At 65.1% G+C, this 46,111-nt stretch carries 37 protein-coding genes, 1 other RNA gene and 1 pseudogene (1 of these 39 only partly in view); 4 read left to right on the top strand and 35 right to left on the bottom strand.

The genetic code is table 11. The features are described from left to right. Positions 1-126 precede the first annotated feature (126 nt). The 3 genes and pseudogenes from ASF90_RS20545 to ASF90_RS24400 all read left to right on the top strand — a co-directional run bounded on the left by ASF90_RS20545 (position 127) and on the right by ASF90_RS24400 (position 3,771). A complete protein-coding gene (locus ASF90_RS20545) occupies positions 127-1,596 on the top strand; it encodes an XVIPCD domain-containing protein (protein ID WP_055854564.1) in 1,470 nt (489 codons plus the stop codon). Between the two features lie 32 nt (positions 1,597-1,628). Beyond that, positions 1,629-1,823: pseudogene (locus ASF90_RS20540) on the top strand (SymE family type I addiction module toxin); the annotation flags it as partial. A 1,141-nt stretch (positions 1,824-2,964) separates the two neighbouring features. After that, complete coding sequence (locus tag ASF90_RS24400; RefSeq protein WP_236699322.1) at positions 2,965-3,771, top strand: peptidoglycan-binding domain-containing protein; 807 nt, start codon at positions 2,965-2,967, stop codon at positions 3,769-3,771. Between the two features lie 341 nt (positions 3,772-4,112). Here ASF90_RS24400 and ASF90_RS20525 read toward each other — a convergent pair whose 3' ends face one another. From ASF90_RS20525 to flhF, 6 genes are read right to left on the bottom strand one after another with little or no spacing between them, the layout of a single operon-like run. Further along, a complete protein-coding gene (locus tag ASF90_RS20525; RefSeq protein WP_055854554.1) occupies positions 4,113-5,768 on the bottom strand; it encodes a chemotaxis protein CheA in 1,656 nt (551 codons plus the stop codon). Positions 5,769-5,770: 2 nt separating this feature from the next. Continuing rightward, the gene (locus tag ASF90_RS20520) at positions 5,771-6,397 is read right to left on the bottom strand and encodes a protein phosphatase CheZ (protein WP_055854552.1); all 627 of its coding nucleotides are present in this window, start codon (positions 6,395-6,397) and stop codon (positions 5,771-5,773) included. Then, positions 6,397-6,789, bottom strand: coding sequence for a chemotaxis response regulator CheY (gene cheY, locus ASF90_RS20515; protein ID WP_055854550.1), 393 nt, complete (start codon positions 6,787-6,789; stop codon positions 6,397-6,399). Before cheY ends, ASF90_RS20520 begins: the two co-directional genes overlap by 1 nt. Positions 6,790-6,824: 35 nt before the next feature. After that, positions 6,825-7,592: an RNA polymerase sigma factor FliA gene (locus ASF90_RS20510; protein ID WP_011037072.1), complete on the bottom strand. Its 768-nt coding sequence runs from the start codon at positions 7,590-7,592 to the stop codon at positions 6,825-6,827. Beyond that, a complete protein-coding gene (locus ASF90_RS20505) occupies positions 7,589-8,473 on the bottom strand; it encodes a MinD/ParA family protein (RefSeq protein WP_055854547.1) in 885 nt (294 codons plus the stop codon). The genes ASF90_RS20510 and ASF90_RS20505 overlap by 4 nt, the downstream gene beginning before the upstream one ends. After that, entirely contained in the window at positions 8,460-10,139 is a 1,680-nt protein-coding gene (gene flhF, locus ASF90_RS20500; protein ID WP_055854544.1) for a flagellar biosynthesis protein FlhF, read from the bottom strand. Before flhF ends, ASF90_RS20505 begins: the two co-directional genes overlap by 14 nt. Positions 10,140-10,403: 264 nt before the next feature. Between flhF and ASF90_RS20495 the strand changes: the two genes are divergently transcribed. After that, positions 10,404-10,730 carry a hypothetical protein gene (locus ASF90_RS20495; protein ID WP_153066551.1) on the top strand — a complete coding sequence of 109 codons (327 nt, stop codon included), beginning with the start codon at positions 10,404-10,406 and terminating at the stop codon, positions 10,728-10,730. Positions 10,731-11,160: 430 nt separating this feature from the next. On the opposite strand, the gene flhA is transcribed toward ASF90_RS20495, so the two are convergent. The 29 genes from flhA to ASF90_RS20350 form a co-directional block, all read right to left on the bottom strand. Next, positions 11,161-13,254 (bottom strand): flagellar biosynthesis protein FlhA, encoded by a 2,094-nt coding sequence (gene flhA, locus ASF90_RS20490; protein WP_055854540.1) that lies wholly within the window; start codon positions 13,252-13,254, stop codon positions 11,161-11,163. After that, positions 13,251-14,381: a flagellar biosynthesis protein FlhB gene (gene flhB / locus ASF90_RS20485; protein WP_055854538.1), complete on the bottom strand. Its 1,131-nt coding sequence runs from the start codon at positions 14,379-14,381 to the stop codon at positions 13,251-13,253. Before flhB ends, flhA begins: the two co-directional genes overlap by 4 nt. 279 nt (positions 14,382-14,660) lie before the next feature. Then, a non-coding RNA gene (locus ASF90_RS23075) (sX9 sRNA) lies at positions 14,661-14,715 on the bottom strand. A 499-nt stretch (positions 14,716-15,214) separates the two neighbouring features. After that, the gene (locus ASF90_RS20480; RefSeq protein ID WP_055854536.1) at positions 15,215-17,302 is read right to left on the bottom strand and encodes an EAL domain-containing protein; all 2,088 of its coding nucleotides are present in this window, start codon (positions 17,300-17,302) and stop codon (positions 15,215-15,217) included. A gap of 93 nt (positions 17,303-17,395) precedes the next feature. Further along, the gene (locus tag ASF90_RS20475) at positions 17,396-20,317 is read right to left on the bottom strand and encodes a ligand-binding sensor domain-containing diguanylate cyclase (RefSeq protein ID WP_055854533.1); all 2,922 of its coding nucleotides are present in this window, start codon (positions 20,315-20,317) and stop codon (positions 17,396-17,398) included. A gap of 517 nt (positions 20,318-20,834) precedes the next feature. Next, the gene (locus tag ASF90_RS20470; RefSeq protein WP_055854530.1) at positions 20,835-23,801 is read right to left on the bottom strand and encodes a ligand-binding sensor domain-containing diguanylate cyclase; all 2,967 of its coding nucleotides are present in this window, start codon (positions 23,799-23,801) and stop codon (positions 20,835-20,837) included. Between the two features lie 93 nt (positions 23,802-23,894). Then, positions 23,895-24,686, bottom strand: coding sequence for a flagellar biosynthetic protein FliR (fliR, locus tag ASF90_RS20465; protein WP_005996206.1), 792 nt, complete (start codon positions 24,684-24,686; stop codon positions 23,895-23,897). Between the two features lie 13 nt (positions 24,687-24,699). Then, on the bottom strand, positions 24,700-24,969 hold the full coding sequence (locus tag ASF90_RS20460) for a flagellar biosynthetic protein FliQ (protein ID WP_055854528.1): 270 nt from the start codon (positions 24,967-24,969) through the stop codon (positions 24,700-24,702). A gap of 978 nt (positions 24,970-25,947) precedes the next feature. Continuing rightward, positions 25,948-26,793, bottom strand: coding sequence for a flagellar type III secretion system pore protein FliP (gene fliP, locus ASF90_RS20450; protein WP_055854522.1), 846 nt, complete (start codon positions 26,791-26,793; stop codon positions 25,948-25,950). Position 26,794: 1 nt separating this feature from the next. After that, entirely contained in the window at positions 26,795-27,202 is a 408-nt protein-coding gene (gene fliO / locus ASF90_RS20445) for a flagellar biosynthetic protein FliO (protein WP_055854519.1), read from the bottom strand. Next, positions 27,199-27,537: a flagellar motor switch protein FliN gene (gene fliN, locus ASF90_RS20440; protein ID WP_055854516.1), complete on the bottom strand. Its 339-nt coding sequence runs from the start codon at positions 27,535-27,537 to the stop codon at positions 27,199-27,201. Before fliN ends, fliO begins: the two co-directional genes overlap by 4 nt. Next, positions 27,534-28,547, bottom strand: coding sequence for a flagellar motor switch protein FliM (gene fliM / locus ASF90_RS20435; RefSeq protein WP_005996003.1), 1,014 nt, complete (start codon positions 28,545-28,547; stop codon positions 27,534-27,536). Before fliM ends, fliN begins: the two co-directional genes overlap by 4 nt. Positions 28,548-28,556: 9 nt before the next feature. Further along, a complete protein-coding gene (locus ASF90_RS20430; protein WP_193552442.1) occupies positions 28,557-29,108 on the bottom strand; it encodes a flagellar basal body-associated FliL family protein in 552 nt (183 codons plus the stop codon). Between the two features lie 165 nt (positions 29,109-29,273). Next, complete coding sequence (locus tag ASF90_RS20425) at positions 29,274-30,551, bottom strand: flagellar hook-length control protein FliK (protein ID WP_055854514.1); 1,278 nt, start codon at positions 30,549-30,551, stop codon at positions 29,274-29,276. Beyond that, the gene (gene fliJ / locus ASF90_RS20420) at positions 30,548-31,003 is read right to left on the bottom strand and encodes a flagellar export protein FliJ (RefSeq protein ID WP_055854512.1); all 456 of its coding nucleotides are present in this window, start codon (positions 31,001-31,003) and stop codon (positions 30,548-30,550) included. Before fliJ ends, ASF90_RS20425 begins: the two co-directional genes overlap by 4 nt. A gap of 3 nt (positions 31,004-31,006) precedes the next feature. Further along, positions 31,007-32,383 (bottom strand): flagellar protein export ATPase FliI, encoded by a 1,377-nt coding sequence (fliI, locus tag ASF90_RS20415; protein WP_005997126.1) that lies wholly within the window; start codon positions 32,381-32,383, stop codon positions 31,007-31,009. Next, a complete protein-coding gene (locus ASF90_RS20410) occupies positions 32,380-33,000 on the bottom strand; it encodes a FliH/SctL family protein (protein WP_055854509.1) in 621 nt (206 codons plus the stop codon). Before ASF90_RS20410 ends, fliI begins: the two co-directional genes overlap by 4 nt. Next, positions 32,997-33,986, bottom strand: a complete 990-nt coding sequence (gene fliG / locus ASF90_RS20405; protein ID WP_055854507.1) for a flagellar motor switch protein FliG — start codon at positions 33,984-33,986, stop codon at positions 32,997-32,999. The genes ASF90_RS20410 and fliG overlap by 4 nt, the downstream gene beginning before the upstream one ends. A gap of 10 nt (positions 33,987-33,996) precedes the next feature. After that, positions 33,997-35,721, bottom strand: a complete 1,725-nt coding sequence (gene fliF / locus ASF90_RS20400; protein WP_055854505.1) for a flagellar basal-body MS-ring/collar protein FliF — start codon at positions 35,719-35,721, stop codon at positions 33,997-33,999. A 13-nt stretch (positions 35,722-35,734) separates the two neighbouring features. Beyond that, positions 35,735-36,106: a flagellar hook-basal body complex protein FliE gene (gene fliE / locus ASF90_RS20395; RefSeq protein ID WP_055854604.1), complete on the bottom strand. Its 372-nt coding sequence runs from the start codon at positions 36,104-36,106 to the stop codon at positions 35,735-35,737. 590 nt (positions 36,107-36,696) lie between these two features. After that, complete coding sequence (locus ASF90_RS20390) at positions 36,697-40,194, bottom strand: glycosyltransferase (protein ID WP_055854502.1); 3,498 nt, start codon at positions 40,192-40,194, stop codon at positions 36,697-36,699. Positions 40,195-40,366: 172 nt separating this feature from the next. Continuing rightward, complete coding sequence (locus ASF90_RS20385; RefSeq protein ID WP_055854499.1) at positions 40,367-41,317, bottom strand: hypothetical protein; 951 nt, start codon at positions 41,315-41,317, stop codon at positions 40,367-40,369. A gap of 1 nt (position 41,318) precedes the next feature. Continuing rightward, positions 41,319-41,978 carry a methyltransferase domain-containing protein gene (locus ASF90_RS20380; RefSeq protein ID WP_055854496.1) on the bottom strand — a complete coding sequence of 220 codons (660 nt, stop codon included), beginning with the start codon at positions 41,976-41,978 and terminating at the stop codon, positions 41,319-41,321. 18 nt (positions 41,979-41,996) lie between these two features. Then, entirely contained in the window at positions 41,997-42,620 is a 624-nt protein-coding gene (locus ASF90_RS20375) for a UDP-3-O-(3-hydroxymyristoyl)glucosamine N-acyltransferase (protein ID WP_055854493.1), read from the bottom strand. Continuing rightward, positions 42,610-43,755 carry an aromatic ring-hydroxylating dioxygenase subunit alpha gene (locus tag ASF90_RS20370; RefSeq protein WP_055854490.1) on the bottom strand — a complete coding sequence of 382 codons (1,146 nt, stop codon included), beginning with the start codon at positions 43,753-43,755 and terminating at the stop codon, positions 42,610-42,612. Before ASF90_RS20370 ends, ASF90_RS20375 begins: the two co-directional genes overlap by 11 nt. Positions 43,756-43,767: 12 nt before the next feature. Next, the gene (locus ASF90_RS20365; protein WP_055854489.1) at positions 43,768-44,412 is read right to left on the bottom strand and encodes a NeuD/PglB/VioB family sugar acetyltransferase; all 645 of its coding nucleotides are present in this window, start codon (positions 44,410-44,412) and stop codon (positions 43,768-43,770) included. Further along, positions 44,409-45,146 carry an SDR family oxidoreductase gene (locus ASF90_RS20360; RefSeq protein WP_055854486.1) on the bottom strand — a complete coding sequence of 246 codons (738 nt, stop codon included), beginning with the start codon at positions 45,144-45,146 and terminating at the stop codon, positions 44,409-44,411. Before ASF90_RS20360 ends, ASF90_RS20365 begins: the two co-directional genes overlap by 4 nt. Then, a complete protein-coding gene (locus ASF90_RS20355) occupies positions 45,143-45,907 on the bottom strand; it encodes an SDR family oxidoreductase (protein WP_055854483.1) in 765 nt (254 codons plus the stop codon). Before ASF90_RS20355 ends, ASF90_RS20360 begins: the two co-directional genes overlap by 4 nt. Next, positions 45,904-46,111, bottom strand: partial view of a ketoacyl-ACP synthase III gene (locus tag ASF90_RS20350; protein ID WP_055854481.1) — the 3' end only. Its footprint extends 833 nt past the window's final position; 208 of the gene's 1,041 nt are visible here — the last part of the coding sequence; the start codon falls outside the window, past its right edge — the gene reads right to left on this strand; it ends in the stop codon at positions 45,904-45,906. The genes ASF90_RS20355 and ASF90_RS20350 overlap by 4 nt, the downstream gene beginning before the upstream one ends.

The raw sequence follows: 46,111 nt of genomic DNA, 5'->3' as shown, positions 1-46,111 counted from the left end.
TGAGATCTTCCAGCGCCCAGGGATGCGCGTAGAGCTCTTTCCGCGTGGTGAAGCTGACGCACCCCCAGAGCGCGCCACTCATCAGTGCGTCGAATGGGTCCAAATTCGCTAGTCCAAGGAGCGGACATGTTGAGCCAAGAAGCAAGTGCCGTGGTGGCATCATTTAGTCAGCAACCAGGTGTCACGCGTGAGCACCTGGACAACTTCAATCGGGTTCTGAACGATTCGCCCGAGTTGACCCGCCAGATCAACGAGGCGGTGCAGAAAAGGGTGTTGAAAGGCTTCGCACCGTTAAACGACCCGCATGCAGGAGGCATCTATGATCCACGCGATCAGGAAATTCATTTGCCGCTCGCAGCGCTGGCGAATGATGCCAACGGCAAGCATGCCGCGGCAGGCGACTTGACCTTTGTCTTGGGACATGAAATTCAGCATAGCCTTTACAGCCCTACTGCCGCACTTGCGCGGGAGCAGTTCAAGACAGAAGCCATAAAAATTGCCCGTAGCACACACGATCACACTGCTGCTGGTGAAAAAGTGCTGGCTAGTAACCGTACGGACGAATCAACGGCCGAAATAGCCGGATGGAACGCCATCGTGAGCGCGGTCAAGACTCGCAACCCTAATCCTACGCTTGAAGATGTGTACCTATTCGCAGATGGTCGGGCTAGAGATTTCGTCACGCGCAGCGGCTATCCAAGCGTCTATACACCCAAGCCAAACCTGACGTTCAATAGCGACCTAACGTTGTCGCCCACGGCAAGTAACGTCGAGGCGATGGGGGTGAACTACTTCGATAAGTCGGTCAAAGATACGCGTATCGGTCATGCGGGCCAGTCCGACTACGTCAACCATTACGGTCCGTGGGTTGTCGGCACAGCCGCCATCTACGAGCGTCACTACAACAAGTCAAAGCCCGGCGAGCCAGAGCAGCCGATGATCCTGAACATGCAGCGCTTGGGATTCAATGAAGAAATCCTGGAACGCAACGGCATCGATCTAGGCAGTGACACCCGTCCCATGCCGTACCTCGACAGTAGTAAGCAGCCGCCAACACCTGGGCTCTTCCAGCACAGCAAGGACAATCATCTGCACGTCTCGCCGATCTCTGCCCAGGCGCTGGAGCAGGAGCTACGCGAGCGCGACCAGCAATCACTACCTTCTTCCCCGGCGCAGATGCCATCACAGCCGGGCCACCCAGACCACGCGCTGTACCAGCAGATCAGAGGTGGCGTGATGCAGCTCGATGCCCAACATGGCAAAGAGTGGGATGCATCGAGCCAACGCATGACGGCCAGCCTGCTTGCGCTGGCAAAAGAGGAAGGGCTGTCGCGGGTGGATCATGTTGTGCTCAACAATCCAACGGCTCAGCTGGCGGGCGGCGAGAAAGTCTTCGTCGTTCAAGGCGCCCTCAACGACCCGGCTCACCAGCGTGCCCATATGTCGACCATGGACGCCGTGCAGACACCAGAGACCCAGTCGTTCGATCGCCTGCAGGCAATCAACCAGACTCAGGCCCAGGCGCGCGAACAGCAGCAGGCGCTGGAGCAGTCCCAGCAAGCCGTCAGCCAGGCTGGTCCGTCGATGACGCGCTGAGGTTCAACAACGCAGGATGAAGTCTGGACGCCGCTCGCTATGCGCGTCAATGCACCGTCAGCTACCCCATTGCTGCAGGCGCCGATGACCAGCACGTGCCCCACGTCCGCCTCAGCGGCCTATGGCTGGAGCAACTGGGCTTTGCCATCGGCACCAAGCTGCGCCTCACCGCAAGCGAAGGGCAGCTGCTGATGGAGGTGTTGCCGCCGGTGGAGGTGCCGCTGTAGCCGCGGCGCTAGATGTCGCCCGCGCAGCATGCAAGACGATCCGTCCAGGGGCATAAGACGCGTGCTGCGTAATGATGTGTTTGCTTGATTAGTGCTTAGGTATAGTGGTCACGCGCCCTCTATCAGGCTTGCGCGCCGACCATGACCACCCAGTAGAGGTAAGTATGCGGATGTTGACTGCGTTCCTTTCACTTTCCGTTCTATTGCCTAGCTGCAGTGCGGTGTCAGCCACCAAGGCGCAGCACTCCATTGCATATCCCACAGAACTCCAGGGGATGTGGGATCTGGGGCCACAATCGTGCAAGCTACCCTTGAATCCTGATTCTGATTCGCCCATACGCATCGAAAAGACCCGGCTGCGTGGGTACGAGCACGAGGAGGTTCCGGTAGCAATCAAGCTTGTTTCCACCGGCCCGCAGGCCTGGGTTGTTTCCGCCAAGTCGGATATTGCGCCAGATATAAGAACTGATGACTTGTACATTTTGAAGGGCGAGCATCTGGTAATTTCCGACGGTGAATCAGTCAAGCAGTATCGTCGGTGTAAATAATTGAACAAGGTTTTACATGATCAAGGAGAGACGTCATGGCAGATGAAGACGGGAATGTCGTTCAACCTGCGCCGTACAGGCTGCAACAGTTTCATAGCCCCAGGCTCGGCAATCAGCGTGTCGAAGATTTCGAGGGTTTGGTCACTCATCATCCCGGGGCAAATGCGCGTGCTCAAGTGGTGGACGGCATTCCTGTCAATGTCGAAAACCCGCGTACCCGGTCTTACGGTGTGATTGGCGGCGAAATTCAGGAGCTGGAGACGCGTAGAACCGACGGCGGACCTTCCAGCGCTCTGGGAGCGGATCAGGTGCTATTGACCAAAGATTTCATGCTTGAAGATAGCCGTATCCCGCCAGGTGGCGCCAACGTTCGCGCCGTTGATGTGCCTTCGCCTGTTGCAGGCTACATAGCCCGTGTTGATGCCGACCGGTTTGGTGCCGTAGATATCTACGATCGCAAAGGCGGCGAATTGGTCGCGCGCATCTTGCATCTGGATCCAGTCGGTGTTTCGGTAGGAGACAGCGTGGAATACGGTCAGTCGCTCGGTACGCAGAGCAACAAGGGGCTGCCTAACGCCGGCAAGCATGTCCATATGGAGATGGATACGCGTTACTACCAGCAATCCGAAAACTACATGGAAGACCTCGCGAGCGGACGTCTATCGGTTGATGCCCAGACACGGATTGGTGGCATCGAGCCAAGGCCAATTGTGGACGATGGCACCATCCGCATAGGCGAATCGTCTGACATCGTGCGGCAGGTGCAGCGCACATTGAATGCTGAGGGATTCCGAGGCGCAGATAACCAGCCGCTTCAGGAGGATGGCGTGTACCGTCTGTCGATGCAGCCGGCTGTTATCAACTACCAGCAAGCTCGTGGCCTCTCCCCTACGGGAGATATCGATCCTGCAACGTTGCAGCAAATCGCTCCGCGTATATTTCCGCCGGAGCTCAATAGAGACGATCACAACGCAGCGCCAACCTATCGAAATATTCAGGGTTCCGCGCCCGCGCAGGATCCGCTCCATCGCCAAGCAGAAGAGGCTGTTCGCCGCCTCGAGCAAGGCCTCGGTCGAGAGTACGACGACAACAGTGCCAGGCTGGCAGCAAGCAGCGCACATCTGGCCAAAGAAAACGGACTGTCGCGAATCGATCATGTCGTGCTGAGCGAGAACACCAAGTCCGTGCAGCAGGGCGAGAATGTTTTCGTTGTCGAAGGCGCGTTGAACGACCCGGCTCACAAGATGGCGCATATGAAGACGAACGAGGCGATAGCGCAGCCCGTCGAGCAATCCTTGGCGCAATTGCAGGCCTTGGGCGAAACGCAGCGCCAACAGCAATCCCAGCAGCAGGAGCAACAGCGAGAGCAGTCGATTGCGCCTCAACACCGGATGGTTTGAGGGCTAGTGAAGTAACGGTTCCGAAATAACGGTTCCAGGTTCAGTTCCACGGCAGCCTGACCGTCGCCAAACCATCGCGCCCGTGCCTGCGCGCGTAGCGACATGGATCGGCAGCGATGCTGGTAGTGAAACAAGAAATAACGGTTCCAGGTCAGTTCCACGGCAGCCTGGCCGTCGCCAAACCATCCCGCCCATGCCTGCGCGCGTAGCAGCGTAGATCGGCAGCGAGGCTGGTAGTGAAACGACAACGGCCGCAGTACGCGGCCGTTGTCGTTAGATCAGGCAACCAGGATCGTCTTGACGATTCCCGATTCCCGATTCCCGATTCCCGATTTCAAAGATCAATGATCGCTGGAACGCAATCCATCCACATCCAGGATCAGCGCCATGCGGCCGTCGCCGATCAAGGTGGCGCCGGCGTAGCCGGGCAGGCCGCGCAGGGCGCGGGGGAGGGGTTTGATCACCACTTCCTCGCGGCCGCGGACCTGGTCCACCACCAGGCCGAAGCGGGTTTCGCCGGCCTGCAGCAGCACCACGGTCAGCAGCGGCGGTTGATCGGCGGGCACGCCCAGCCAGCGGCGCAGGTCGATCAGCGGCAAGGTGTGCGAGCGACGGTCGAGCACAGCGCGGCCGTCGAACCAGCCCAGCGAGGTCTGCGGTGCGTGCAGCACTTCCACCACACGTGCCAGCGGCAGTGCATACACAGCTTCGCCGGCCTGCACCAAGAGCGTGGGCAGGATGGCCAGGGTCAACGGCACGCGAATCATGAAGCGGCTGCCGCGGCCCAGTTCGGACTGGATCTGGATCTGCCCGCTCAACTCGCGGATACGCGACTGCACCACGTCCATGCCGACGCCGCGGCCGGAGATGTCGGTGACTTCGGCCTTGGTCGAAAAGCCCGGCATGAAGATCAGATGCAGGCATTCGTCGGTGCTCAGACGCGCAGCGGCTTCGGCATCGATCAGGCCTTTGTTGCGGGCGATCTCGCGCAGACGCTCCGGGTCGATGCCGGCGCCGTCATCCTGGATTTCGATGCTGACGTAGTCGCCTTCCTGCTGCGCAGACAGGCGCACATGGCCACTGCGTGGTTTGCCGGTGGCTTCGCGCAATGCAGGCGATTCGATGCCGTGGTCGATCGCGTTGCGCACCAGGTGCACCAGTGGGTCGGCCAGGGCTTCGACCAGATTACGATCGAGCTCGGTTTCGGCGCCGACCAGTTCCAGTTCCACTTCCTTGGACAGGGTGCGCGCAACGTCGCGGGCCACCTTGGGGAAGCGCGCGAACACCTTGCTCACCGGCTGCATGCGGGTGCGCATGACCGCGGTCTGCAGGCGGGCGGTGGCGATATCCAGCACGCTGACCGCGCGGTCGAGTTCTTCGTCGCGCAGACGGGTGCGCAAGGTCTTCAACCGGTTGCGCGAGAGCACCAGTTCGCCAATCAGATTGACGATGGCGTCCAGGCGCTTGGTATCTACGCGCACGGTCTGTTCGGCTTCGGCGCCACCCTTGGCGCCAGCTTTCGGTGCGGCCTTGGCACCCGGTGCCGGCGCGGCATGGCCGTCGTCGTGCGCAGGCGCGGCAGCTGCCGCCTTGGGCGCGGCCTTGACCGCCGGCGGCCCGCTTTTGGCATCGAACTGTGCGATCAGCGACGGCGGTGCATGCGGCACGGGTTCGCCCGAGCCCATTGCATCCAGCATGGCCTGCAGATAATCCAGCGACTGCTGCGCGGCATCGAAGTGATGCGCCTGCAGCACCGCCTGGCCCGAGCGCGCCATGCCGAGGGTTTCTTCGGCGGCGTGGCACAGCTCCACCATGGGCTTGATCGCCAGAAAGCCGGCGCCGCCCTTGAGCGTGTGGAAGCCGCGGAACACCGCGTTGAGCTGGTCGGCTTCGTCTGGCGCCTGTTCCAGCGACACCAGCTGTTCGCCGAGGCGATCCAGGATTTCCTGGGCCTCGACGATGAAATCGGCAGCAATATCGTCTGGAACAGCACTCATGGTTACAACCCCAATCCGGACAGCAAATCGTCGGCGTCGTCTTGCGACACCGCGTGACGGTCCAGGCCCTTGACCGCAGGACCGGCAAGACCGCCGTCGTCTTTCTTCGGCTCGGTGCTCTTGGGCGGCAGGCCCAGCGCGCCGAAGCCTTCATGCACGCGGCGCACGATCCCGGCCACGCGGCGAATGATCTGCCCGCTGAGGTCCTGGTAGCTCTGCGCCAGCGACAGCTCGGTGAGGTTGTGGCGCATCTGGTCCATCAGCGCGCCCTGGTCCTGATTCAGGCCGCCGTCGCGCAGCTTGTTGGCCAGCTCGCGGCATTCTTCGACCAGATCCAGGGTGCGATGGCTGGCCTTTTCGGTCATTTCCACCACGTGGTCCAGGCGCGAGCAGGCATCGTCCAGTTCGCCGGCTTCTTCGGGCACGGTGGGCAGCTCGCCCAGCGCCTGCCCAAGTTCGCGCGCGAGCCGGCTCAGGCCCTGCATCATCGGACGCGTGCGCAGGGCGGCGAGGTGATCGACCTCGCGCTTCCACGCAGCTTCGTCACCGCTTTCCAGTGCATCAAGCGCACCTTGCAGACGCTCGATCAACGCAGCGCGTTCGGCATTGGTCTCCACGGTGGCGTTCATCAGGCGGTCGCCGCCAGACGTTCGAACACCTTGCCCAGCTTTTCTTCCAGCGTCTGCGCGGTGAACGGCTTGATGATGTAGCCGTTGACGCCGCACTGCGCCGCTTCGATGATCTGCTCGCGCTTGGCCTCGGCGGTCACCATCATCACCGGCAGGTGCTTGAGCTTGGCGTCGGCGCGGATGTTGCGCAGCAGGTCGATGCCGGTCATGCCGGGCATATTCCAGTCCGTCACCACGAAATCGAACGGGCCCGAGCGCAATGCAGCCAGCGCGCTGTTGCCGTCTTCGGCCTCTGCGGTATTGGTGAAGCCGAGATCTGCCAACAGATTCTTGACGATACGTCGCATCGTCGAGAAGTCGTCCACGATCAGGATCCGCATGTTCTTATTCACATCAAGCTCCTAACACGAAAAAATACGCGAAAAAATTAGTCGTCAATTTCGACACCGGCGTCGGCCAGTTCGAAGACTTTGAGGCGGCCGCGCAAACGCACTACGGCCTGGCCATGGATCTGGCAGACGCGCGACTCGCTGACACCGAGCACAGCGCCGATTTCCTTCAGGTTCAATTCCTGTTCGTAGTACAGCGACAGCACCAGCTGCTCGCGCTCGGGCAACTGGCCGATGGCCTTGCCCAGCTCGCGGCCGAATTCGCCACGCTCCATCATCTGCTGCGGGTTGGGGCCACCCTTGGCGGTGGTGTCCAGCTCGCCGTGATCTTCGATGCGCGATTCCAGGCTCAGCACCTGGCCGCGTGCAGCATCTTCCATCAGGCGCAGGTAATCGGGCAGCGGCATTTCCATTGCGGCGGCCACTTCGGTGGCGGCGGCGGCGCGGCCGGTGTTCTGCTCGATCTTGCGCACTGCGGCGGCGGCGTCGCGGGCACGTCGGTGTACCGAACGCGGCACCCAGTCGCCACGGCGAATTTCGTCGATCATCGAGCCGCGGATACGGATCGAGGCGTAGGTTTCGAACGAGGCGCCCTGGTCGGAGTCGTAACTGCGCGAGGCTTCGATCAGGCCGATCATGCCGGCCTGGATCAAATCGTCCACTTCCACGCTGGCCGGCAGACGCGCCGCCAGATGGTGGGCGATGCGGCGGACCAGATCGGCGTGCTGGGTCACCACGTCGTTGGCGTTATTGCGCTGCACGGCGCGGTACTGCGCGGTGGCCGTGGTTGCGGTAGCAGTGCTCATGCGGCCACTCCCCGTTGGATGATGCGTTCGACAAAGAACTCGACGTTGCCGCGCGGCACGGTGGGAGCCTGCCAACGCGAGGTACGGCGTGCGATTTCGGCAATGGCCTGCGCCGACGGGCTGGCGGGATACGCCTTGATGACGGGTTGCTGACGCTGTACCGACAGGCGCAACCAGTCGTCCTGCGGCACGTGGCCGAGATAGTTCAGCGACACATCGCCAAGGAACTTTTCGCAGACGCGCGAGAGCTTGTCGTACAGCAGGCGGCCTTCGTTGGGGTCGCGCACCATGTTGGCGATGATCTGCAGGCGGTCCACGCCGCGTTCGCGCGAGAGCACCTTGATCAGCGCATAGGCGTCGGTGATCGAGGCCGGCTCGTCGCAGACCACCACCACGGTGTCCTGGGCGGCCTGGCAGAAGGTCAGCACGCTGTCGGTGATGCCGGCGGCGGTGTCGATGACCATCACGTCCAGGTCGCGTTCCAGTTCGGAGAACACATTGACCAGGCCGATGTGCTGGGCCGGAGCCAGTTCCGCCATGTGGCGGCGACCGGAGGCGGCCGGGACCACCAACACGCCGCCGGGACCTTCGATGATCACTTCATCGAGTGTGCAGCGGCCGGCGATCAGGTCGGCCAGGGTGAACTTGGGCGAGAGTCCCAAGACCACATCCAGGTTGGCCAGGCCAAGGTCGGCGTCCAGCAGCAGCGTGCGTTTGCCCATGTCGGCAAGCGCCACGGCCAGGTTGGCGGAGATGTTGGTTTTGCCCACGCCGCCCTTGCCACCGGTCACGGCAATCGTGCGCACCGGGCCCAAGGGCTCGGGACGGGTCGCCGTCAGGGGGAAGGCGTTGGTCAGCTTTGCGTATTCACGCGACTGCATGGTTGTGCTCCGGAGTACAGGGCTTATCGGCAGCGCGCCGTAAATCTTCAAGACGAAGAACGAGACTGGCGGCATTGGCGCGGTGCAGGTCGTCGGGGACCCGCTGTCCGTCAGTCACCCAGGTGATGGGCAGTTGGTGGTCGACCACCACCGACAAGGCGCTGCCGAAGCGGCCGGTCTCGTCGAGTTTGGTCAGCACCACGCCTTGGGGTTTGGCGTGGGCGAAGCGGCGCACGACCTCGTCGAGGTCGGCAAAATGGGAGTTGGCGGGCAGTACCAGCAGCGAGGTGACCTGCTGGGCGGCGCGCAGCCAGTTCAGCTGGGCAGCCAGGGCGCGGTCGCGCTGACCCATGCCGGCGGTGTCGATCAGCACCAGCTTGTAGTCGCGCAGGCGATCCAGCAGCGCGAGCAGGCTTTCGGCGCTGTCGGCCTCGTGCACGGCGATGCCGAGCTGGCGGCCGTAGCTGTGCAGCTGCTCGCGGCCACCGACGCGCAAGGTGTCGGTGGTGACCAGGGCTACGTCGCGCGGGGCGTGCTGGGCGGCGAAGCGCTGCGCCAGCTTGGCGATGGTGGTGGTCTTGCCGGCACCGGTCGGGCCGACCAGGGCGATCACGCCGCCGCGTTCCAGCGGGTCGATCGGGGCCACCGGCAGGCGCTTGGACAACAGGCCCAGCATCAGCCCGCGGCCGCGGTGCAATTCGGTATCGGCCGGGATCTGCATGGCGACGTCGCGGGTCAGGCCGGCATCGAAGCCGTAGTCGTCCATCAGCTCCAGCGCCTGCGCACGCACCGGGGAGCCACGCAGGCGCTCGTCGGTGAGGCGGTTCATTTCGCGCTCGATCATCTGACGCATCAGCGCCAGTTCGCCACGCAGCTGCTTGAGTTCTTCGTCGTTCTGCGGGAGCGGCGCGGCGGCCACCGGCACCGCGGCCAGCGCGGCGGGGGCGACGACGATCGGCGGCAACGCGGCTGGCGGCAGGATCTGCGGCAGCGCGTCGTCCAGGTCGAAGTCGGCTTCGTCGTCGAATGCATCGTCGTCCTGCCCATGCGCGGCGTAAGCCGGGGCGGCGAGGGCTGCGGCAACGACCGGGGTCGGTGCCTGTACCGGAGCGGCCTGTACGGCGGGGCGCTGCACCGGGGCGGTAGTCAAAAAGTCGGCGAACAGCTGTTCCGGCACGGCCGACAGCGCGTGTTCCTGACGCTGCACCACCGGGGCGGCGACATCCTGCACGGCCGGCATCGGCACCACGCTGCGGATCGGGGCGGCCACCGGGGCCTGACGCGGCACGCTGACCGGCTGACGCAGGGCCATCGCAGCAATCATTTCTTCGGCGGCGCTGGCAACACGCTGGCGGTGGCTCATGCCGTTCTCGGCGGCCGGCTTGAGCGGGGCATGCACCGGAGCGGCGGGGCGGGCAGCGGCCTGCACCGGAGCCTGTTGCACGGGCGCCTGCTGCTGCGGAGCGGTATGGGTGATCGGCGCATCGGAGCGTGCGGTTTCCAGCGCACGCTGCACGAGTTCTTCGTCGTAGTTGCTGGCAGCGACGATCTCGATGCCTTCAGCGGTACGACGGTTGGACAGGATCACTGCATCCGGGCCGTGCTCTTCACGCACCATGCGGAATGCGGTGCGCATGTCCGGGGCGACAAAGCGTTTGATCTTCATGCCACGTGCCTCCAGGAACGGGACCCGCCGGACGCCGGACGGGTGCGCGATGAATGTGGGTGTGTTGCCAGCGTCATGAGTTGCCTGTCCCGTTCGGTTGTTCCAAGTCCTGCCATCCGCCCCGCAGCGGTGGTGCTGTCTGCGGTCTCGCCAGAGCTAATGCACGCGGCGTGCCAAAACGGCGGTGCTGGGTTTTTGGCGAGTGGGTGCGGGGGCGCGCGGAGGAGGCTGGGTACTGATGCCGAGCCGGGCTTGCCGCGCTAAGTGAATGTTCTGATTGAAGTTTTCGACGGCATTGGGTGCCGGTGTGACGGCGTCCCTATGCTGGACGGCAGCGCAGGTCGCGTGTCTTGGAGCGCATTGAATGCCCGCGCGAACCGCGACAGCGTCGTGCTCGTCATGCTTGCCAGGGTCGGTGGCATGCAATCGATTGGGGGTTTTGCCGAGTGGCGGATTTCCGGCGCCTGGCATTGGCGGTTGATGGCCGCCCTGCAGCGATTGCTGGAGGACGCGATGGAGGCCGTCGAGCTGTACCGGAGCGCTGCTGCAGTCGTAGGAGCGCACCTGGGCGCGATGGGGTTGTCCCGGTAAAGCCGTCGCGCCCGGGTGCGCTCCTACGGAAAGGGGGGCGACGATGTTGCTTGGTCGGCGGTAGGTCGTCGTCCGAGACATCGCCCGTTGCCGCGGTTGAGCATGCAGAGCGGGGCCAACGGCGCCTGGTCAGGGTGCACGCTGCATCGTAGGAGCGCACCTGGGCGCGATAGGGCTTTCCCGGTAAAGCTGTCGCGCCCGGGTGCGCTCCTACACAAGCGGTGTCGGCGAGGTTGTCCAGTTCGAGCTGTGCTGTCTTCTTGGGATTTCGCATCCCAGCGGTTAACCCTTCTGGATCAAAGCTCGCCCGCGTTGTCGGATTACCCAGTGCGCCGTAGGAGCGCACCTGGGCGCGACGGGGCTGTCCCGGTAACGCTGTCGCGCCCGGGTGCGCGCCTACGGAATGGGGGGACTACGATGTGCTTTCGACTCAGCTAATGGTGCCGACCAGCTTCAGGCGTTTGTCTTCCGGCACTTCGCTATACGCCAGCACCGACAGGCTGGGGACGCTGTGGCGGACCAGGCGGGCCAGGGCGGCGCGGACCGTGCCGGGTACCAGGACCACGGCCGGTTCGTTGCGGGCTTCCTGCTTGCCGACGCAATCGGCCAGGCTCTGGTGCAGGCGCTCGGCCAGGCCGGGCTCCAGCGCCACGCCGTTGCCGTGGGTGGATTCCTGCAACACGCGCTCCAGCTGCGGGGCCAGAGTGAATACCGGCAGTTCGGCGGACATGCCGGCGATCTCCTGCACGATGAAGCGGCCCAGCGAGGTGCGTACCGCGGCGGTGAGGGTGGCCGGGTCCTGGCTCTGCGGGGCGTGCTCGACCAGCGCTTCGACGATCTTGCGCAGTTGACGCACCGGGATCCGCTCGATCAGCAAGTTCTGCAGCACGCGCACCACCACCGACAGCGGCAACGCCTTCGGGGTGAGGTCTTCGACCATCTTCGGCGCGGTCTTGGCCAGGGTGGCCAGCAACTGCTGCACTTCTTCGTGGCCGAGCAGTTCCGGGGCGTGTTCGCGGATCAGGTGCGACAGATGCGTGGCCACCACGGTAGCCGGGTCGACCACGGTGTAGCCCATCGATTCGGCGTAGGAGCGCTGATGCGGCTGGATCCAGGTGGCATCCAGGCCGAACGCCGGGTCCTTGCCGGGAATGCCGTCCAGCTGGCCGAGCGCACCGCCCGGGTCCAGCGCCAGCTCGCGGTCGGGATAGATCTCGGCGGTGGCCACCGGCACGCCATGCACCAGCAGACGATAGGCGTTGGCCGACAGTTCCAGGTTGTCGCGGATATGCACCGGCGGCACCAGGAAACCGATGTCCTGGGTGAGCTTGCGGCGCACGCCCTTGATGCGCGCCATCAATTCGCCGCCCTGGTGCTTGTCCACCAGCGGGATCAGCCGGTAGCCCACTTCCAGGCCCAGCGGGTCGATCGGGCGCAGTTCGTCCCAGCTCAGTTCGGCGCTGGCCTGCGCGGTGGCGGCTGCGGCGGCGGCCTTGGGGTCGCTGGCGGGGTCGCCGGTCGGGGCGACCACCAGGCTGCGCTTGTACATTTTCCAGGCGATCACGCCCAGGATCAGGCCGAGCGTCAAAAACGCGACGTTCGGCATGCCCGGCACCAGGCCGACCAGGCCCAGGATGGCGGCGGCCACCGCGAGTGCGCGGTGCTGGCCGAACACCTGGCTGATCATGGCGCCGCGCATGTCCTGCGCACGCGAGGCGCGGGTCACCAGCAAGGCGACCGAAGACGACACCAACAGGGCCGGCAGCTGCGCCACCAGACCATCGCCGATCGACAGCAGGGTGTAGGTGGACGCGGCATCCACGAAGCTCATGTCGTGCTGGAACATGCCCACCGCCATGCCGCCGATGAGGTTGATGAACAAAATCATGATGGCGGCGATGGCGTCGCCGCGGATGAACTTGTTGGCACCGTCCATTGCGCCGTAGAAGTCGGCTTCTTCGCGGACTTCTTCGCGGCGAGCCTTGGCTTCCTCACGCGTCAGCAAACCGGCGTTGAGGTCGGCGTCGATGGCCATCTGTTTGCCGGGCATGGCGTCCAGGATGAAGCGGGCGGTCACTTCCGACACGCGCCCGGCACCCTTGGTGATGACCACGAAGTTGATGATGGTCAGGATCGCGAACACCACGATACCCACGGCATAGTTGCCGCCGATCACGAACTGGCCGAAGGCCTCGATCACCTTGCCGGCCGCGGCGTGGCCGTCCTGGCCGTTGATCAGGATCACGCGGCTGGAGGCGACGTTCAGCGCCAGCCGCAGCATCGTGGTCATCAGCAGCACGATCGGGAAAATGGTGAATTCCAGCGGGCGCTGCACGTAGATCACCGCCAGCAGCACCATCAGCGAGATGGCGATGTTGAAGGTGAACAGCGCATCCAGCACCGGTGCGGCCAGCGGCACCATTAGCATGGCCAGCATGGCCATCAGCGCCAGCGGGGCGCCCAGGCCGTTGCGCAGCAATTCCATGACGCGACGGGCATTCAGCGGGGTGGGTTGGGCGCTCATGCGCTGGCTCCCTTGCCGAACTCATCCACGTCCAGCGAGGGCAATTCCGGCATCGGGCCGCCGTTCCAACCGCGCAACTGGTAGACGTAGGAGAGCACCTGGGCCACGACCGAATAGAGTCTCACGGGAATTTCCTTGCCGATTTGAGCTTCCCTATACAAGGCGCGTGCCAAAGGCGGTGCGGTGACGATCGCCACCCGGTGTTGTTCGCAGGCTTCGCGGATGCGGAAGGCCATTTCGTCCACGCCTTTGGCCACCACGATCGGGGCGCGCATCTTGCCGCCTTCGTACTTGAGCGCCACCGCGTAGTGGGTCGGGTTCATCAGCACCACGTCGGCCTTGGGCACCGCTTCCATCATCTGGCGCTGCGACATCTGCATCTGCATCTGGCGGATGCGGCCCTTCACTTCGGGGCTGCCCTCGCTTTCTTTCATCTCGCGCTTGATCTCTTCGCGCGTCATCTTGAGCTTCCGCATCCAGTTCCACTTCTGGTAGGGCGCGTCGATGGCGGCCAGCAGCACCAGCGCGCCGGCGGTGTAGAACAGCAGGCTCTTAGTGAAGTGCAGGCCGTTGCTGATGGCCTGTTCCAGCGGCTGGTTCACCAGCGAGCGCAGGCCGTGCAGGTTCTTGGAGATGCACAGCCAGGCCGCCAGACCGACGAACAGCAGGCGCAGGATCGACTTGACCAGCTCGGCCAGGCTGTTGCTGCCCCACATGCGCTTGATCCCGCTGGCCGGGTTGAGCTTGGTGAGGTCGGGCATGATGGCCTTGCTGGAAAAATGCAGGCCGCTCATCAGCAGCGGGCCGGCCAGCCCGGCCAGCAGGCAGATCCCGATCAGCGGCAGCATCACCCACAGCAGCTGCATCAGCAGGTCGCCGAAGTGGCCAAATAGCGCCATCGGGTTCTCGCGCATCCTCGGGTCGGGGCTGAGCGCGGTCTTCATCCACACCGCCGCGCCATCGCCGATGCCGCCGGCCAATGCCATCAACCCGAACACGCCTGCGCCGAACACCGCGGCAGTGGACAACTCCCGCGATTGCGGGATGTTGCCCTGCTCACGCGCCTCGCGCAGGCGTTTTTCGGTGGGAAGCTCTGTACGCTCGCCGCCGTCGTCGGACTCGGACATGAAGGTGCCGGTGGGGGATCAGCCTGGTCTCATGCAAGCGGCGTTCCAGTTTCGGAGCGGGAATCGGGATTGGGGAATCGGAAAAGCTGTGGCCGCGCGTTGAGCTGCTGGAGGGGTGTGGCGACGGTGAGGGGCGAGGGCAGCCCGTCGGTCTACAAAAGCGCGGCTAACAAAACTGCGTGACGTCACTCTAGTGCAGGCCGGCTGATCTGCTACTTGGCTGCAGTGTCCTTGCCTGCCCACTATCGCAGGACACTTTGCAAGTACGTCCATGTAAGAGGTCGTCAGGTGGGTGTGGACGGCGCGGAGGAACCGGAGTGTACGGGTGGTACATGCCGATTCCGAGCACCGGCCGCGCCCGCCTGGCGGCTGCACAGTCGTTTTGTTAGCTGCTCCAAGCTCCTTGGTGGCATCCATGCCGCCAAGGGTCCCGCGACGGTGAGCGGGCAAGGACCAGTCACGCTAGTCGCTGTGCAGAGCTTTCACCACTTAACCAGCAACGGTCTGGCGCAGTGCCTTCTATTCTTCAAAGTCACCAGCCGGCTGTCTGGCGCGGTGTCCTCGCCGCTTGCGGCATGGATGCCGCCATCGAGCCCCCAGGGACGGGTTCACGGCGTGTCCCGCGAGCGGCGAGGGCACTGCGCACTCGACCTACTCGGCGCTTGGCCTGGGCCTGTGACCGCAGGATGCGGCCGACAACGCCACTGCGCTCACTGCCCGGCAAACGCTCGCTACGTGCTGTCAGCCGCTCCACGTCCAGGCTGGTGCTCGGCCTGGCTGGGAGTCGTTGAGCATGAAGGCTGGGCCGAGAGTCGTTCGAGGTCGTTTGTTGCTCAGCTGGCCAGGCGACGCGGGCCGTCGCGTTGGGCGACGACCACTGCAATGAAGCGGTCGGCTTCCATTGGCCGGCCCAGCAGATAGCCCTGCAGCTGGTCGCAGCCCAGCCGTTCCAGGGTGTTGCGCTGGGCGGCGGTTTCCACGCCCTCGGCCACCACCTGCAAGCGCATGGTGTGGGCCAGCGCCACGACGGCGGCGACGATGGCGATATCTTCGGCGCCGCTGTCCATGGCCTGCACGAAGCTGCGATCGATCTTGAGCTCGTGCGCGGGCAGCTTGCGCAGGTAGAGCAGGTTGGAATAACCGGTGCCGAAATCGTCGATGGCGATGCGCACGCCCAGTGCATTGAGCTGGCCAAGCGTGCGCAGGCAGGCCTCGGCATCGCGCATGGCCATGGTTTCGGTGATTTCCAGGGTGAGCTGGCCGGGGGCGATCGCATGCTCGGCCAGGGTGGTGGCCACTTCGTCGAGCAGGCTGGGCGAGGCGAGCTGGGTGGCCGACAGGTTCACCGCCACCCGCCAGTCGCCGTGGCCGTCGTCGCGCCATGCGCGCATCTGCCGGCACGCCTGCTGCAGCACCCAGCTGCCGAGCGGGCCGATCATGCCGCTGCGTTCGGCCAGCGGAATGAAGCTGTCCGGCGGCACCAGGCCGCGTTCTGGATGCTGCCAGCGGATCAGCGCCTCGGCGCCGATCGGGCGGCCGTCGTCGGCGCAGTATTTGGGCTGGTAGTGCAGCACGAACTGGCCCGATTCCAGCGCGCGCGGCAGATCCTGCAGCAGTTGCAGGCGCTCGCGGGTGGTGTCGGTCATCGCGCGCTCGAAGAAGCGGTAGCGATTGCGCCCGGCCTGCTTGGCATGGCCCATCGCCGCATCGGCGTGCGTCATCAGCTGGTGCTCGCTGCCGGCATCTTCCGGATACAGTGCAATCCCGATGCTGCTGCTCAGGCGCAGCTCTTGATCGCCGACCAGAAACGGCACCGCCAACGCCTGCACCAGATGCCCGGCGATGGCCGCCGCATCTTCCGGGTCGGCGATATCGGCCACCAGCACGAACTCATCCGCGCCCAGCCGCGCCAGGCTGCCGTGCGCACGCCGATGCGCGCTCAGGCGTTCGGCCACCACCACCAGCAATTGATCGCCGACCCGGTGGCCGTAGCCGTCGTTGACCACCTTGAAGCCGTCCAGATTGATCAGCATCACCGCAAAGCGCTGCCCATCGCGTTGCGCGCGCTCGATGTTCTGCAGCACGTGCTCGTGCAGCAGCACCCGGTTGGGCAGGCGGGTGAGCGGGTCGTGCAGGGCGGCCAGCGCCAGATCGGCGTTGGCCTGCGCCAGCGATTGCGCCAGCACTTCGGTGTGCTGCTGATGGCGGCGCGACAGCACCGAGATCACCAGCGCCAGGATCAGCAGGCCCAACGTGACCGCCACCACCACCGCGGTCAGCCACGACAACGGCAGGTGCGCCCCGGCGGCCGCGCCGCAGATGCTGCCAGGTGCGAATTGTGCGGCAGCCATGCCGGTGTAATGCATGCCGACGATCGCCACGCCCATGATCAAGGCGGCGATCAGGCGCAGGCTGTAGCGGCGGCCATCGTGACGCAACCGGAACGCGATCCACAGCGCGGCGGCAGACGCACCGATGGCGATCGCCACCGACAGCGCGAACAGCACCGGGTCATAGGTAATGGCAGGCGACATGCGCAGCGCGCTCATGCCGATGTAGTGCATCAGTGCGATGCCCAACCCCATCAGCACCGCACCCAGGCCCAGCCGCGGCCACGGCAGTTGCGGTTGCGAGGTCAGCCACAGCGCTAGCGCCGAGGCCAGGATGGCCGCCAGCATCGAGTAGGCGGTCAGCGCCACGTCGTAGCCCAGCGGAATCGGCAGCTGGAAGGCCAGCATGCCGACGAAGTGCATCGACCAGATGCCGATGCCCATCGCGATGGCTCCGCCCACCAGCCATGCGGCGGCGATGCCACCACGGCTGGCGGTCATGCGGGCGGCCAGATGCAGCGCGGTGTAGGAGGCCAACACGGCCACCACCAGCGACAACAGCACCATGCCAAGGTTGTAGGTTGCGACCACCCATCCAGTTCCGACGTCGAAAGACGCGCTTGCTCAAGGAGCTAGCGACCCGCTGCGCGCGTTCTTGAGCACGCAATGGCGCAACGCAGTGGATCAGGCGACCGAAACCTCGGGTTCTTCCGGTTCGATGCGATTGCGGCCGTGGCCCTTGGCCCGATACAAGGCCTCGTCCGCACGTGCCAGCAGCGTGGCGGCGGTGTCGCCGATGCGAAACCACGCCACGCCGATCGAGCAGGTCACCTGCAGCGGCCGCGCGGCACCGACGTCGTACAGCGGCAGGCTGATCGCCTCGTGGATGGCGCGCAGCCGGTGCTGGCTCTGACGGGTCATGCCGGGCAGCAGCAACAACAGTTCTTCGCCACCGTAGCGGCCCACCTTGTCCGAGTCGCGCAGGCAGGCGGTGAGCCGTGCGCCCACCTTGGCCAGCACCGCGTCGCCAGCCAGATGGCCGTGTTCGTCGTTGACCTGCTTGAAGTGATCCAGATCGATCAGCACCACCGCCAACGCGTGCTCGGCATGCGCGCAGGCCTGCAGCTCTTCGGTCATCGCGTCGAGAATGCCGGAGCGGTTGAGCAGGCCGGTGAGCGCGTCGTGGCTGGCCTTCAAAGCCAACGCCGCGCGGGCGCTTTCCAGGTCGCGTTTTTCGCGCTCCAGTTGATAGGTGCGTTCGGCTACCAGCTCGGCCAACATGCGCTCGCGCGCCACCAGATGGCGGTGCCGCCAGCTCCACAGGCCGATCAGCAGTCCGCCGCCGATCAAGACATACAGCGCAATCGCCGGCGGGCTGCGCCACCACAACGGCGCTACTGCAAATGCCAGATCCACTACCGGCGATGCGGTGCGCCGATAGCGGTCCAGCAGCTGCACCTGCAGGCGGAAATGCCCGGACGGCAGCGGCGGTTGGTCGATCGACAGATCGTCGCTCTCGATCCATTCGTTATGCAGGCCACGCACGCGATAGCGCACGGTCAGCCGGCTCGGGTCGTCGTAGACCTCCATCGTCGACAGCTCGATATGCAACGGCGTGTCGCTCCAGGCCAGCAGTTGCCCGGCGCGTATCGGCACGCCGCCGCGGCTGACGCTGTCGATGCGCACGCTGGGCTGGCGCTCGTCGAACAGGCGCGCCGGATCCGCCAGGTGGCTGACACCGCGCGCGGTGCCGATCCACACCGAGCCGTCGGGATCTTCAAAGAATGCGGCTTCGGAGATGTCGTCCCAGATCAGGCCCTGCGACTGCGACAGATGCGCCCAGCGCTCGCCGTTATAGACCTCCACGCCGCGTGCGTGGCCCACCCACACCCGGCCCAGGCTGTCGCTGCGCATCAGGTACACACCCGCGTCGCGCAGCGCTTCGTCGTTGATCGCCTGCAGGTCCAGACCATCGCCGAGCAACATGCCGTGCCACAGGCCAGGGCGATAAAACGCCAGCCACACCTCGCCGCTGTCGCTGATGTGGAACTTGCTGATCCACGGATCAGAGTCGCCGCCGTTGACCTTGACCTTGACCTTGGACCAGCGCTCGCCCTGCAGGCGAAACAGCCCGTTGGCACTGGAGACCCACAGGGTGCCGTCTGCGGTCTGCTGGATATCGGTGTAGGCGATCGCAGGCATGTCGGCGACAGGCTGCAAGGTGCCGCCGTCCAGCGGGCGCTCGATCACGAACATTCCGCCGAGGGTGAGAATCCACAGGCGCCCTTGACGGTCGTTATAAAGGCGCCGTCCGGTACGCGGAAGTTTGCCGGCCTCGGCGCTGCGTCCGTCCGGCCAGTTGCGGCGCACGAAGCCGGCAGAATTGAGCGTCCACACGCTGCCGTCGGTAGTGCGCGCCAAGCCGACGATCTGGATGCCCGCCTGCGGCAGGGCCGGCACAAACCGCTCGCCAGGTCGGGCCTGACGGCCTACGCCGTGCTCGTTGCCGACCAGCAGTGCGTTCTGCGCATCGCGTGCGATGGACCAGGTGGATGGGGCCGGCATCCCTTGCGAGGCGTCCCAGTTTTCGATCCATTCGTAGCCGGCCCAGCGCACCAGGCCTTCGCCATCCACGGTCATCCAGACGTCGCCGTCGCGGTCCACCACGATCGCGTCGCTGCTGCCGGGCGGCAGCCCGTTCTCGGTGCCGAAGCTGCGCCATGCGCCATTTTCCCAGCGCGCCAGACCGTCGTTGCGGCGCACCAGCACACGCCCTTCGCGGTCCATCACCAACGGCGCCTGTTGCCCGACCGTGTTGCTGTCGAGCAGCGGCAACGGCCGCACGCTGAACCGGCTCGCACCTGGTGCGCGGTAGAGCAGGGTGCCGGCACCACGCGCCCACAGCCCGCCGTCGTTGTCGCGCAACACGCTGTACCAGCGATCGACCGGCACGCCCTCGTCGGGCCCGTAGACCTGTACCTTGCGTTGCGCATCGATGGCGCACAGCTTGCGTCCGCAGCCGACCCACAACGTGTCGCCTTCCACCGACAGGCTCAGTACTTTGGAGAGATCGGGCAGGCGCACGCGCGTGGCGGTGTCCAGCAGATACTCGCTATGCCAACGGCCGTTGCTGCGTGCGCGCAGCACTTCCAGTTCGCCGCCATTGGCGATCACCGTGCCCCATGCAGGGCTGGCAAGCAGCAGGCCTTCCTGCAGGTGCTCGGCTTCATCGCGCGCGAGTTTGCGAAAGCCGTGCTCGTCGCCGACGAACAACGCCTGGAAGCCGGCGACCCACAGACGCCCATCGGGCGCTTCGCTGATCGAAGTAATCGGTTCGTTGCGCAGGCCGTCCAGCATCACCTGTTGAAAGATGCGGCCGTTGTAGCGATACAGCCCGCTCTCGGTGCACACCCACATCAAGGTGCTGCGGGTCTGCAACAGGCAAGTACCGGCAAGACCGAGCAGGCCCTGGTCGTGGGCATAGCGACGGATGCTGGCGCTCTGTGCGCTGGCCAGATCGGCAAACGACAGCAACGCCAGCAGCAGCATCGCAGCAAACGATGCCCCTCGGCCTGACGACCTCTCTTGGCGGTGCAAGAACCCCACGAGCGTTGCAATCTCCCACGCATCGGTGCGTGCGGTCCGCGCCCCTCGCGCGGTGTCTCACGCTTGCCATTGGCAGCCCCCATAGCAGGCCGCGTTATATCGACTAGCGGCTGTTCACGCGCTTTACTTTAGGACACCACCCTTGCGCATTGTGCAGCTGCCAGCAAGCACGACTGCAGTCTGGGAGGGGCGTGTGGCATGCAAAGACTACGGTTTGGTGTTATCGACAGGTTGAGTGTTGCGCGCTACGCGTGCTCGCCAGCGTGCGTCACGTGGCAATCGATGCCGGCACGGTCGAGCGGGCGCGACTGCTGCACTGCTGCGCGTGGATGCACTGGAACGGCCGAGACTGCGACCAACACCGGTGTTCGATCCAGAGAGTGCGGCGGCCGCGACCGCGCTTAGCTGCGGTAGTGCTGGCATTCGCTGCTGCATTCGCTGGATGGGTGCGGATGCACCGCCAACATCGCTGTATCTACGTGCGATGGCGCGCGCGATGGTGGCCCGCGCGCGGCGATCAGTCGGCGCGATGGTCGGGTACTGCAAGCGCAGTAAGGTGGCCGGCGTCGTAATCGATGCAGTTGCGTCCGCGGCGTTTGGCGCTATACAGCGCGGCATCGGCGCGCGCCAGCAATTGCTCGAGGGTTTCGCCGGGCATAAACCACGCCACGCCGATCGAACAGGTGACGTGCAGCCAGCCGCCATTGATGGGGTAATCGCCGCAGATACCACGATGCAGCGCGTCCAGTCGGTGCGTGGCTTCGTGCGTCAGCCCCGGCAGCAGCGCCAGCAATTCTTCGCCGCCGTAGCGGCCGATACGGTCGTCGCCACGCACCAGCGTATCCAGCCGGCGACCGACCCCGGCCAGCACCGCATCGCCGGCCAGATGCCCGTGCTGATCGTTGACCAGTTTGAAGTGATCCAGATCGATCAACACCACTGCCAATGGGCGCGCCGTCGCATCGGCCCGCAGCAGCATGTTGCGTAACGCGGCAAGGATGCCGGCGCGGTTGAGCAGGCCGGTGAGTTCGTCGTGGGTGGCCTTGAAGGCAAGTTCGGCACGTGCCGATTCCAGGTCGCGCTTGTCCTGTTCCAGCTCGGCAGTGCGCTCGGCAACCAGTTGTTCCAGCTCGCGCTTGCGCCGCAGCAGTTTGGCGGTGCGCCAGCGCAACAGCGCAATCACCGCTGCGATCGCCAGCAGCACATAGGCGATCAAGGCGGGAATGCTGCGCCACCAGGGCGGACTGAGCGCAAAGGCGAACCGTGTGATCGGGCTGGCACTGCGCTGGCCGGCGTCCACCGCCTGCACCTCCAGCGCATAGCGGCCGGGCGGCAGCAGCGGATAGGTGATGTGGCTGAGCGAGGTGCTGGTCCAGCTGGCCTGGTGGCCTTCCACGCGGTAGCGGAAGCTGATGCGGTCCGGGCCGCCTTCGGCGCCGGGCGTGCTCAGATCCACGTCCAGCGGAACCTGCGACCAGGGCACCTGCGCACCGGCCGCAAGGGTCTGTTCGCCACGCCGCACGCGCAGCACTTCCACCCGTAGCGGCGGCGACGCGAACACCCGTGACGGATCGATCAGGTGGGTCAACCCGCGGCTGCTGCCGAGCCACACGCTGCCATCGACGTCCTCGAACAGCGCATTGGCAGACACGTCGTCCCACAACAGGCCCTCGCTACGCGTGGTGCGCGACCAGTGCCCATTCTCCAGCAGGTCCAGGCCCTGGCTGCTGCCCAGCCACAAGCGCCCCTTGCTGTCATGAGAGAGGATAAACGGCATCACGCGCGACACCAGCGGGTCGTTGACTGCGGTCAGCGTGACCGTCGCAGCGTTCTGTACGGCGCCATGCCAGAGCCCGGTGTCGCGCAAGGACAGCCAGAGCTGGCCGTCGGCCGAAAAATCCAGCAGGAAGTAATCGTGGTTGGGCAGGTTGCCGTGCACCTCCACCTGCAGCCAGCGGCCATTTTTTTCCTGGCGATACAGCCCTTTGCGGGTACTGGCCCACAGTCGCCCCTGAAGATCCACATCGATATCGCCCACGAACGCCGCCGGCACTGCCTCTTCGCGTCTGGCCTGCAACGGCAGCTCCGGCGCGACGGAGTACAGGCCGCGTGGCGTGGTGACCCACAGCACGCCACCCGAATCGAACAACAGCTTGTTGGTGGGCAGCCCAAGCTGCAGCATGTCGAAGGTCTTGCCCGTCTGCGGGTCGCGACGGGAGAGGGCGCCCGACGAGCGCGCCACCCAGGCCGCGCCATCCTTCGGCGACAGCGCGATGGAGATCGATTGCAGCATTGGCTCGCCGTTGGCGAGTGTCCACGGCTGCATGCGCCCGGTCCGCGGATCCAGCACATTGGAGCCGGCATCGCCGCCTACCAGCAGCTCACCACTTGGCAGCCGCTGGATGGCCCAGGTCGGCGATTCGGCTAGGCCCTGGCTTTCGTCCCAATGCTCGATGTTGCCGTAGCCCAGCCAGCGCTGCACCCCCAGCCCGCGCGTGCCGATCCATAGCTGGCCGGTGCTTTGCATCATCAAGGGGCCCACCATCGGGCTGATCGACAGCCCCTGGTCGTGCCCGAAATAGTGCCAGTGATCGCCTTCCCAGCGCACCATTCCGCGGTCGGAGCGGGTAATCAGGCGGCCCTGCGCATCCTCTGACAAGGTGGTTGCGCCAGCCAAGGTGTCGAACCTGGTGCCGGCTGGAGGCGCATGGTCGCGGAACACGCGCTCGCCTGCTGCGCGCGACATCACCATGCCGCCACCGCGCAGCCACAGGTCGCCACGATGGTCGCGGAACACCGCGCGCCATTGCCGTTCCGGCACACCGTCGGCATCGCCCAACTGAGTGATGCGTCCGTTGGCATCGATGCGGCAGACGCGTTTTCCGCAACTGGCCCACAGCGCGCTGCCATCGGCAAGCAAGGCTTTCCCGGCGGGCAGGGTGGTGCCGTCGTCCAGGCGCAACGGCAGCACCCGGGCGCTCCAGCCGCCTGGCTTGGTCGGCGTCAGGTGCAACAGCTGATTTTCGCTGACCACCACCACGCCGCCCGCGTACGCGGCGATCACATTGCCGCTGTCGGCACGGATCGGCGCGCCGTCATGCAGCACCGGGCTGAAGGTCGTGCCATTGCGCACGAACACGCCGTTGGCGCTGGCCACCCACAAGCGCCCGCGCGCATCCAGCGTCAACGCGCGGATGTAGCGCGCGTCCAGGCCGCTTTCCTGACCGACCGGGATGAATTGTTCGCGTTCGAAGCGATGCAATGCCAGTTCGGTGCCGACCCAGACCACACCCTGTCGATCTTCGAGCAGGCTGTTGACGGTCATACCCTGCAAGCCATCGGCCTGTGCGTAATCGCGAAAGCTATAGGTTTTCGCCCATCCACTGCCTGCGATCAGCCATCCGAGCAGGCAAAGCGCTGCCAGACGACGCAGCGCCTTGCCGCGCACACCAGGTGAAACGAACAGCGCAGACACGTTGGGCATCGGCTTTCGCGTAAAGGGGGGGCGTGCGATTGAAAGGGCCAATCGTCCTCAGCGTTGACGGCGAACTGGTGCAAAACTTGAGCGTCCGTACGCTTAACCCGTCAGTTCTCTGGCGGAGTCGAAGGCGGTATCGAACATGCGCTGCACCGGTGGCGCGAACTCGCTTGCAAAGCTGGACAGCAGGAACAACCCCAGTAAGACCGTCAACGGCAAGCCAAGTTGCATCGGGTTCAATGCCGGCGCCGCCTTGGCCAAGGCACCGAAGGCCAGGTTGACCGCCAGCATCGCCACCATCATCGGCAAGGCCAGGGTCAGCCCGCCGCGCATGATCTGCAGGAACAAGGTGGGCGCCACCTCCGCGAACGCGCGGGCGTCGGGAATGGCTGTGCCGATCGGCAACGCCTTGTAGCTGTCCACCAGCAGCGAAATCACCGCCAGGTGTCCGTTGGCCGCAAAGAACAGCAAGCCGAATCCGATATAGAACCACTGCGCGATCACGCCGGAGGTCACCCCGCGCATCGGGTCGGACATCTGCGCAAACGACAGGCCGGTGGACTGCGACACCAACTCGCCGGCCAGCGCGCCCGCCTCGAAGATCAGCTTCAGCATGAAGCCCATGCTGGCGCCCACGGCCAACTCACGCGCGATGCTCAGCACCGCCTGCGCAGTAAAGCCATCCCACTCCGGCACCGGCGGCAGGATCGGCGCCAGCACCATCGACAAGGTTCCGGCCAGCATCACCCGCACCCGCCCGGGCACCGCACGCGTGCCGATCAACGGCATGGCCGTGAGCAAGGCTCCTGTGCGCAGCATGGTCCACATAATCGCCCCGACCATCGCAAACGCGCGCTGGCCGTCGATCACCATCTGGGTAGCGGAATCCATCTGGTCTGGTCCGCTAACCGATCAAATGCGGAATGCGCTGGAACAGCGCAATGGTGAACTCCACCAGATGCCCCAGCAGCATGCTGCCGGTGGCAAACAGGGTCGCGGTCAACGCCACGGCCTTGGCCACGAAGCCGATGGTGGGTTCATTCAATTGGGTCGCGGCCTGCACCACGCCAATGACGACACCGACGACCAACACTGCCAGCAACATCGGTCCGGCAATCCACAGGACGGTGACCAGGCCACCACGTAATTCAGTCAAGGCGATTTCAGGGCTCATGGGGAGTGCTGATGCAAGTGCGGTGCCAAAGGGCGGGGAGTGGGGATTTGGAATTTGGGATTGGTAGGTGAGCGACGATCTGACTTGCCTCGTGTTGCACTGTCTGTCGCTGTCGCTGTCGCTGTCCGCTGTCGCTGTCGCTGTCGCTGTCGCTGTCGCTGTCGCTGTCGCTGTCGCTGTCGCTGTCGCTGTCGCTGTCGCTGTCGCTGTCGCTGTCGCTTTGGGCGTTGGCTTGGCTTGGCTTGGTTTTGGCTCTGGCTTTGAGCTTCGCCTTCGCCTTTTGCCGTTGGCTTCCCATCCCCCATACCGCAGCCGCAAGCCGGGTAGATACAACCCGCAGGGCGGCGCGCATGGATGCGCGACGTTTTTGTAAGGGACATGGATGTCCCTTACAAAAATTTCTACCCGGCTTGCTTACCCGGAGCGCCTTGGCGCGGAGGGGCGCGAGGACGGGGGTGTGTTTCTTTGGTTACTTTCTTTGCACAAGCAAAGAAAGTAACTCGACCCCCGAAGGGGGCCGAAAGCTCTGCACTTGCTTGTGCTTATGTCTTTGCTTTCTATGGAGCTCAAACGTCAAGCGAGGGCTTTCACGCCCTACGGGCGCGAGTCACTTTTCTTTGCTTGTGCAAAGAAAAGTAACCAAAAGAAAGCACACCCCGTCCTCGCGCCTTCCGCGCTACGCGCTCCAGGTCCGCATGCCATCCGGGAATTTTTCAAAGGGACGTCCATGTCCCTTTGAAAAACGTCGCGCATCCATGCGCGCCGCCCCTGCGGGGTTTGACCCGGATGGCCTGCCGCTGCGGTATGGGGCCCCGGAGAAGCGGGAAGCCGGAGCGAAATACAAAGACAAAGCGAAAAGGCAAAAGGCGGAAGGCGGAACGCGTCGCAGATGCTTGAGTAATACAGCTGTGCTGTGCCGGCGCTTTAACAAAAGTCAGCTGGGGGAAGTGCTACCGCGCGCGCAACGCGCGCCCACACCTACGACGCATTAAAGCTCGCAGCCAGCGTCCCCACCACCAACACCCACCCATCCACCAGCACGAACAACAGAATCTTGAACGGCGCAGAGATCAACATCGGCGACAGCATCATCATGCCCATCGACATCAACACGCTCGCCACCACCAGATCGATGATTACGAACGGGATGAAGATCAAGAACCCGATCTCGAATGCCGTCTTCAGCTCGCTGGTCACAAACGACGCCACCAGCACCGGGAACGGCACCGCGTCCGGGCCGGCGTATTTGCCGTCGCCGGCCATGCCCGCGAAGGTCATCAGATCGGTTTCGCGGATCTGCGCCAGCATGAAGGCGCGCAGCGGCTGGGTGGTCAGCGTCCAGGCAGTGGAAAAGTCGATCTGGTTGTTGAGGTACGGCTGCAGGCCGGCGCCCCACATCTTTTGCCACACCGGCATCATCACCAGGGCGGTCAGAAACATTGCCAGGCCCAGCAGCACCTGATTGGACGGGGTCTGGCCGGTACCCAGTGCCTGGCGCAGCAGGCCCAGCACGATGGTGATGCGGGTAAAGGCGGTGAGCACCAGCAGCATCGACGGCAGCAGGGTGATCGCCGTCATCAGCAGCAAGGTTTGCAGCGGCAGGCTCACCGGCTGGTCGCCGATACGGCCGACGCTCACGTTCGGCAGAGTCGGCAACTGGTTGGAGCCGGGCGGCACCGCCGCCGGTGCGGCAGCGGGCGCGGCGGCCTGCGCCATCGACGGCAATGCGGCCGGTGTGGCGGCGGCCAGCAGCGGGCAGCTCATCACCAGCAGGATCAAGATCAGGCGGAGGCTGCGCCCCCAGCGATTCCAACAACTGAACATGTCACGGATCCTTGCGCAGCTTCTGAGCGAGCAGCTGGGCGAAATTGGGGAGTTGCTTGAAATTGGGCAGGGTGGGTGCAGGCGTGGGCGGCAGCGGTTCGGGCAAGGTGTGCAAGGTGCTGATGCCGCCGGCGGTGACACCCAGCAGCAGCTGCTGGCCGTTCACCTCCACCACCACCACGCGTTCCTTGGCACCCACCGCCAGGCTGGTCACCACGCGCAGGCCCTCGCTGTTGCGGAAACCGCTGCCGGGCATGCGCTTGAGCAACCAGCCAAGGCCGACGATCAGCGCGAGCACCAACAGCAATGCAAAGACCGCGCCAAACAGGCTGGGCGAGGATGGCGCGTGCGCGCCGACCTGGGTGGCCTTGGCCGCGACGGGCGCGGCGGCAGCCAGCAGGCCGATCACCGCAGCCTCCGGATCCGTTCGCTGGGGCTGACCACGTCGGTCAGGCGGATGCCGAAGCGGTCGTTGATCACCACCACTTCGCCATGCGCGATCAGGGTGCCGTTGACGTACACGTCCAGCGGTTCGCCGGCGCCGCGTTCCAGTTCCACCACCGAGCCCTGATTGAGCTGCAGCAGGTTGCGGATCGGGATGCGGGCGCGGCCCACTTCCAGCGACAGCGTCACCGGCACGTCCAGGATGACGTCCAGATTGAGGTCGGTGGCGTTGTGGTCGTGCTCGGCCTGCAGGTTGTCGAAAGTGGCGGGCGCGGCGTCGAGGATGTCGGAGTTCATCATTTGCTGGGGTCCTGGGATGGAACGGCACGCGGGGCTTGCACGCCGGGCGGGCGGACGGCAGTGATCTTCACGGCGTTGTTGCCGTTGGAGACCCCGAATTCGCCGGTGAACATGGGGATTTCTTCCACGCACAGCGGTACCTGTGCGGGTAGATCGATCGGCAAGATGTCGCCGACCTTCAAACCGGTGAGCTGGCGCAGGCTCATGCGCTTGCTGGCCAGCACGCTCGACAGCGTCACCTCGGCGGTGTTGAGCTGCTCGCGCAGCATCACGTTCCAGGAGTCGTCGCGGTCGTTGCGGTCGCTCTGGATGCCGGCATCGAGCAGCTCGCGGATCGGTTCCAGCATCGAATACGGCAGGGTGATGTGGATCTCGCCACCGCCGCCTTCCAGCTCCACATGGAAGCGGCACACCACCACGTACTCGCGCGGGGTGACGATGTTGGCGAAGTGCGGGTTGATCTCGGAGTTGATGTACTCGAAGTCCACCTCCATCACCGGCGCCCAGGCTTCCTTCAGATCGGCAAAGGTCTGCTTGAGCATCAGCTGGATCACGCGCATCTCGGTGGCGGTGAATTCGCGGCCCTCGATGCGGGTGTGGAAGCGGCCATCGCCACCGAAGAAGTTATCCACCACGGTGAACACCAGCGTGGGTTCGAACACGATCAGGCCGGTGCCGCGCAGCGGTTTGAAGCGGATCAGGTTGAGGTTGGTCGGCACGTACAGCGAGTGCATGTACTCGTTGAACTTGACCAGGTCGATGCCGCGCACCGACAGGTCGGCCGAGCGCCGGATCAGGTTGAACAGGCCGATGCGCCATAGCCGCGCAAAGCGCTCGTTGACCATCTCCAGGGTCGGCATGCGCCCACGGATGATGCGGTCCTGGCTGGACAGATCGTATTGCCGCGCCTCGCCGGGCAACGGCTCCGGCTCGGTATTGACCGCACCGGAATCCACGCCATGCAGCAGGGCATCGATCTCGTCCTGGGAAAGCAGATCACTGACGCTCATGGGCAGGCCTTACTGGGTAACGAAACTGGTGAACAGCAATTCTTCGACGCACTTCTTGCCGGTTTCGCTGGTCATGACCTTTTGCGCTTCGGTCAGCGCGGCCTTCTGCAGCTTCTGCTTGCCGGGCAGATCGGCCACATCGGTGGCCTTGGTCTGCGACAGCAGCATCAACAGGTGTGCGCGGATGGCCGGCGCGTTTTCGGTGATGAGCTTGAGTTCTTCCGGGTCGCGGGTGACCAGCTGCACTTCGACCTGCAGGTACTGCGGGCCGTCGCCGGGGTCGGCCAGGTTGACCACGATCGCCGGGTCCATCGGAAAATACTGTGCCGGCTTGGGCACTTCGGCGACCTTGGGCGCGGCGTGCTTGCCGCCTTTTTCATCGCCCTTGTGGCCCAGAAAGAACCACGCGCCGCCGCCGGCCGCTGCCAGCACGACCACGCCGATGGCGATCAGCAGAAGAGGCTTTTTGCCGCCTTTCTTCTTCTCGTCTTTCTCTTCGGTCTTTTCGGTCTTTTCAGGTTTCTTGGCCGCTGCCACGTTCTGCTCCAGGAGAATGCTCATCCAAGGGATGCAATTGGCATGCCAAAACCGCGACGGTTTCCTGGCGCTGCAGGCGCGCGCGCACAAAACCCCCCGCGAGCCTTGCGTCGCGTGGGGATTGGGATGGCCGCAGCGTCGGTGCGACGCGCGTTTGTGCAGCGCGCCGGGCTAATCCGGCGCGGTGGCTCAGGCGTAGGCGTCCAGCAATCCACGCTGGCGTAACACCACCGACGGAATTCCGACGGGCGGGCTGTCGTCCAGGGTGAGGCCGTTTCCATCGCGCCCACCGCCGTTGCGGTTGCCGGTCTGGCTCTGCTGTTGCTGGCTGACATCAGCCTGGCCCAGCTGGAAACCGTTCTGGCCGAGCATTTCGCGCAGCCGCGGCAGGCTCTGTTCCAAGGCCTGACGGGTGTCGGCGTTGGCGGCGGTGAAGCTGGCGTTGACCTTGTCGCCGTCCAGATGCAGACGCACCTCGACCGGGCCCATCTCGTTCGGGGTAACCTTGATGTGCGCGTGGCCGATCTTTTGGTCGGCCAGCCAGCTCAGGCGGGCGCCGATGGCATCGTCGAAGGTGTCGCTGCCCATCTCCGGGGTCGGGGTGGGCGAGGCGGCGAAGATCGGCGCCGGGTCCTGCAAGCGGGTGAGCGTAGGCGCGGCGGTCGGCAACACAAACGCCGGGGCATCCGGCGCGTCCGTTGCGGCGGTGTCGTCGGCCGGGTCCAGCGCCTTGACCGCCATGCTCATCAGCGCGGCGGCTTGCGCATCGCCGCTGACTGCCGTGGTCGAGGTGGGCTTGGCGCCTGCGGCGGCAGCCGGCGCGAGCGCACCCAGGGCGGGCAGGGCGCTCGTGGCGGTTGCGGCAGCAGTGGCTGTGGGTGCGGTGGCGTCGGTCGGCAGTGCGGTTGCGGTTGGCGTGGCGCCGGCCGCATTGGCCATACTGGCGGCCAGTGCGGCGGCAGCGGCGGCGAGCACATCGCCGCCCGGTACCGCCTGGGCCAGCAGGCTCATGCCAAAACCGCCCAGCCCCGCTGGCGGCCAGCCGGCCTCGGTCGGCGTGGCAGCATCGGTGGGGGCGTCCTTGCTGTCCTTGCTGGCGGTTGCGCTCTTGCCGGTCGCGGTGGCGGTAGTGCTGTCCTTGGCCGTCGGTTCCTTGGCGGGCTGGGCAGACTTGGTATCGCCATCCTGGGCGCGCGGGCGCTTGGTCGCATCGCCGGGCGCGTCATCGTTCTGTTCGTCGTCGCCGCGGTTCTTGTCGGGCTGGCTGGATTTGGCCGCGGACTGCTTGGCCGGTACGCGCTCTGGCGCCTGCTGCGGAGCGTGGTTGGGCGTATTGGCCGGATTGAGCATGCGCGCAAACTGGTCCTGCGCCGGGTCCTGCTCGGACGACGGGTCGCTGTAGCTGGACTTCTTGCCGGTGCTGGCAAGCGCGCCAAGGCCGGCGGCAAACGCGGACAGGGGGTTCATACGGAGTCTCCGTGAGTATCTTCGGCCCGCGCCAGGCGCGAGCGGCGTGCGCCAAGATCGTCCATCTCGCGCTGGTCGCGACGTTCGATCACCTTGTTTTCCTGGGCGCGGTAGCTGGCGGCCAGTTGCTCCAGCACCTGCTTCTCGCGGCTGGCCAGCAGCAGGCGGGTGCGCTCGGATTCGACCTTGGCGATATTGCTTTCCACGGTCTGGGCCTGCTGCAGCACGGCGCTGTCGAGCCGATCCAGAAAGGCGCGGCGGTTACTCAGCGCCACCGCACTGGTGCCGGCCAGCTGGCTGTTGGCGTATTCCTCGGCGTAGCGGCGCAGTTCTTCCAGGCGCGACTGATGGGTCTCCAGGGTGCGCTGGCGCTCGGCCAGATCGCGGGCGACCTTGTCTTCCTGTTCCTGTGCCCGCCGTAGCAGGGGATCGATTCGCTTGGACTGCATCATGGATTAGTTCTCGGGTTCCACCAGCTGCTGCAGCGCGGACAGGCTATCGCTCAGCAGCGATGCCTTGTGGACGTCCTGGCCAAGGAATTCGACGATCTCCGGCCAGCGCGCCAATGCTTCGTCGGTGGCCGGGTCGCTGCCGCGCTGGTAGGCGCCGATGGCGATCAGGTCGCGGTTGGCGGTGTAGGCAGAGAGCAGGCGCTTGAGCTTGCGGATACGCAGGCGCCAGGGTTCGTCGGCGATGTCCTGCACCACGCGGCTGACCGACGATTCCAGGTCGATGGCCGGGTACAGGCCGCTGTCGGCAACCCGACGCGAGAGCAGGATATGGCCGTCCAGAATGGCGCGGGCGGCGTCGGCAATCGGGTCCTGCGGGTCGTCGCCCTCGGTCAGCACGGTGTAGAAGGCAGTAATCGAGCCGCGGCCCTTGGCGCCGTTGCCGGCACGTTCCACCAGCGCCGGCAATTTGGCGAACACCGACGGCGGGTAGCCGCGGGTGGTGGGCGGCTCGCCGACCGACAGGCCGATCTCGCGCTGCGCCTGGGCGAAGCGGGTCAGCGAATCCATCAGCAACAACACGTTCAAGCCCTGGTCGCGGAACCATTCGGCAATCGCCGTGGCGCGGTAGGCGCCGTGCAGGCGCGCCAGCGGCGGGCGGTCGGCCGGGGCGGCCACGACCACGGCGCGGCGCAGGCCTTCTTCGCCCAGGGTGGTTTCGACGAAATCGCGCACTTCGCGGCCACGTTCGCCGATCAGGCCGACCACGATGACGTCGGCCGAGGTGAAGCGGGTCATCATGCCCAGCAGCGTCGATTTACCGACGCCGGAGCCGGCGAACAGGCCCACGCGCTGACCGCGGCCGATCGGCAGCATGGCGTTGATGGCGCGCACGCCCACATCCAGCGAGGTGGTGATGGGCTCGCGCGCCAGCGGGTTGATCGACATGCCGGCCATGCTGACGCTGCCTTCGCCGCGGATCGGGCCCTTGCCGTCCAGCGGGGTGCCATCGCTGTCGATGACGCGGCCGAGCAGGCCTTCGCCCACTTCCACGCCACCGCGGCGCCGCGAGGGCACCACGCGGGCGTTGGGCAGCAGGCCGTGCAGTTCGGCGCTGGGCATCAGATAGGTCCGTTCGCCGGCAAAGCCGACCACTTCGGCATCCACCCAGCCGCCATCGACTTCGACCTTGCAGGTGGCGCCCATCGGCGCTTCGCAGCCGGTGGCTTCCAGGGTCAGGCCGACGGCGCGGCGCAGGATGCCTTCGCGGATCAACGTGCGGCCGGCGGTGGGTTCCAGGCCAAGCGTACCCAGCCGGGTGGCCAGGCGCAGATTGCGTGCATCCAGCCAATCGGCCGGGGTGGCGCCGAACAGGGCGCTCACAGGCCCGCTCCGGATTTGCGCATGACTGTCTCCAGCGCGGCCCGCAGGCGCGCTTCCAGGGTGCCGTCCACGCGCACGCTTTCGGCATGTACGCGCAGGTCGCCGCGGCTCAGGCTCATGTCCGGGGCCACGCGGGTGGTGCTGCTGGGCGCCAGATGCGGCAGCAGCGCGGTGATGTCGTCCGGGTGCAAGCGCACTTCGACCTCGCGGCCGGCGCCGCCGACCGCATCCACGGCCTCGCCGACCAGGTCGGCCAGCAGTTGCGGTTCCACCTGGTAGGCACGCCCGACCAGCTGACCGGCGATGCGCACGGCCAGCTCGCCGAGCGCGCCGACCACTTCGTTTTCCAGTCGGGCCAGCGGGCGGGTGAAGTTGTCCAGGATGCCGTCGATCTGCGCGGTCAAACGGCGCACTTCGGACTGGCCCTGGGCAAAGCCTTCGGCATGGCCGCGGGCAAAGCCTTCCTGCTGGGCGGCGTCTTCGATGGCCTGGATTTCTTCCAGGGTCGGCGGGCGCAGCACCGGCTCGTAGACGGCCGGTTCGTCGAACTCCGGTTCCGGCGCGGCCAGGGCCATGTGCAGGTCGGGGGCCAGCCAGCGGGTGACCACGTCGTTCATACCATGGCCTCCGCACCGGCGCCGCCGAGGCTGATAGCGCCTTCGTCAGCCAGACGGCGGACGATGGTGAGGATTTCCTTCTGCGCCGCTTCCACGTCGGCCAGGCGCACCGGGCCACGCGCTTCCATGTCTTCGATCAGGATCTCGGCAGCGCGCTGGGACATGTTGCGGGTGATCTTTTCGCGCACCTTGGTGTCGGCGCCGCGCAGGGCCAGGCCCAGGCGCTCGCCGGAGACTTCGCGCAGCAGCGTCTGCAGGCCGCGGTCGTCCAGGTCCACCAGGTTGTCGAACACGAACATCAGGTCCTGGATCTTGCTGGCCAGGTCGGCGTCGATCTTGCCGATCTCGCCCAGCACGCCTTGCTCCGGGCCGGTGTCCAGGAAGTTGAGGATGTTGGCCGCCACCTTGATGCCGCCCACGTTGGACGACTTCAGGTTCTGGTTGCCGGCAAATTGGCGCTCCATGATGTCGTTGAGCTCGCTCAGCGCGTTCGGCGGGATGCCGTCCAGGGTGGCGATGCGCAGCAGCACGTCGGCGCGGGTGCGCTCGGGCAGCAGCTTCAGCGCCTCTGCGGCCTGGTCGCTATCCAGATGCGCCATCACGATGGCGATGATCTGCGGGTGTTCGTTGCGCACCAGGTCGGCGACCGCGCGCGGATCCATCCATTTCAGGGTATCCAGGCCGGTGGTGTTGCGGCCCAGCAGGATGCGGTCGATCAGGCCGCCGGCCTTGTCGGCGCCCAGCGCCTGGATCAGCACGTTACGGATGTAGTCGTCGGCGCCCACGCCCAGCGAGGTCTTGCCGGCCAGTTCGCCGTTGAAGTCGTCCATCACCTTCTCGACCTGATCGCGCGAAATGCCGGTCATGGTGGCCATGGCGATGCCGATCTTCTGCACTTCCTTGGGGTCCATGTGCTTGAGCACTTCGGCTGCATCGCTTTCACCCAGCGACAGCAACAACACCGCGGCGCGTTGCACTCCAGTCATCGGTTGTGTTTCAGGCTTCACTGGCGACCCATCCCTTTACGACTTGTGCGACACGTTTTGAATCGGCTTTGACTGCTTCGCGCGCCACGCGCATGCGCTCTTCGTAGGCATCCGGCAGGGCGATCGGGGTCTTGCGTTCCTGACCGATCTGCGCGGTGTCTTCTTCCAGGCCGGGCATCAGGTCGTTGTCTTCGTTGACCATCCGCACGTCGGCGCTCTGTGGAGTGCCATCGTTGCCGCCCTTGCGGTGTTTTTCCTTGATCGCGGTCACGCCGGTGAGTTGACGCAGGGTGGGGCGTACCACGCCGAACAGCAGCGCCAGCACCACCACCGCACCGACCAGCAGGCGCAGACCGTTCTGCACGCGCGGGTCTTCCCACCACTTGGGGCCTTCCTCGCCCGCAACCGCTTCCCGCACAAACGGGGCATTCATCACCGACACCGTGTCGCCACGTGCCGCATCAAAGCCTACCGCCTGCTTGACCAGGCCCTCGATGCGGGTGAGCTCGGCGGCGGTGAGCGGCTGCTCGACCATCTTGCCCTTGGCACCGGGGCGCGGGACGTTGTCCAGCAGCACCGCCACCGACACCCGCTTGATGCGGCCGGCCGGCTGACGGGTGTGTTGCAAGGTTCGGTCCAATTCGTAATTGCGGGTGGCGCTCTTGGAACTTTCGGTCGGCGCGGCCGGGGCGGCGGCCTGGCCGTTGGCGGCAGCCGGGGTGCCCGGCGCACCGGCGACGGCCGGAGCCGGCGGCTGGCCGGGGCTGTTGCTGGTGGCGCCCGGAGGGCCCTGCGGGCCGGTGGCGCTGGTGCTGCTGTCGCTGACCTGCTCGCTGCGCAGCTTGGCCGGCTCGCCGTTATAGAGTTCGCGGGCTTCTTCAACTACCGAGAAGTCCATGTCCACGCTGACTTCCGGGTTGACCCGGCCCGGGCCGGTCATCGGTTCCAGCAATTCGCGGATGCGCTGGTTGTAGGAGCTTTCCTGGCGACGCACCTGTTCGAACTGGGCGGCGTGCTGGGCGGCGTCGCTGTTGGGGTCGGCAATGGAGAGCATGCGGCCGCTCTGGTCGACCACGGTCACCCGCTCCGGGGTCATGTCCGGGATGCTGGACGCCACCAAATTGACGATGGCATCCACCTGATTGCGCTCCAGACCCTGGCCACCGCGCAACTCCAGCACCACCGAGGCGCTGGCGACGTCACGCTGGCGGGTGAAGGCGCTGGGCTTGGGAATGGCCAGATGCACCCGCGCCTCGCGCACCGGGCGCAGGGTGCTGATGGTGCGCGAGAGTTCGGTTTCCAGCGCGTGCTGGTAGCGGGCGTTTTCCACGAACTGGCTGACGCCGAAGCCCGGGTCCTTTTCCATCAGCTCGAAACCGCCGCCGGTTTCCTTACCGGTCAGGCCGGAGCCGGCCAGCTTCAGGCGCGCGTCGTACAGACGGTCCTGCGGTACCGAGATGGCGCCGGTGCCCTGGTCGATCTTGAACGGGATCTGCGCGGTGCGCAGCAGGTCGGCCGCCTCGGCGTTGCCCTTTTCGTCCAGGCCGGTGTAAAGCGACTGATAGCCCGGCTGCTGCGACCAGAAGAACACCGCCAGGCCGGCACCTACCGCCAGGGCGATCATCGCCATCATGGTCAGCTTGCGGGTGATCTGCAGGCTACGGACACGGTCGAACCACTGGCCCGCCTTTTCGGCGTTCTGGTTCATGTTTTCTCTGCTGATTGCGAGTGCCATGGGTGTTCGACCTTTACAGCGGCATGTTCATGACGTCCTGATAAGCCTGGACGAGACGGTTGCGGACTTCGACAGTGGCGCGGAAGGCCACCTGGGATTGCTGGGAGGCGACCATGACCCGTGCCAGATCGGCACTGGGGTCGCCCATTTCGAATGCTTTGGCCAGCGCACCTGACTTCTGCTGGGCCTCGTTGACGCCGCCGATGGCGCCGCGCAAGGTCTCGCTGAAGCTGGGCGCCTGGGTTGCCGGCGTTCCCTGTGCGCCAGCCAATCCCTGGATCTGATTGCCGCGCGCCGCATCGCCCACCGCACCCATCGGGCCTTGGCCCATCTGAGTCTGGTAGCTGCGGATCTGCGAAAGAATCGAGGTAACGGAGTCGCTCATGGGTGCGGTCAGCCAGGGAGGCATCCACACCAATGCAAGCGGCGTGCCGAAATCGCGCCGGGATTCCGGCACGGGGCATTCCTGTCGCGCCTGTCGGCGGGAACGTTGCAGCGAGATCGCCCCCATCCGCCCTTCGGGCACCTTCCCCCGCAAGCGAGGGAAGGGAGCCGGTGGGCGACCAGTTGCAGTGCAACCGATCAGTTGCGCGCAGCCAACCAGTTGCGTGCAGCCAGACTTTCCCTTCTCCCGCTGGCGGGAGAAGGTGGCGCGCAGCGCCGGATGAGGGCGCGACGGTAATTGCCACGCGGCTGCAGGCAGAGCAACGCGCGGCGCCGGAGTGTGGACGCATGCCCCCATCCGCCCTTCGGGCACCTTCCCCCGCAAGCGAGGGAAGGGAGCCGGTGGGCGACCAGTTGCAGTGCAACCGACCAGTTGCGTGCAACCGACCAGTCGCGCGCAGCCAGGCTTTCCCTTCTCCCGCTAGCGGGAGAAGGTGGCGCGCAGCGCCGGATGAGGGCACCACCGTCAATTCACACAGCCACGCATCCGTTTCACCGCAAGCGGGAGAACGCTGAAGCAGCGTCCCCGCGCTAGTCCGGCAACCAGGCGGCTTGCCAGGTGTCCAGATGGCTGCCGCTCAACATCCAGTCGCGGCGCACTGCCTCGCGCAACGCTGCGCCTTTCGCTGCTGAAGCGGCCGGGTCGGACAGATGCTCGCGGATCGCCCCGATCCAGTCGCGGTAGCGGTTTTTCACCAGCGTCACCGGCAGGTTGCCCTGGTAGCAACGCACGTCGCTGGCGATCACCGGATAACCGCAAGCGCCATATTCCAAGAGTCGCAGATTGCTTTTGCACTCGTTGAACAGGTTTTGCTCCACCGGTGCCAGCGCCAGATCCAGATCCAGCGCGGCCAGCGCGGCCGGGTAGTGATCGATCGGCACGCCGGGCTGGAACTGGTGCACGTGCTGGCGCAGCGCGAACGGGTACATCCCCATGAACACCCATTCGACCTCGTCGGCCAGTTCGCGCACCACGTCGGCGATCAGTTCCAGGTCGCCGGTATGGCTGGCGCCGCCGGCCCAACCGATCCGCGGCTTGCCGCCGTGGCGGATGCCGCGCTCTGGCAAGGCGTCCCACCAATGCGGCGGCAGGCGGTTTTCGGCCACGCGGATATCGCTGTGCAGCCCGGCAAACGCTTCGGCCAACGCAGGCGTGGACACCACAAAGCGGTCCACCAGGCCCAGCCCGCGCCGCACGGTCTTGAGAATGTCCTTGGGCATCTGCGCGCGATGGGTATTTTTCAGCGGCAGGTTGGGCAGGTAATCGTCCAGCTCGTAGACCTTGAACGCGCGCGACAAGGCCTTCATACGCCGCATCGCCTCCAGCCGCGCTTCGCCCACCTGGCGTTGCAGGATCACCACGTCGGGATCCTGACGTGCCAGCTCACTGATCTCCAGATAGCCGTTGAACAACACGCCCTCGGCCAGCCCGGCCTCGCGCAGGGCGCGCAGCGGCTGGATCACCCGGTAGTGTCCGCAGCCTTCGATATCGGCCGGCAGTGCGATCACGCTCGGTAGCGGTCGCCACGACTGCAATGGCCGCCAGCTGGCGCGCGGGTCGGCCAGCGCAAAGCCCGCGCCCGGGTCCAGCGAAAACCCCGGGTTGTAGGCCGGGTCGTTGGCCATCACCGGCAACCAACGTGCATACATCGCCTCTTCGTCCAGCGCAGTGGCAGGCGTCTGCTCGGGTGGGTCGATCAACAGCTGCGCGCGCGCGGCAAACACATTCAAGTACCCGGCCTGGTGCAGGCGCAGGCACAGGTCGACATCGCTCCACTGCGCCAGTGCCGGCTCCAGCGCAAAGCCGCCTGCATCGATAAACAGCTGGCGCGGCAGCATCAGGCACTCGCCGCTCAAGGCGGTGTAGTTCTGATCCAGCTGCAGGCGCTGCAGATAGCCGGATTCGTCGAAGGCACTGCCTTCAAACGCGCGCGCCACCGGTGCCCCCAGGCCCAGCAGCAGGCCGGCGTGATGCACGGTGCCGTCGCCGCGCAACAGCTTGCCGGCCACCGCACCCACTTCCGGACGGAGTGCGTGGTTGAGCAGTTGCTCCAGCCAATCGGCCTTCATCACCGCAGCGCCGGCCGACAGCCACAGCAGCACGTCCCCACGTGCATGCTCGGCGGCCGCGTTGCAGACCGCTTCACGCGTAGTCTCGGCGGCAAAGCGCAGCACGCGGATCTGCTGCATGCCCAGCGCTTCGATGCCGGCCAGCCAATCGCGCAGGTCCGGAGCGTTGCTATCGCGATCCAGCAGCAGCACTTCGTAATGCGGGTAGGTTGTGTTGGCCAGGATGCTTTCCAGGCAGCGCTGCACCTGCGGCAAACGGCCATCGACCAGCACCAGGATGCTGACCAGCGGCTGCTGGGCATGTTGGTAATCCACCGCATGCCGACCAGGGCCGGCACTGTGCACGCGCGCGTCCGCATACCCGCGCGCGGCCAGATGGCGGGCAATGGCATGTTGCTCGTCCGCATCGGTGTGCCGGGTCTGGGCCGCGGCCACCAACAAGGGCTCGGCGATGTGCTGCACGCAGGCCAGGCCGTAACGCTCGACCAGGCCAAGCTGATAGCCGAGTTCGAAAGCATGCCCAAGGTCTGCCGGAAAACCGCCGTCGGCCACCAGACTGCTGCGGCGGAACAGCCAGTGCCGCGACAGCGTGGACGGCGCACTCAACAGCGCATCCAGATACAGCGCCGGCCGCAACGCCAGCCCAAGCTGCGCGGTGTCCAGCGCGACCACTTCGTCCGCATAGACCGCCTGGCACTGCTCGGGCAGCCCGATCATGCCCAGCGCCAGCATCGTCAGGCCGCTGGTCGTAAAGACACTGCCGGCATCCACCAGCACCACCCAATCGACATCCTGTTGCCTTGCAATGGCCTGGTTGAGTGAGGCCACCAGACCCGCCTCGCCAATCAATACCCCATGCTCGCCGTGCTCGGCCATCTGCTGCGGTGCGCTGCTGACCACCCAGGTCTGCTGATTTCGATAGCAAGCCAACGCATCGATACTGGCCTGGGTTGTGGCTACTGCGGCGGCATCGCCATCACGGTCGATCAGCATCACCGCAATGCGTGGCCCGCCGGCATGCGCCTGCAGGCGGGCATCGATCAACGCGCGCTGCACATCGCTGGGGTGTCGCACGCCCAGCCAGGTGCCCGGCGACACCCGCTCGGCCATGCCGGCGCTTTGCATCAGCGCATTGACCAGGTCTACCGACTTGAATACCCGCGCCTTGTGCGGGCTGAGCGGCGCAACCCGCACCTGCCGGTTGTCGCCGGTCTCGCGCCGCCAACCCAGCTGGCGGATACCCTGGCGCAGATCCTCGTGGCCTTGGTCGCCGATGCCGGGCTGATTACGACCGGCCTGGCTGAACTGCGCATTGGACACCCGAAAGTGAGTGAGCGGCCTGGACAGCAGCGCCAGGTTGCCGTGGCGCAGCAGCTTGACGTAGATCGCCAGATCGCCGACCCAATGGATCGGCTTACCGTTCAACGACATCAAGTCAGCGCCCATAGCCAGCAGATCGGCGCGCCGACACAGCACGCAACTCGGCTCGCCGATGAAGTTGATGGTGTGGTCCGCCAGGAACGACACCAGCTCCTGCCCATCGATCAACGCATCGTCGGCAAACGGAAAGCAGGTGGCCAGGATGTCCGGCAACGGCGCGCCGTCGTCGTCGATGCGCAACCGACGCGACGATGCCATTGCCGTGCCCGGATTGCGCTCGATCGCTGCCACCAACTGCTCAATGCAGTCCGGCTCAAGCACATCGTCGTCATGCAGGAACTTGACGTACTCGCCCTGTGCTAGCCCTATGCCTTTAACGGTGCTGCCCAGCTCGCCTAGCCGCGACGGATTGCGGTGATAGCGGATCGGGAATGTGGCATCCGCTAGCCTGAGTTCCAGCAACGCCGCAATCGCGCCATCTCCGTTGTCGTCGCAGATCACCAGCTCCAACGCTGCGTAGGTCTGCGCCAGCAAGCTGTCCAGCGCCTGCGTGAAATACGCAGGTTTGTAGGTCGGCATGACGATGCTGACTAGAATGGTGGAAGTCATGCCGGGCGGACCGTGTTCGAGGATTGGATAACTAGGACTCGTAACATTTCGTCGGGGAGATTCGAAAACAGGGAGTCCAACGCGGCCGGCGTTCGGCAATAGGTGGCGGCCCACAGGGCATCTGGGTCCAGGCGCTTTCCTTTCAGTTCAGCAGCGCTGCGATCAGGTTGCCCGGATCGGTGTCTGGCTGACGTAGCAAGAGCCGGTGCGGGCGCGAATCAAGCGCGTGGCGAAGGGTGCCCAGGTCCAGGATCGAACGTCGCATGAAAAACACCGAAGGGACGACGGCGCGCTCGGGGTGAAGAGAAGCGATCGCGTCGGCGGAACCGGACAGATAAACGGCGTCGGTCATCGCCTCGGCGACAGGCAGGCAGCCCAGGCTGCGCCGGTAGAATTCCAGCTGTGGCCCCAGCGCCTCGGCAGCAGCGGTCGACAACTCCACGTCCAATTCGGCGTCGGGCTCCTGGATTCGCCAACTCAGCAGCGCCTCCAGAAAGGGCAATGGCGTGTCCAGCACATGTACGCGCTTGAGCGCACCATACGCGTACAGATCGCAGAGCAAGAAGCGCAGCTCGTCGTCCGGCGTCCGGTCGTCGTCGAAGGCAAGCATCTGGTCCCAATCGCAGCTCCTGGCGATCGCGTCCAACTGGATGGCGACTTGGTGCGAGCGCAGATCGGCGAAGCCGTTGCCGATGAGATGCGGTACGGGACAATCGCGCAGCCTGCGCAGGTCCGACGACGTGACGCCGGCGAGGGGGAAGCGCAACCGGTCCCCATGGTCCTGGTCCACTAGGTCTCTGATGAACTCGGCAACCCCCTGCGTTCGGATTCCCAGCGTGGCGAAGAAGTCCCGCAGATCGGCACCCAGCCGCACATCCGCCAGACCGGGGCGGTGGCACTCAAGGACAATGTCGTCCATGCGCACCACGCTGCGGGCGGCATCAAAGTCCAGCACCTTAATGCCGTCGAGGTCGTCCGGTATCTGGCGCGGGTAGATGATGCCGGATAGCTGCATCGCATTCAGTCGCAGAAATCGTTTGAAGAAGTTGAGCGCTGGGCTCTGCAGAGCCCAGCCGGCGGCGTAGATGCGCATGTCAGTGCTTCCGGAATTCGAAGAACATGGTGTCGCCGACTTCGACATCCCGCGGCTGGTCATTACCCATCTGGTGCGGATAGAACACTGCGGTCTTGCCATCCTTGAATCCGCAACATACGGTCGAGAATGCAGCGACTTCCTCCAGCCCATTCTCGCGAGCGAGCGCACGCACCTCCGCAGGAACGAAGTGGCGGTAGTGCCACTTGTAGCCCGTGTAGGGCATGACGTTTTCGTTAGGACAGGAAATGAAAAGCTGCCCGCCGCGCTTCAATGATTTCGTCAACACCCAGAAAAATGCTTCGTGATTCTTCACGTGTTCCATCGACTCCATACTCATGACGAAATCGAAACATCCATCGGGAAGATCGAAGGGGAACAACTTGGCCGCCCAGATGATGTTCGGCGCGTGGATCTTGCTCCCGGCGAGAGCGATGCTTTCTTCCGATCCGTCGATCGCGAGGATTGATGCCTGTGTTTGGCGCGCCACCAGCGCGGCGCCATAGCCGGAGCCGCAGAAGATGTCTGCGCCGAATAGCTGTCGGTCGCCACCGGCGAGGCGAGAAGCCGCGTAACGGTATCGCCACAAGTGGTCTCCGCCGACAAGGTTCGGGTCGAGGGTGTGGTATCGCTCGCCGCTTTTCAGCGCGTAGTCTTTCATCTTGCCGCCTCCAATGGATTACTGGCCATACACATGGATCGGTGCGTCGTAGCGCGGGTCGAACACGGTCCGGGCCGGGATATCGTGGGCATAGGCTTGCGGCCACCCCAGTTCGCAGCCGCGGCCGACTTTGATGCCGCGCTGGAGCACCGTGCCGGCGCGGATGGTGCAATGGCTTTCCACCTCTACATGCGCGCATACCTGTACCCCTCCTTCTATCCAGCACGAGGGTTTGATACGAGTCCCGTGTCCTATCTGCACGCCTGCAAGGACCACGCTGTTGTAGCCGATCTGGCAGCCGTGTCCGATGACCGCATAGGGGCCGATGAAGGCGTTGGCAGCAATCGATGCGTTGCGCGCAACCAGTGCGGTCGGGTGCACGAACGGCTCCAGCCGCAGCCCGCGTTCCATCGCCGCGCGCATCAGCTCCATGCGTCTGAAGTTGCCGAAGCGCTCATCGAACGCCACGAACGCACCACGGTTGTCGCCATCGATGCGCTGAAGAGGTTCGATGTCGAACGTATGGTCCTCGCGCATGGGGATCTCCAGCCGCTGTAACGACTCGTCCGGCAGCGCCTGCTGCCAGGTGTCAACCACCACGTCCAGGAACGGGCCGGCGCCCACGATCCACCTAGATGCCATGATCGCTCTCCATTAACGTTGCGTACCAGCGTTCGACCAGCCGGTTGGTCGACTCGTAGGCGCCCTGGTATGGCACTGGCGCGTCGGCGTGCAGTGCAGCTTGCACCTGCTCCAAGATTTCCACGTCTTCGCCAACTACCAATTTGCTGCCGTGCATTTGCGCCAGCAGCACCTGGTGCGAGCCCGCATAGGGCTGAGTCTTGCGCGCCGTGAACCAGTAGATCTCCAGGTCGGTGCGGTCCGGCGCCACCGGGGTATGGTTCTCCAGCGTGAATGAGCGGCCGCCGTTGGCGCTGGCAATGTGCATGTTCGGGAACGCCAGCCAGTTGTAGTAGACGTCTTGATCGCCCCAACGCTGCACCTTGTCGTGCCAGCCGACGTGCTTGAGCTCGGGGAGCGGGGCGTCAGCGCCGCCACTACTGAACCGCGCCATCTCGCGGCGGAGGCCGGCTTGGCTGGTGTCGGCCAGCGGCTGCGAAGAGTCCTCCAGCAGCGCACGATCGATGCGCGGAATGAACTTGACCGTGCGCGCCAGGCTCTTTGGGTGAACGAATCGCGGATGGTTTGCGTCGCGCAGGTTTTCGTAGGCCAGCTTCCAGTTATATCGGCCTTGCCAGGTGGTCACCATGACCTCGCTGTCGTAGATGCTGGAACTGCTTTCTAGCGAGCGCAGAAATTCCGGCGTGAACTGCGCCTCTAGTGGGATTGGCGTGTCGTCGAGGTTGACGAACAGCAGATTGCCCACCTCGCGCAAAGCGAACTCGCGCAGCTTCAGACCATGACGTTCCTCATTGCCGAAGCCATAGAGGGCATCGCATTCGGGGATGTTCTCGACCCGGCCGTCGGCGTCGTACTTCCATGCATGGTAAGGGCAGACCAGCGGGCGCTTTCCCACCGCAGTGGTCTGCAGCAGCGCGCTGCGGTGCAGGCAGACGTTCTCGAACGCGCGAAGCCGGCCATGGAAGTTCTGGATCAACACCGGAATGCCGGCGAGCTTGCGTGTGATGAAACAGTTGTTATCAGGCAGCAGCATCTTAAGGCCGGCAAAGAGCCAGACCTTGCGGAAGATCTTGCGCTGTTCACGCTCGAAGATCTCCGTCGACAGGTAGTAGCTGGGGTGCATTCGCGATCGCATCGGCGGGCTTCCTCAGGAATCCTTGTGGTAAATGACTCGGGCAGGGTTGCCGAATACGCTGGCGCCTGCCGGCACGTCCTTCACCACGACCGCACCGGCGCCGACGACGGCGCTGTCGCCGATATGGATGCCGGGCAGGATGGTGGCATGTGGGTGCACGATGGCGTGCTTACCGATTCGCGCGCCGCCGCCGACGAAGGTCATCGCCCCGATCTGCGCGTAATCACCGACATGGACGTCGTGCCCGAGCATGGTATTGGCATGCACGTTGGCGAAGTCGCCCAGCCACACGTCGGGGCTGAGCTGTACGCGATGGCTCAGGAAGCAGCCCTGGCCGATGTGAACGCGGGGGCTCAGGAAGGCGCCGGTAATGATCGGAATGAATTGCGCGCCTTGCGCCAGCAATGGCTGCGCGTAGCGCTGGCGCGAATGCGGATCGCCGATCGCGCAGACGAATCGTTCTTCGTCCTGTGGCTGGTACGCTAGCGGGCTGCCGACAATGGCGAGCTCGCAGCTAAGACCGTCCAGCATCTGGGGGCGCGTGTCCAGAAAGCCCACCGGATGCCACTGCGTTCCGCACGCCGGATCGCCCTGCATCTGCGCCAGGACCTCGCGACCCCATCCGCCGGCGCCAACAATCAAAACTGGATGAGTCATAGGATCGCGCCACCGTCCATAACCAGGCTGGTTCCAGTGACCCAGCGGCTGGCGTCGGCTAGCAGGTAGACGGCTGCGTTGGCCACGTCTTGCGGCTCCCCCAGGCCCAGCGGATGCCGCGCCTTCTGCGCCTCAAGCTGGTCGGCGCCCCACATCGGCGTGGCCACGGCCGACGGGGAAATGCCGTTGACCCGGATTCTGCGCTTGGCCTGTTCCAGAGCCAGACACTTGATGATGCCGATAAGGCCAGCCTTCATCGCCGAATACGGCCCCACGCCGCGCGTGCCTAGGTGCGCGGCAGTGGACAGCATAAACACGATCGAGCCCTGCGGGGCGATGGCATTTGCTTGCAGCAGGCGCTGCGTCAGCATCACCGGAGCGAGAAAGTTGACCGTGTACATCTCGGTCATCGCCGCCTCGGTCAGTTGCCGGATCGGACAGTGCTTCTGCATGCCAGCGCAGTGCACCACGCCATGTACCGTCGCGCCAGCCGCAACTGCCAGTGTCTCGCGATCGGCGGCGCTGGTCAGGTCGCCGAGCACACCAACGTGGCCCGTTCCCTGCAACTGCGCGTGGGTGTGTGCGAGGCGGTCTTTGTCGCGGCCAGCGAGAACGATACGGGCGCCTCGCTGTGCGCAGGCGATAGCGATCTGCCGACCCAGTCCCGACGACGCTCCCGTCACCAGGATTGTCTTGCCCTCGAGCGAAAACGCGTTGCGTGCGGGCGTGTTCATGCGTAGATATCCATCGGCACGGTGAGGCCGCCGTCCACGACGAAATAGTTACGCGTAATCCAGCGGCTCGCATCGGCCAGCAGGAACGTGGCGGCGTAGGCGACGTCCTCCGGCTCGCCCATGCCAAGTGGTGTCAGTTCGAACAGCCCTTCCATGTTGCCGCCGCTACCCTGCAAGCCATCTAGCAGCGGCGTGCGCACGTAACCCGGGGCGATACAGTTGGCGCGAATGCCGCTTTTGGCAACTTCCTGCGCCAGCGATCTCACCATGCCGAGCAGGGCGCTCTTGCTGGCTGCGTAGGCGCTGCTCGCCATCGGCCCGATGTGCGAAGCGACCGAAGCGACGAACACCAGCGAGCCGTTCGCGGCGATGCGCTTCTTCGCCAGCAGGCCACGAGTCAGCAGCATCGGTGCGAATGTGTTGCTGGAAAAAATGTCGTCCAAATGCGTCCGATTGACCAGGCGCAGCGGGACTAGTCGGGAAATCCCGGCCGCGTGCGCCATCCCGTCCAAGACGCCGACTTCGGATACCAAGCGATCGATGTCCTCCTGCCGGTCAAGGTCTGCCGCAATTGCCACGTGCCCGTCGCCCGGCAACACCTCCAGGGTGGACGTTAGTCGCGCAAGGTCGCGTCCGCTGATCGCCAAATGGGCACCCAGTTCGGCGCAGGAAATAGCGATCTGGCGGCCGATACCCGAGGAGGCACCGGTGACGAGGATGCGTTTGCCGGCGAGCGAGAACGGGTCTGGGGCAATACTCACGATTCAATCACATCCGGAAAAACGGCTCCTTCGATGTCGAGCAGGCAAGTGCCCCACGACAGCCCGATGCCGAAGCCGCACAGCAGCACGCGCTTGGGGCCAGCTTCGAGTTCCTTGTTAATGCGCGCGCTCATGGTAACTGGCAGCGACGCGCCGCTGGAGTTGCCGAAATCACGCAACGTGGAGGGCACCTTTTCCACCGGA

The organism is Xanthomonas sp. Leaf148, from assembly GCF_001423585.1.
In the GTDB taxonomy this organism is placed as follows: Bacteria; Pseudomonadota; Gammaproteobacteria; order Xanthomonadales; family Xanthomonadaceae; genus Xanthomonas.
This window is presented reverse-complemented; position numbering and strand designations above follow the sequence as displayed.

What these genes read in the sequence shown, in the direction of transcription:
- ASF90_RS20545 (WP_055854564.1), top strand. Translation starts at nt 127, where the DNA reads ATGTTGAGCCAAGAAGCAAGTGCCGTGGTGGCATCATTTAGTCAGCAA.
- ASF90_RS24400 (WP_236699322.1), top strand. Translation starts at nt 2,965, where the DNA reads ATGGAGATGGATACGCGTTACTACCAGCAATCCGAAAACTACATGGAA.
- ASF90_RS20525 (WP_055854554.1), bottom strand. Translation starts at nt 5,768, where the DNA reads ATGAGTGCTGTTCCAGACGATATTGCTGCCGATTTCATCGTCGAGGCC.
- ASF90_RS20520 (WP_055854552.1), bottom strand. Translation starts at nt 6,397, where the DNA reads ATGAACGCCACCGTGGAGACCAATGCCGAACGCGCTGCGTTGATCGAG.
- ASF90_RS20510 (WP_011037072.1), bottom strand. Translation starts at nt 7,592, where the DNA reads ATGAGCACTGCTACCGCAACCACGGCCACCGCGCAGTACCGCGCCGTG.
- ASF90_RS20505 (WP_055854547.1), bottom strand. Translation starts at nt 8,473, where the DNA reads ATGCAGTCGCGTGAATACGCAAAGCTGACCAACGCCTTCCCCCTGACG.
- flhF (WP_055854544.1), bottom strand. Translation starts at nt 10,139, where the DNA reads ATGAAGATCAAACGCTTTGTCGCCCCGGACATGCGCACCGCATTCCGC.
- flhA (WP_055854540.1), bottom strand. Translation starts at nt 13,254, where the DNA reads ATGAGCGCCCAACCCACCCCGCTGAATGCCCGTCGCGTCATGGAATTG.
- flhB (WP_055854538.1), bottom strand. Translation starts at nt 14,381, where the DNA reads ATGTCCGAGTCCGACGACGGCGGCGAGCGTACAGAGCTTCCCACCGAA.
- ASF90_RS20470 (WP_055854530.1), bottom strand. Translation starts at nt 23,801, where the DNA reads ATGCCCAACGTGTCTGCGCTGTTCGTTTCACCTGGTGTGCGCGGCAAG.
- fliR (WP_005996206.1), bottom strand. Translation starts at nt 24,686, where the DNA reads ATGGATTCCGCTACCCAGATGGTGATCGACGGCCAGCGCGCGTTTGCG.
- ASF90_RS20460 (WP_055854528.1), bottom strand. Translation starts at nt 24,969, where the DNA reads ATGAGCCCTGAAATCGCCTTGACTGAATTACGTGGTGGCCTGGTCACC.
- fliP (WP_055854522.1), bottom strand. Translation starts at nt 26,793, where the DNA reads ATGTTCAGTTGTTGGAATCGCTGGGGGCGCAGCCTCCGCCTGATCTTG.
- fliN (WP_055854516.1), bottom strand. Translation starts at nt 27,537, where the DNA reads ATGATGAACTCCGACATCCTCGACGCCGCGCCCGCCACTTTCGACAAC.
- fliM (WP_005996003.1), bottom strand. Translation starts at nt 28,547, where the DNA reads ATGAGCGTCAGTGATCTGCTTTCCCAGGACGAGATCGATGCCCTGCTG.
- ASF90_RS20430 (WP_193552442.1), bottom strand. Translation starts at nt 29,108, where the DNA reads ATGAGCATTCTCCTGGAGCAGAACGTGGCAGCGGCCAAGAAACCTGAA.
- ASF90_RS20425 (WP_055854514.1), bottom strand. Translation starts at nt 30,551, where the DNA reads ATGAACCCCCTGTCCGCGTTTGCCGCCGGCCTTGGCGCGCTTGCCAGC.
- fliJ (WP_055854512.1), bottom strand. Translation starts at nt 31,003, where the DNA reads ATGATGCAGTCCAAGCGAATCGATCCCCTGCTACGGCGGGCACAGGAA.
- ASF90_RS20410 (WP_055854509.1), bottom strand. Translation starts at nt 33,000, where the DNA reads ATGAACGACGTGGTCACCCGCTGGCTGGCCCCCGACCTGCACATGGCC.
- fliG (WP_055854507.1), bottom strand. Translation starts at nt 33,986, where the DNA reads ATGACTGGAGTGCAACGCGCCGCGGTGTTGTTGCTGTCGCTGGGTGAA.
- fliF (WP_055854505.1), bottom strand. Translation starts at nt 35,721, where the DNA reads ATGGCACTCGCAATCAGCAGAGAAAACATGAACCAGAACGCCGAAAAG.
- fliE (WP_055854604.1), bottom strand. Translation starts at nt 36,106, where the DNA reads ATGAGCGACTCCGTTACCTCGATTCTTTCGCAGATCCGCAGCTACCAG.
- ASF90_RS20390 (WP_055854502.1), bottom strand. Translation starts at nt 40,194, where the DNA reads ATGCCGACCTACAAACCTGCGTATTTCACGCAGGCGCTGGACAGCTTG.
- ASF90_RS20385 (WP_055854499.1), bottom strand. Translation starts at nt 41,317, where the DNA reads ATGCGCATCTACGCCGCCGGCTGGGCTCTGCAGAGCCCAGCGCTCAAC.
- ASF90_RS20380 (WP_055854496.1), bottom strand. Translation starts at nt 41,978, where the DNA reads ATGAAAGACTACGCGCTGAAAAGCGGCGAGCGATACCACACCCTCGAC.
- ASF90_RS20375 (WP_055854493.1), bottom strand. Translation starts at nt 42,620, where the DNA reads ATGGCATCTAGGTGGATCGTGGGCGCCGGCCCGTTCCTGGACGTGGTG.
- ASF90_RS20370 (WP_055854490.1), bottom strand. Translation starts at nt 43,755, where the DNA reads ATGCGATCGCGAATGCACCCCAGCTACTACCTGTCGACGGAGATCTTC.
- ASF90_RS20365 (WP_055854489.1), bottom strand. Translation starts at nt 44,412, where the DNA reads ATGACTCATCCAGTTTTGATTGTTGGCGCCGGCGGATGGGGTCGCGAG.
- ASF90_RS20360 (WP_055854486.1), bottom strand. Translation starts at nt 45,146, where the DNA reads ATGAACACGCCCGCACGCAACGCGTTTTCGCTCGAGGGCAAGACAATC.